At 72.7% G+C, this 54,789-nt stretch carries 54 protein-coding genes and 1 pseudogene (2 of these 55 running past the window's edge); 37 read left to right on the top strand and 18 right to left on the bottom strand.

The genetic code is table 11. The features are described 5' to 3' along the window. Positions 1-351: the 5' end (the start) of an oleate hydratase gene (locus tag ACWGKQ_RS19225; protein WP_453293113.1), read on the bottom strand. It extends 1,221 nt beyond the left edge of the window; 351 of the gene's 1,572 nt are visible here — the first part of the coding sequence; it begins with the start codon at positions 349-351; its stop codon lies beyond the left edge, outside the window. 299 nt (positions 352-650) lie between these two features. Here ACWGKQ_RS19225 and ACWGKQ_RS19220 point away from each other — a divergent pair, with 299 nt between their 5' ends. The 4 genes from ACWGKQ_RS19220 to ACWGKQ_RS19205 all read left to right on the top strand — a co-directional run bounded on the left by ACWGKQ_RS19220 (position 651) and on the right by ACWGKQ_RS19205 (position 5,742). Next, complete coding sequence (locus ACWGKQ_RS19220) at positions 651-3,344, top strand: bifunctional acetate--CoA ligase family protein/GNAT family N-acetyltransferase (protein ID WP_453293112.1); 2,694 nt, start codon at positions 651-653, stop codon at positions 3,342-3,344. A gap of 19 nt (positions 3,345-3,363) precedes the next feature. Then, positions 3,364-4,092: a CBS domain-containing protein gene (locus ACWGKQ_RS19215; RefSeq protein WP_453293111.1), complete on the top strand. Its 729-nt coding sequence runs from the start codon at positions 3,364-3,366 to the stop codon at positions 4,090-4,092. A 16-nt stretch (positions 4,093-4,108) separates the two neighbouring features. After that, positions 4,109-4,603 carry a flavodoxin domain-containing protein gene (locus tag ACWGKQ_RS19210; protein ID WP_453293110.1) on the top strand — a complete coding sequence of 165 codons (495 nt, stop codon included), beginning with the start codon at positions 4,109-4,111 and terminating at the stop codon, positions 4,601-4,603. 233 nt (positions 4,604-4,836) lie between these two features. Continuing rightward, positions 4,837-5,742 (top strand): universal stress protein, encoded by a 906-nt coding sequence (locus ACWGKQ_RS19205; protein ID WP_453293109.1) that lies wholly within the window; start codon positions 4,837-4,839, stop codon positions 5,740-5,742. Positions 5,743-5,954: 212 nt separating this feature from the next. Here the strand turns inward: ACWGKQ_RS19205 and ACWGKQ_RS19200 are convergent, their stop codons facing one another. Further along, positions 5,955-6,536 (bottom strand): Rv1733c family protein, encoded by a 582-nt coding sequence (locus ACWGKQ_RS19200; protein ID WP_453293108.1) that lies wholly within the window; start codon positions 6,534-6,536, stop codon positions 5,955-5,957. Positions 6,537-6,663: 127 nt separating this feature from the next. Then, entirely contained in the window at positions 6,664-7,077 is a 414-nt protein-coding gene (locus tag ACWGKQ_RS19195) for an STAS domain-containing protein (protein ID WP_453293107.1), read from the bottom strand. A gap of 274 nt (positions 7,078-7,351) precedes the next feature. Between ACWGKQ_RS19195 and ACWGKQ_RS19190 the strand changes: the two genes are divergently transcribed. The 3 genes from ACWGKQ_RS19190 to ACWGKQ_RS19180 all read left to right on the top strand — a co-directional run bounded on the left by ACWGKQ_RS19190 (position 7,352) and on the right by ACWGKQ_RS19180 (position 10,171). Then, positions 7,352-8,419 carry a zinc-dependent alcohol dehydrogenase family protein gene (locus ACWGKQ_RS19190; protein ID WP_453293137.1) on the top strand — a complete coding sequence of 356 codons (1,068 nt, stop codon included), beginning with the start codon at positions 7,352-7,354 and terminating at the stop codon, positions 8,417-8,419. Positions 8,420-8,818: 399 nt separating this feature from the next. After that, a complete protein-coding gene (locus ACWGKQ_RS19185) occupies positions 8,819-9,520 on the top strand; it encodes a CBS domain-containing protein (protein ID WP_453293106.1) in 702 nt (233 codons plus the stop codon). 48 nt (positions 9,521-9,568) lie between these two features. After that, entirely contained in the window at positions 9,569-10,171 is a 603-nt protein-coding gene (locus tag ACWGKQ_RS19180; RefSeq protein ID WP_453293105.1) for an Rv1733c family protein, read from the top strand. Positions 10,172-10,229: 58 nt separating this feature from the next. Here the strand turns inward: ACWGKQ_RS19180 and ACWGKQ_RS19175 are convergent, their stop codons facing one another. Next, positions 10,230-10,895 carry a CBS domain-containing protein gene (locus ACWGKQ_RS19175; protein ID WP_453293104.1) on the bottom strand — a complete coding sequence of 222 codons (666 nt, stop codon included), beginning with the start codon at positions 10,893-10,895 and terminating at the stop codon, positions 10,230-10,232. Positions 10,896-11,330: 435 nt separating this feature from the next. Between ACWGKQ_RS19175 and ACWGKQ_RS19170 the strand changes: the two genes are divergently transcribed. From ACWGKQ_RS19170 to ACWGKQ_RS19150, 5 genes are all read left to right on the top strand, one after another. Then, the gene (locus ACWGKQ_RS19170) at positions 11,331-11,777 is read left to right on the top strand and encodes a pyridoxamine 5'-phosphate oxidase family protein (protein ID WP_453293103.1); all 447 of its coding nucleotides are present in this window, start codon (positions 11,331-11,333) and stop codon (positions 11,775-11,777) included. A 95-nt stretch (positions 11,778-11,872) separates the two neighbouring features. Then, positions 11,873-12,502, top strand: coding sequence for a DUF3887 domain-containing protein (locus ACWGKQ_RS19165; RefSeq protein ID WP_453293102.1), 630 nt, complete (start codon positions 11,873-11,875; stop codon positions 12,500-12,502). Positions 12,503-12,558: 56 nt separating this feature from the next. Further along, the gene (locus tag ACWGKQ_RS19160; RefSeq protein WP_453293101.1) at positions 12,559-12,786 is read left to right on the top strand and encodes a hypothetical protein; all 228 of its coding nucleotides are present in this window, start codon (positions 12,559-12,561) and stop codon (positions 12,784-12,786) included. Between the two features lie 268 nt (positions 12,787-13,054). Next, complete coding sequence (locus ACWGKQ_RS19155; protein WP_453293100.1) at positions 13,055-13,909, top strand: universal stress protein; 855 nt, start codon at positions 13,055-13,057, stop codon at positions 13,907-13,909. Positions 13,910-14,072: 163 nt separating this feature from the next. Next, the gene (locus tag ACWGKQ_RS19150) at positions 14,073-14,690 is read left to right on the top strand and encodes a hypothetical protein (protein WP_453293099.1); all 618 of its coding nucleotides are present in this window, start codon (positions 14,073-14,075) and stop codon (positions 14,688-14,690) included. 345 nt (positions 14,691-15,035) lie between these two features. Here ACWGKQ_RS19150 and ACWGKQ_RS19145 read toward each other — a convergent pair whose 3' ends face one another. Together ACWGKQ_RS19145 and ACWGKQ_RS19140 are read right to left on the bottom strand one after the other, a co-directional pair. After that, positions 15,036-15,488, bottom strand: a complete 453-nt coding sequence (locus tag ACWGKQ_RS19145) for a pyridoxamine 5'-phosphate oxidase family protein (RefSeq protein ID WP_453293098.1) — start codon at positions 15,486-15,488, stop codon at positions 15,036-15,038. Positions 15,489-15,629: 141 nt separating this feature from the next. Beyond that, positions 15,630-15,809: a hypothetical protein gene (locus ACWGKQ_RS19140; RefSeq protein WP_453293097.1), complete on the bottom strand. Its 180-nt coding sequence runs from the start codon at positions 15,807-15,809 to the stop codon at positions 15,630-15,632. Between the two features lie 151 nt (positions 15,810-15,960). Here ACWGKQ_RS19140 and ACWGKQ_RS19135 point away from each other — a divergent pair, with 151 nt between their 5' ends. Beyond that, positions 15,961-17,688, top strand: a complete 1,728-nt coding sequence (locus tag ACWGKQ_RS19135) for a GAF domain-containing protein (protein WP_453293096.1) — start codon at positions 15,961-15,963, stop codon at positions 17,686-17,688. Between the two features lie 12 nt (positions 17,689-17,700). Here the strand turns inward: ACWGKQ_RS19135 and ACWGKQ_RS19130 are convergent, their stop codons facing one another. Both ACWGKQ_RS19130 and ACWGKQ_RS19125 read right to left on the bottom strand, forming a co-directional pair. Beyond that, a complete protein-coding gene (locus tag ACWGKQ_RS19130; RefSeq protein ID WP_453293095.1) occupies positions 17,701-18,321 on the bottom strand; it encodes a hypothetical protein in 621 nt (206 codons plus the stop codon). Between the two features lie 178 nt (positions 18,322-18,499). Continuing rightward, positions 18,500-19,468, bottom strand: a complete 969-nt coding sequence (locus tag ACWGKQ_RS19125; protein WP_453293094.1) for an Acg family FMN-binding oxidoreductase — start codon at positions 19,466-19,468, stop codon at positions 18,500-18,502. Between the two features lie 457 nt (positions 19,469-19,925). On the opposite strand from ACWGKQ_RS19125, the gene ACWGKQ_RS19120 reads away from it, so the two are divergent. Beyond that, positions 19,926-20,657 (top strand): CBS domain-containing protein, encoded by a 732-nt coding sequence (locus tag ACWGKQ_RS19120; RefSeq protein ID WP_453293093.1) that lies wholly within the window; start codon positions 19,926-19,928, stop codon positions 20,655-20,657. Positions 20,658-20,675: 18 nt separating this feature from the next. Here the strand turns inward: ACWGKQ_RS19120 and ACWGKQ_RS19115 are convergent, their stop codons facing one another. Then, the gene (locus ACWGKQ_RS19115) at positions 20,676-21,653 is read right to left on the bottom strand and encodes a GerMN domain-containing protein (RefSeq protein WP_453293092.1); all 978 of its coding nucleotides are present in this window, start codon (positions 21,651-21,653) and stop codon (positions 20,676-20,678) included. Between the two features lie 277 nt (positions 21,654-21,930). On the opposite strand from ACWGKQ_RS19115, the gene ACWGKQ_RS19110 reads away from it, so the two are divergent. The 4 genes and pseudogenes from ACWGKQ_RS19110 to ACWGKQ_RS19095 all read left to right on the top strand — a co-directional run bounded on the left by ACWGKQ_RS19110 (position 21,931) and on the right by ACWGKQ_RS19095 (position 25,079). Continuing rightward, complete coding sequence (locus ACWGKQ_RS19110; protein WP_453293091.1) at positions 21,931-22,920, top strand: Acg family FMN-binding oxidoreductase; 990 nt, start codon at positions 21,931-21,933, stop codon at positions 22,918-22,920. A 2-nt stretch (positions 22,921-22,922) separates the two neighbouring features. Further along, entirely contained in the window at positions 22,923-23,519 is a 597-nt protein-coding gene (locus ACWGKQ_RS19105; RefSeq protein ID WP_453293090.1) for an Rv1733c family protein, read from the top strand. Positions 23,520-23,565: 46 nt separating this feature from the next. Continuing rightward, a complete protein-coding gene (locus ACWGKQ_RS19100) occupies positions 23,566-23,754 on the top strand; it encodes a hypothetical protein (protein WP_453293089.1) in 189 nt (62 codons plus the stop codon). Between the two features lie 426 nt (positions 23,755-24,180). Further along, a pseudogene (locus ACWGKQ_RS19095) lies at positions 24,181-25,079 on the top strand (universal stress protein). Positions 25,080-25,133: 54 nt separating this feature from the next. Here ACWGKQ_RS19095 and ACWGKQ_RS19090 read toward each other — a convergent pair. From ACWGKQ_RS19090 to ACWGKQ_RS19075, 4 genes are all read right to left on the bottom strand, one after another. Beyond that, positions 25,134-27,536: a glycoside hydrolase family 65 protein gene (locus ACWGKQ_RS19090; protein ID WP_453293088.1), complete on the bottom strand. Its 2,403-nt coding sequence runs from the start codon at positions 27,534-27,536 to the stop codon at positions 25,134-25,136. 73 nt (positions 27,537-27,609) lie between these two features. Further along, entirely contained in the window at positions 27,610-28,485 is an 876-nt protein-coding gene (locus ACWGKQ_RS19085) for a universal stress protein (protein ID WP_453293087.1), read from the bottom strand. A gap of 183 nt (positions 28,486-28,668) precedes the next feature. After that, positions 28,669-29,565: a DUF1918 domain-containing protein gene (locus tag ACWGKQ_RS19080; RefSeq protein WP_453293086.1), complete on the bottom strand. Its 897-nt coding sequence runs from the start codon at positions 29,563-29,565 to the stop codon at positions 28,669-28,671. A 150-nt stretch (positions 29,566-29,715) separates the two neighbouring features. Continuing rightward, positions 29,716-30,003 carry a DUF1876 domain-containing protein gene (locus tag ACWGKQ_RS19075; RefSeq protein ID WP_453293085.1) on the bottom strand — a complete coding sequence of 96 codons (288 nt, stop codon included), beginning with the start codon at positions 30,001-30,003 and terminating at the stop codon, positions 29,716-29,718. Between the two features lie 459 nt (positions 30,004-30,462). Here ACWGKQ_RS19075 and ACWGKQ_RS19070 point away from each other — a divergent pair, with 459 nt between their 5' ends. From ACWGKQ_RS19070 to ACWGKQ_RS19060, 3 genes are all read left to right on the top strand, one after another. After that, positions 30,463-31,329: a CBS domain-containing protein gene (locus tag ACWGKQ_RS19070; protein WP_453293084.1), complete on the top strand. Its 867-nt coding sequence runs from the start codon at positions 30,463-30,465 to the stop codon at positions 31,327-31,329. A gap of 279 nt (positions 31,330-31,608) precedes the next feature. Further along, positions 31,609-34,014: a SpoIIE family protein phosphatase gene (locus tag ACWGKQ_RS19065; RefSeq protein ID WP_453293083.1), complete on the top strand. Its 2,406-nt coding sequence runs from the start codon at positions 31,609-31,611 to the stop codon at positions 34,012-34,014. Between the two features lie 588 nt (positions 34,015-34,602). Further along, the gene (locus ACWGKQ_RS19060) at positions 34,603-35,757 is read left to right on the top strand and encodes a site-2 protease family protein (protein ID WP_453293082.1); all 1,155 of its coding nucleotides are present in this window, start codon (positions 34,603-34,605) and stop codon (positions 35,755-35,757) included. A gap of 145 nt (positions 35,758-35,902) precedes the next feature. Here the strand turns inward: ACWGKQ_RS19060 and ACWGKQ_RS19055 are convergent, their stop codons facing one another. Beyond that, on the bottom strand, positions 35,903-36,748 hold the full coding sequence (locus ACWGKQ_RS19055) for a CBS domain-containing protein (protein WP_453293081.1): 846 nt from the start codon (positions 36,746-36,748) through the stop codon (positions 35,903-35,905). A gap of 168 nt (positions 36,749-36,916) precedes the next feature. Between ACWGKQ_RS19055 and ACWGKQ_RS19050 the strand changes: the two genes are divergently transcribed. From ACWGKQ_RS19050 to ACWGKQ_RS19010, 9 genes are all read left to right on the top strand, one after another. Beyond that, positions 36,917-37,366: a hypothetical protein gene (locus ACWGKQ_RS19050; protein ID WP_453293080.1), complete on the top strand. Its 450-nt coding sequence runs from the start codon at positions 36,917-36,919 to the stop codon at positions 37,364-37,366. Then, positions 37,363-38,295: a hypothetical protein gene (locus ACWGKQ_RS19045; protein ID WP_453293079.1), complete on the top strand. Its 933-nt coding sequence runs from the start codon at positions 37,363-37,365 to the stop codon at positions 38,293-38,295. Before ACWGKQ_RS19050 ends, ACWGKQ_RS19045 begins: the two co-directional genes overlap by 4 nt. Beyond that, positions 38,282-39,697, top strand: a complete 1,416-nt coding sequence (locus ACWGKQ_RS19040; protein WP_453293078.1) for a V-type ATPase 116kDa subunit family protein — start codon at positions 38,282-38,284, stop codon at positions 39,695-39,697. The genes ACWGKQ_RS19045 and ACWGKQ_RS19040 overlap by 14 nt, the downstream gene beginning before the upstream one ends. A gap of 4 nt (positions 39,698-39,701) precedes the next feature. Continuing rightward, on the top strand, positions 39,702-40,118 hold the full coding sequence (locus ACWGKQ_RS19035; RefSeq protein ID WP_453293077.1) for an ATP synthase subunit C: 417 nt from the start codon (positions 39,702-39,704) through the stop codon (positions 40,116-40,118). Continuing rightward, positions 40,115-40,354, top strand: a complete 240-nt coding sequence (locus ACWGKQ_RS19030) for a V-type ATP synthase subunit F (RefSeq protein ID WP_453293076.1) — start codon at positions 40,115-40,117, stop codon at positions 40,352-40,354. Before ACWGKQ_RS19035 ends, ACWGKQ_RS19030 begins: the two co-directional genes overlap by 4 nt. Next, positions 40,351-40,860, top strand: a complete 510-nt coding sequence (locus tag ACWGKQ_RS19025) for a hypothetical protein (RefSeq protein WP_453293075.1) — start codon at positions 40,351-40,353, stop codon at positions 40,858-40,860. The genes ACWGKQ_RS19030 and ACWGKQ_RS19025 overlap by 4 nt, the downstream gene beginning before the upstream one ends. Next, positions 40,857-42,578 carry a V-type ATP synthase subunit A gene (locus tag ACWGKQ_RS19020; protein ID WP_453293074.1) on the top strand — a complete coding sequence of 574 codons (1,722 nt, stop codon included), beginning with the start codon at positions 40,857-40,859 and terminating at the stop codon, positions 42,576-42,578. The genes ACWGKQ_RS19025 and ACWGKQ_RS19020 overlap by 4 nt, the downstream gene beginning before the upstream one ends. A 152-nt stretch (positions 42,579-42,730) precedes the next feature. After that, complete coding sequence (locus tag ACWGKQ_RS19015; protein ID WP_453293073.1) at positions 42,731-44,110, top strand: V-type ATP synthase subunit B; 1,380 nt, start codon at positions 42,731-42,733, stop codon at positions 44,108-44,110. Beyond that, the gene (locus tag ACWGKQ_RS19010; protein ID WP_453293072.1) at positions 44,107-44,727 is read left to right on the top strand and encodes a V-type ATP synthase subunit D; all 621 of its coding nucleotides are present in this window, start codon (positions 44,107-44,109) and stop codon (positions 44,725-44,727) included. Before ACWGKQ_RS19015 ends, ACWGKQ_RS19010 begins: the two co-directional genes overlap by 4 nt. A 146-nt stretch (positions 44,728-44,873) precedes the next feature. Here the strand turns inward: ACWGKQ_RS19010 and ACWGKQ_RS19005 are convergent, their stop codons facing one another. Together ACWGKQ_RS19005 and ACWGKQ_RS19000 are read right to left on the bottom strand one after the other, a co-directional pair. After that, positions 44,874-45,314, bottom strand: a complete 441-nt coding sequence (locus tag ACWGKQ_RS19005; RefSeq protein ID WP_453293071.1) for a universal stress protein — start codon at positions 45,312-45,314, stop codon at positions 44,874-44,876. Between the two features lie 39 nt (positions 45,315-45,353). Continuing rightward, entirely contained in the window at positions 45,354-45,980 is a 627-nt protein-coding gene (locus ACWGKQ_RS19000) for an Rv1733c family protein (RefSeq protein ID WP_453293070.1), read from the bottom strand. A 248-nt stretch (positions 45,981-46,228) separates the two neighbouring features. On the opposite strand from ACWGKQ_RS19000, the gene ACWGKQ_RS18995 reads away from it, so the two are divergent. Then, complete coding sequence (locus tag ACWGKQ_RS18995; RefSeq protein ID WP_453293069.1) at positions 46,229-46,435, top strand: hypothetical protein; 207 nt, start codon at positions 46,229-46,231, stop codon at positions 46,433-46,435. 241 nt (positions 46,436-46,676) lie between these two features. Beyond that, a complete protein-coding gene (locus ACWGKQ_RS18990; protein WP_453293068.1) occupies positions 46,677-47,351 on the top strand; it encodes a CBS domain-containing protein in 675 nt (224 codons plus the stop codon). Between the two features lie 207 nt (positions 47,352-47,558). Here ACWGKQ_RS18990 and ACWGKQ_RS18985 read toward each other — a convergent pair whose 3' ends face one another. Continuing rightward, positions 47,559-49,073: a DUF1254 domain-containing protein gene (locus ACWGKQ_RS18985; RefSeq protein ID WP_453293067.1), complete on the bottom strand. Its 1,515-nt coding sequence runs from the start codon at positions 49,071-49,073 to the stop codon at positions 47,559-47,561. A 654-nt stretch (positions 49,074-49,727) separates the two neighbouring features. Between ACWGKQ_RS18985 and ACWGKQ_RS18980 the strand changes: the two genes are divergently transcribed. Genes ACWGKQ_RS18980 through ACWGKQ_RS18960 form a run of 5 tightly spaced genes read left to right on the top strand, consistent with a single transcriptional unit; the run spans position 49,728 to position 54,429 of the window. Next, positions 49,728-50,912, top strand: coding sequence for a 4Fe-4S dicluster domain-containing protein (locus ACWGKQ_RS18980; protein WP_453293066.1), 1,185 nt, complete (start codon positions 49,728-49,730; stop codon positions 50,910-50,912). Continuing rightward, entirely contained in the window at positions 50,909-51,727 is an 819-nt protein-coding gene (locus ACWGKQ_RS18975; RefSeq protein WP_453293065.1) for an FAD/NAD(P)-binding protein, read from the top strand. Before ACWGKQ_RS18980 ends, ACWGKQ_RS18975 begins: the two co-directional genes overlap by 4 nt. A gap of 1 nt (position 51,728) precedes the next feature. Further along, positions 51,729-52,628 carry an NADH-quinone oxidoreductase subunit B family protein gene (locus ACWGKQ_RS18970; RefSeq protein WP_453293064.1) on the top strand — a complete coding sequence of 300 codons (900 nt, stop codon included), beginning with the start codon at positions 51,729-51,731 and terminating at the stop codon, positions 52,626-52,628. Beyond that, complete coding sequence (locus ACWGKQ_RS18965) at positions 52,625-53,953, top strand: Ni/Fe hydrogenase subunit alpha (protein ID WP_453293063.1); 1,329 nt, start codon at positions 52,625-52,627, stop codon at positions 53,951-53,953. The genes ACWGKQ_RS18970 and ACWGKQ_RS18965 overlap by 4 nt, the downstream gene beginning before the upstream one ends. Further along, complete coding sequence (locus ACWGKQ_RS18960) at positions 53,950-54,429, top strand: hydrogenase maturation protease (protein ID WP_453293062.1); 480 nt, start codon at positions 53,950-53,952, stop codon at positions 54,427-54,429. Before ACWGKQ_RS18965 ends, ACWGKQ_RS18960 begins: the two co-directional genes overlap by 4 nt. A gap of 19 nt (positions 54,430-54,448) precedes the next feature. Here ACWGKQ_RS18960 and ACWGKQ_RS18955 read toward each other — a convergent pair whose 3' ends face one another. Next, positions 54,449-54,789 carry the 3' portion of a Crp/Fnr family transcriptional regulator gene (locus ACWGKQ_RS18955; protein ID WP_453293061.1) on the bottom strand. Its footprint extends 118 nt past the window's final position, so the window shows 341 of its 459 coding nt (coding positions 119-459); its start codon lies off the right edge, out of view — the gene reads right to left on this strand; it ends in the stop codon at positions 54,449-54,451.

Genomic DNA, 54,789 nt, shown 5'->3' with positions numbered 1-54,789 from the left:
CGAGCGGGTGTCGACGATCTTTCCGTCCCCGTCGACCAGCCGGGCGATGTCGTCCCAGGCGAACTCCTCGTGCCCGGCCAGGATCTCCTCGGTCACCGACACCGAAGGGTCGTCCAACGAGGCGATGCCGGACAGCAGGTCGTACGTGCAGCGGAACTCGGCCTCGAACATCCGGCCGCCACGCATGGTGTAGCCGGCCTCCGCCGTGCCGCCCGCATCCAGGCTGCCCCCGATGCCCATCTGCTCCTCGAAGAGATGGATGTCCGCACCGTCGAACCCGCCGTCGCGGATCAGGAAAGCCGCCGCGGCCAGCGACGCGATTCCGCTGCCCACCAGATATGCCTTCGCCATGACACCACTCCTCGTCGTTTGCGTCCGTCGATGGGAACCAGCACCTTTCACGCTTCCCTGGCGGGGGCGACGCCGTCATGGGGCCGTTGGTCACCGGCCGGGTCCGGGCGGCCCTCTGGCGCGGTTGTCGATCCAGCAGTTGGGCGAGCGCCTCCGATCAGAGCGAGGACGGCGACGCGCGGACCCAGCGTGGGTCCCAGTCAGGGCCGGTCGGCCCCCCACCTCGCCCCGGACAGCCCATGGGACCCGGCCCCGCCACGCCTGATGCTCGCAGTGCCAACCGGTTTTGGAGGAGAGCGATGACGGACGACCTGCTTGTGCGCCCCCCGACCCACGCGCTGCTCGCGGACGGGACCACCGTGTGCATCCGGACCGTGACGTCCGGCGATCACGGGCGGCTGAGGGACTTCTACGACGCGATGTCCCCGGAGAACCTCCGGATGAGGTTCTTCGGGGCGAGCCGGCGCTCCGCCGTCATGGCGGCCGACCGCGCCTGCGCCCCGGCCCGCCCGGGTTACCGGGCTCTGCTGGCCGAGGCACAGGGCCGGGTGCTGGGCCTGGCCGAGTACGAGACGGTCGGGGAGCAGCACACCGCGGAGATCTCCGTCGCGGTTGCCGACGGGGTGCACCACCGGGGTGTGGGGACCCTGCTCGTCGAGCACCTGGTCTCCGCCGCCCGCGCGGACGGCATCACCGTCTTCGCGGCCGACGCGCTGAGCGAGAACCGCGAGATACTGCGGCTCTTCGCCGACCTCGGCCTGCGGACCGCCCGTCACTTCGAGGGCCCCGAGATGCGCTGCACCATCCAACTGGACGAGGACGACTCCTACCTCTCGGCCGTGGAGGAGCGGGGCCGGGCGGCCGATGTGGCCAGCCTCCGGCCGCTGTTGTGCCCGGAGTCGGTGGCTGTTGTCGGCGCCGGCCGCAAGGCGGGCTCGGTGGGCCGGGCGATCCTGCATCATCTGCACTCCGGCGGCTACACCCGGCGCCTGTTCGCCGTGAACCCCGCCGCGGACTCGATCCTCGGTGTGCCGTCGTACCCCTCGGTGGCGGCCCTGCCCGTCACCCCGGACCTGGTCGTCGTCGCCGTACCCGCCGCCGCCGTCCCGGAGGCCGCCGAGAAGTGCGGCAGGGCGGGCGTACGCGCCCTCCTTGTCGTCACCGCGGGCCTTGACGCCGCGCAGGCACAGGCGTTGCTGGCCGCATGCCGTACCCACGGCATGCGTCTGGTCGGCCCCAACTGCCTCGGTGTCTCCCACACGGACCCGGCGCTCCGCCTGGACGCCACCTTCGCCGCCGACCACCCCCGCCCAGGCACCGCGGGCGTCGCCGTGCAGTCCGGGGGCGTGGGCATCGCCCTGCTCGACGGGCTGTCCAGGCTCGGTATCGGCGTCTCCTCGTTCGTCTCGCTCGGCGACAAGTTCGACGTCAGCGGCAACGACATGCTCCAGTGGTGGGAGAGCGACGGCCGCACTGAGCTGGCTCTGCTGCACCTGGAGTCGTTCGGGAACCCACGGGCCTTCTCCCGTACCGCCCGGCGGGTGAGCCGCCGTATGCCGGTGCTCACCGTGGACGCCGGACGCACCGACGCGGGCCGGCGGGCGGCCGCCTCGCACACCGCGGCGGCCGCCACCCAGACCATGACCCGGGGTGCGCTGTTCACCCAGGCAGGCATCACCGCGACCCGCTCGGTCAGCGAACTCCTCGAAGCGGCGGCGCTGTTGCACTCCCAGCCGCTGCCGACAGGCGGTCGCGTCGTGATCGTGACCAATGCCGGCGGTGCCGGAGTACTCGCCGCCGATGCCTGCGCCGAGGCCGGGCTAAGCCTGCCGACGCCGACCCCGCAGCTGATCGACGACCTGCTCGCCGTACTCCCCGAGGGCGCCGCCGTCGGGAACCCCGTCGACGCCACCGCCGCCGTGAGCGAGGCACAGCTCACGGACTGCGTCGACCGGCTCATGCGGTACGACGGCGTCGACGCGATCGTCGTCGCCCTGGTCCCGACCGCCGTCGCCACCGCCACCGGAGACGACCTGGTACGGGCCCTCACCTCGGCGCCCGGCCGGCGTGCGAAGCCGGTCCTCGCTGTACGCCTGGAACAGGATCTGCCGGTCAGGCTGCTGCCCGCCGCGGACGACGGCACCGTCCCGGCCTACGCCGAACCGCAGGCGGCGGCACTGGCGTTGGCCCACGCGGCCGACCGCGCGGCCTGGCTGGCCCGGCCTGCCGGAACGGTGCCGGAACTCGACGGCATCGACACCGACCGGGCCCACGCCATCGCCGACACCTACCTGGCCGCGCACCCGGACGGCGGCTGGCTCGACCCGCGCGCCTGCGCCGACCTGCTCGCCTGCTACGGCATCCCGCAGATCCCGTGGGCCTGGGCCGAGACCGAGGACGAGGCCGTTCACGCCGCCGAGTGGCTGCGCGGCGCCGACGGCCGGGTCGTCCTCAAGGCCCACTGGCCGGGACTCGTCCACAAGAGCGAGGAGCACGCGGTCCGTCTCGACCTGCGTGGCGAGGCTCAAGTGCGGGACGCGTACCGGGACTTGGCGACCCGCTTCAGCCGCCTGATGACCGGCGTGGTCGTCCAGCCGCTCGCCGAGCGCGGCACCGAGCTCTTCGCCGGCGTAGTCCAGGACGAGGTCTTCGGCCCGCTGGTGCTGTTCGGGCTCGGCGGCACGGCCACCGAGGTGCTCGCCGACCACGCGGCCCGGCTCGCCCCGCTCACCGACCACGACGTGCACGACCTGATCACGTCCCCGCGCTGCGCGCCCCTGCTCCTCGGCACGCGCGGCAACGGGCCTGTCGACCTCGAAGCCCTGGAACAACTGCTGCTGCGGCTGTCCCGGATGGCGGCGGACCTGCCGCAGCTCGCCGAGGCCGACTTCAACCCGGTCCTGGCCGCGCCGGGCGGCACCACCGTGCTCGACGCACGGGTACGACTGCTGCCGCGCCGCCCCCAGGACCCCTACCTGCGCCGACTCCGCTGAAGCCGGGGAGGGAACCGATATGAGGCACAACAAGGTCGGCTCCGTAATGACCACGGACGTCGTCCATGCCGGGTACGACACACCGTTCAAGGAGGTGGCACGGCTCCTCGCCGGCCATCGCATCAGCGGACTCCCGGTGGTCGACGGCGACGACAAGGTCATCGGGGTCGTCTCCGAGACGGACCTGATGGTGCACCAGACCGCCACCCCCGGACCCTATGGGGTGAAGCGTCGCGCACCACTCGGGCAACTGACGCGCAGCGCCAGGAAGCAGGCGGCCAAGGCGCAGGCCCACACGGCCGGAGAACTGATGTCGGACCCGCCGGTCACCGTGCACGCCGACGACACGATCGTCGAGGCCGCCCGAACCATGGCCGCACACCGTGTGGAGCGGCTCCCCGTCCTCGACGAGGAGGACCGGCTGGTCGGCATCGTCACCCGGAGCGACCTGCTCCAGGTGTTCCTGCGCCCCGACGACGAGATCCGCGACGAAGTGATCAAGGAGGTCCTGATCCGCGCCCTGTGGCTGCCGTCCCGCAGCGTCGACGTGGCCGTGGCGGAGGGCCTGGTCACGCTCACCGGCCACATGGAACACCGGACCGAGACAGAGATCGCCGTCTCCATGACCCGCCGGATCGACGGCGTGGTCGACGTCATCGACAAGCTCACCTACCGCCTGGACGACGCCCGCATCCGCGAGGAGCAGGCACTGCACGGCGCGGCCGACGACTGGCCGCGCGGACTGTGAGAGGAGGATCATCCCCATGACTGGCACCGTGTTGGTCACCTATGGCACCAGGAACGGATCCACGGCGCACATCGCCGAGTCGATCGCCGACACCTTGCGTGAGAAAGGGCTGACCGTCGAGACGATGCGGGCCGCGTCCGTGCCCTTCGTGGACCGGTACGACGCGGTCGTGGTCGGCGGCGGGCTGTACGCCGGCCGCTGGCACAAGGACGCCCGGACGTTCGTCCGCCGTCACCGCAAGGATCTCGCCGAGCGGCCCGTGTGGTTCTTCAGCAGCGGTCCGCTCGACGCCTCCGCCTCCGAGCGGGACATCCCGCCCGTGCGCGCGGTGCGCCGCGCGATGCAGGACCTGCACGCCCGAGGCCACGCCACCTTCGGCGGCTGCCTCGAAGAGGACGCGGACGGTTGGCTGGCGCGCAGGATCCTGCACTCCGGAAAGGGTGGCGACTTCCGGGACTTCGAGGCCGTCGAGGCGTGGGCGGCCGGGATCGCCGGGGAGCTGAAACACTGACGGTGCTCGACAGATCGGGCGCACGACAGCAGCAGGGGGCCTCACCAGGACATGCCGGTGAGGCCCGCTCACTTTGCGGTCTGCCGCGAGGTGAGCTCGCACGATCGCCGCCGCTTCCCCAGAATGGTGCTGTACCCGACTCCGGATTCCCGGCGGGCTCCCCGACGGGCACGACGTCACAGTCGTGGCAGCCGCTCGCTTCCACGGAGAGCGGGCAGGCCGAGGTGAAGATCATGCTCCGAACCGTCACCGTAGGACTCGACGGATCGCCCGAGAGCCGGGCCGCCGCAGAGTGGGCGGCGCGCGAGGCACGGCTGCGCGGACTGCCTCTGAACATCGTGCACGTCAGGGAGCCGGCTCCCGAGCCCCTGGCGCAGGCTCCGCTGGTGGGGCCCGAGACGCACCAGCGGTGGACCCAGCAGGTGCCACACGAGTTCGCGGAAGGCATCCGGCTGCGCCACCCCGGTGTCGACGTGATCACGGAACAGCTGACAGGTACGGTCGTCGACGCACTGTGCGGGGCGGCCGACCGCGCCGACCTGCTCGCACTGGGCTCGCGGGGCTTCGGTGGCATCGGCGGGTTCATGGTCGGCTCGGTGAGCCTTGCCGTCGTAGCCCGCGCGGAGCGCCCCGTGGTCCTCGTACGCGCGGGGGAGCAGGCCGCCGACGAGCACGGGATGGATCCGGCGGGCGTCCCGTCCGCCGCCACGCCGTTCCGGCCTGTCGTGCTCGGCCTGGACACCAGGCACCCGGACGACACGCTGCTGGAGTTCGCCTTCGACGCCGCGGCGCACCGCGAGGCACCGTTGCGGGCGGTCCACGCCTGGCCCGACCCGGCCATCTCCTACTACCGCTTCCCCGGCGACGCCGAACTCCACGAGGAGCTGGCGCGCCAGAATGCCGCCGCACTGACCGAGGTACTGCGTCCTTGGCGGCAGAAGTTCCCGGGCGTCGAAGTGATCGAGGCGAGCCGGTGCGGGAGCGCCGCGCAGGTGCTCGTTGATGCCGCCCGCGATGCCTCGCTGACCGTGGTCGGCCGTCGTATCCGCGCCGGTTCGATCGGCGCCCACATCGGCCATGTCGCCCATGCGGCTCTGCACCATGTCGCCGCGCCCGTCGCTGTCGTCGCCCACAGCTGACCTCGTGTCGGCCGTGGACTGGCGGGGTGGCCTGGGTTTCGCCGGCGTAGACGCCTCGGGTGACCCCGTCGGACGCGATGCGGACGAGCGCGCCGAGCGGGGAGCGGCCGGGAAAGGGCGCGGTGCCGTACAGCCGGCTCACGCCGTGCACGGTCACCGACGCCCTGCCGAGCTTCCGCAACGGGCGTGCCGTTCACGCGTTTCGCCATGGGTCAGCCGGTCTTGTGACCCCAGCGCGGTCCGACGGACGTCCACTCGCGGCCCCACGTGTCCAGCCGCCGCTGCTCCAGTCGCCAGCGGGCGATCGCACCCGCCCCCGCGACCGCTCCGGCCAGCGCGATGCCGGCCGCCGTCCCCAGGGCACCGGCCTCGACCGCAGCCGCCGTGGGGCTGGGCGGCCGGCTGGTCAGCCGGCCCTGGCGGTCCTCCCAGACCGTGACCGTGGAGCCAGCCAGGCTGCCGGTGTCCACGAGGGTCCGGCCGGTGTGCGTGGTGCCGTCGGGTGCGGTCCAGACCACCGTGGTGGTAGTGCGCTCGCCCGTCGTGCCGATCCCGCTGACGCTGTCCGGGACGTCGAAGAGGAGCACGGCCCGCACGGACTCCCGCTCCGTCCGCTGTTGCGCGAAGACGTCGTCCGCGGCCCGGGCGGTCACCACTCCGGTGACGGTCCCGCCCACCGCGACGAGCGTCCATACGGCCAGGACGATCCAGGCCTCGATGATGTCGTCGCGTCGCCGCAACGGGTTGCTCCGCCACCGCCACAGCAGCTTCTTCATGTGCCTGGTCCTGCGCATCGGTGCGCACCTCCTCCTGGTCGTGATGACACTTCCGAAAGTGGCAGCCGACCGTGGGCCAGGGCATGGGCCGACCAGGGACATGCGCGGGGCCGCTCAGGCCAACTCCGCTGCCGAAAAGGGACGTTCAGCCCCTGTCAGGGACGGGCCGCGCGACCGCGGCGGAGGCCCGTCCCGGGGCGGCCTTGCCGGCAAGGGCCTCGGGAACTCCCGGGTACAGCTCGAAGGCGCCGCTGAGGCCCGTGCCGCGCAGCAGTCGTGGGAAATCGCCGCCGGGCGGGACAAGCCGCAGTCTGCCGATCCGTGAGCGGACCCGGTTGCGTGCCCGGCACAGGATGCCGAGGCCGGAGCAGTCGATGAAGGAGACGGGACTCAGGTCGAGCACCAGATCGGGCTCCGCACCGGCCGTCAACGCGTCAAGCGCCGTGGAGAGGACCGGAACCGCCAGGAGATCGAGTTCGCCGTGCAGGGTGACGACGGTGGTGCCGTCGTCGGTGAGCGCCGTGTGGTACGTGGCGGACCTGGTGTGGTTGTCGGTCATGGACGCAGCCAAGTCCAGTCGGCGAGGTGTCCGGAAGGGCCGTTCGGCCCCTCGGATCTCGGCGGCCGGGCCCGGACGGCCCGGGTTCCGGCGCCCCCGCCCACGGTGCCCGTGCGGCAGGCGGCTGAGGGCCGGACGGCCCAAGCGGACCCCGTCAGGACGGGGCAGGCTGGATCTGCGGGGTGGAACCGGTGTTGTCAGGCGTCCCGGCACCCGCCGTCGGCGCCCGCCGACTCCCAGGTCCCGCGCCGGACCAAGAAGGGTGAGCGACATCATGAAGGCCTTCGTCTTCCACGGCCCCGGGCAGCCCGCCTGGGAAGAGGTCCCGGACCCCGGCATCAAGGAACCCACCGACGCGATCGTGCGCGTGGACGCCGTGACGATCTGCGGGACGGACCTGCACATCCTCAAGGGCGATGTGCCCGAGGTGCAGCCCGGTACGGTGCTGGGCCATGAGGCCGTGGGCGAGATCGTCGAGATCGGCAGCGATGTGCGGACTGTACGGCCCGGAGACCGCGTGCTGGTCTCGTGCGTCACCTCCTGCGGGCGCTGCTCCTACTGCAGGGAGCGGATGTACGGCCAGTGCCGGGGCGGCGGGGGCTGGATCCTCGGCCACCTGGTCGACGGCACCCAGGCCGAGTACGTGCGCGTCCCCTTCGCGGACCTGTCCGTCCACGCGCTGCCGGGCACGGTCGACAGCAAGGACGCCGTGCTCCTCGCGGACATCTTCCCGACCTCGTACGAGGTGGGCGTCCTGAACGGCCGGGTGCGTCCCGGTGACACCGTCGCCATCGTCGGCGCGGGCCCCATCGGTCTCGCGGCGATCGCAACCGCACGCCTGTTCGGTCCTGAGCGGATCGTCGTGGTGGACCTGGCTCCCGCCCGGCTGGAGGCGGCCAAGCGGCTCGGGGCCGACGCCGTCGTCGACGCCCGGGAGGCGCCGGAGCAACTGGTCGCGGACCTTACCGACGGGCTCGGCGCGGACGTCGTCATGGAGGCCGTGGGCGTGCCCGAGACCTTCGAGCTGTGCACCCGTCTGGTACGGCCCGGTGGCCACGTCGCCAACATCGGTGTCCACGGCAAGCCGGCCACGCTGCACCTCGAAGACCTGTGGATCAAGAACGTCACCATCACCACGGGTCTGGTGGACACCCACTCCACGCCCACCCTGCTGCGGATGACGGCGGCCGGCCGGCTGCCAACCGCCCAACTGGTGACCCACACCTTCCCGCTGGACCACATGGACGAGGCGTATGACGTCTTCGCCCGGGCCGCCGACACCGGTGCCCTCAAGGTCGTGCTCGGCGGGGAGCAGCACGAGGTCGCGGTCCGCGCGGGCTGACGACGGGATCCGGGCGTCGTATCACGGGTCTGTTCGAGGTCGCCGGGAAAGGCGCCGTGGGTACGGACGGAACGGCACCGCGGGGGATCGGTGCCGCTCCTGAGGCCAGTCTCTCGCGGGCCACGGACCCGTACAGGTGCCGATGGTCACGTGCGCGGGGCCGACCGGCCCTTACGCTCCCGGGTGCGCAACCGGTCCTACAGCCGGTCCGCGAGTCCAGGTGCCATTGCGCACTCCCCGCGCGCGAGCACGATGGCGCCGATGCCAGCTGCCCGTGTACAAGCCGACGGGATCGGGGAAGACCGGGGCCCGGAACAGGACCGTTCGGCCCAAGCCCCGCGCGGACGGGGGGCGGAGTCTGAGGGTGTGGACCCCGACAGCCGAGCCCAGGAGGTCGCCATGACCGGCTCTCCGCACGTCGTGAGCGACGTGATGACCCACACCGTCCTCGCCCTGCACCACGGCGCCGCCTTCAAGGAGATCGTGACGGCCCTGCAGCAGTGGCAGGTGAGCGCGGCGCCTGTACTGGACGACGACGGACGTGTGGTCGGCGTCGTCTCCGAAGCGGACCTGCTGCGCAAGGAGGAGACCTGCGACGGCGCTCCCGTCCGGTACGACGACAGCCTGCCGGACTCCCGCTCCGCCAAGGCAGGATCGGTCACCGTCGAGGAGCTGATGACCGTCCCGGCCGTCACCGTGCACCCCGAGGCCACGCTGCCCGAGGCGGCGCGGTCGATGGCGCGGCACGGAGTCAAACGGCTTCCGGTGGTCGACGCGAACGGCCTGCTGAAGGGCGTCGTCAGCCGCTCCGACCTGCTGAAGGTGTTCCTGCGGGAGGACGAGGACATCGCCGAGGAGATCCGGCACACGATCGTGCCGCACCTTTTCGCCGACTCGGCCGGACCGATACGTGTGGCGGTCAACGGCGGCGTCGTGACCCTCACCGGCCGCGTCACGGACACCACGCTGATCCCGGTGGCGGTCGGGTGGGTACGGAGCGTCGACGGGGTGATCGCTGTGGACTGCGCACTCACCGGCCCGCGTCACCGCCCCGACCTCGACCCCGATCTCCCCGGCGACGAGCGCGTCTCTCCGGCCTGAGGGCGCAGGCGCCCACATGTCCCGGATCCGGGAAGAAGGCGACGGACCATGGCACGGACCAGCCGAGCACACGTGACCACAAGACCGCTCTGGCGCTGGCGGCACAATCCGCTGCGCCGGCACAGCGACGTCGTCGAAGCCTGGATCGTGCTCGCCGTCTGGACGGTTACCCTCCTCGGCGGATTGCTCGCCGGATGGGCCGCTGGTCAGGCCGTGGACCAGACGTTCGCCGAACGGCGCGCGGCCGCTCATACGGTGTCCGCCGAACTGACCGAGAACGCGGCCGAGGGCTCACCGGTCGTCGCCGGCTACGACGTGGGGAAGGTATGGGTCACGGTGCGCTGGACGGCCGCCGACGGCTCCACGCACACCGGTCTTGCGAAGGCCGACCCGACGGCCACCACGGGCATCCGGCTCCAGGTCTGGGTGAACCACGGTGAGCGGCTCGTCGGCCCGCCGCCGAGCCAGGCAGAGGCGACCTTCGAGACCGTCATGACCGCTGCCCTCGTGGCTCCGCTCGTCAGCACGGGGGTCTGGGGTGCCGGCTGGGTGATCCGTCGGCAGTTGATGCGTCACCGCCTCGACGAGTGGGACGCGGAGTGGCGGCAGATCGGTCCCCAGTGGCGGAACTTCAGCGGGGGCAAGGGATGACCTCGGATACCGGACAGGAGAACCTGCGATACCGGGGGTCCTGTCACGTAGGGCTCCGTTATCGCAGGTCACTCCGTGCGGACATCGGCACGAGGAGACAGTGGACGTCCACCACGCCCTCGACGGCACGGGTCAGCCGCTCGGCGACCGGGGCCAGGCCGGAGCCGTCGATCCACCCGGTGAGGGTGACGACGCCTTCGGCGACCTCGACCTGAATGTGGTCGGCGGAGAGGGGGAAGAGGCGGTCGACGACCTCGTGACGCACCTCCTCGGCGAGTTCCTTGTCGTCGCGGAGGAAGACCTTCAGCAGGTCGGAGCGGCTGACGATCCCTTTGAGCAGGCCCTCGTCGTCGATCACGGGGAGCCGCTTGACCCTGCGGTGCGCCATGATGCGGGCCGCCTGGGCGAGGGTGGCACCGGGATGCACGGTCACGGCGGGCGAGCTCATCAACTCCTGGGCGGTCGCCGCGCCGGCCTTCGCCAGATCGTCCAGATGCCGCAGCTGTGCGAACCGGTCCGGGTCGCTGTCCCGGAACTCCTCCTTGCGCAGCAGATCGGCCTCGGACACGACACCGATCACCCGGCCGTCACCCTCCACGACGGGCACGGCACTGACCTTCCGCTGCTCCAGCAGGGTCACGACGTCCTTGAACGGGGCATCGCGGCCTACGGCGGCCACGGCGTGCGTCATGACCTCGCTCACGGTGTGCGGCTTGCCGTGCATGGTCTCCTCCTCGGATGGACGGGCGGGCCCGAGGGGTCCCTCTTCTCAGGGTGAGTGCCGGAATGTCCGAACGCCACAGGCCGCTCGGACCCCGGAACGGGACGTTCGGACTGGATTCGGGCCCCCTGTACGGAGGGTCGCCCGGTCCATGCGTCCGGAGCTCCGTCGGAGCTCTGGGGCCACTTCTCCGCTCTGCCGGCGCCGGCGATGTCGACGATCCTCGCCGCGCTGGTCACCACAGCGTTCGACGTTCTGAACGACCGTCACGCCGGTACGGCCCTCCCGTACGCCGGAGCCGAGTCGCGACAGAAGGGCCGTTGTCCGGACAGGCCGGGACGGACGGCCCCTGGTTCGCGGGTTTGCGAAGCGAAAGATGGAGTCGTACCCATACCGCCGCACCCGGCGGTGGATGACGGTCTGAGAGACGGCTGACTCATGTACCCCAACGACGGATTCCGCGAACTCGATCGGTACGAGTGTCTGCGGCTGCTGGCGCGGGCGGCTGTCGGCCGTATCGTTCACACGCGCCACGCCCTGCCCGCGGTGCTTCCGGTCAACTTCTGTCTGGACCGGGACGGTGCGGTGCTGCTGCGTACCGCGGCCGTCTCGGAGCTGGTCCGTGCGATCGACGGCGCGGTGGTCGCCTTCGAGGCTGACGAGGTCGATGCGGAGGCCCACTCGGGCTGGAGCGTCGTCGTCACCGGGCGCGCCACGGTCGTCACCGACCCCGTCGAGCAGCAGCGCCTTGCCCTTACCGGGCCTCGCTCCTGGGTGGCTTCCCCGGAGGAGGCCTTCGTCCGTATCGAGCCGGAGTTGGTGACCGGACGCGAGCTGGTCGCCGGACGCACGATGTACGGCGTGGATCTGAGGGCCTCCGGCTGAGTTGCTGTCCTCGGATCTGCCGGTCCTCCTCGCCAGATCGAGTCAGGTGTAAAGGTTTCCTTGACGTCGGTAGCGTGTAAAGGAATCCTTTACACATGGTCGATTCTGCGATGCCCCTCACCGCCCTGAGCGGTCTGCTGGCCGAGCGGGCCTCGGCCCTGGCCGAAGCCGTGGCGAGCCCGCTGACGCAGCCCGCCTACCTCGACCTCGTCCGGCGCTCGCAGGAGGTCGACGACCTGGCGGGCCAGGTGCTCAAGCTGTGCGTGCAGCAGTCCCGGGATGCCGGCCACACCTGGCAGGAGGTCGGCGACCTGCTCGGAGTCACCCGCCAGGCCGCCTTCCAGCGGTTCGGCAAGCCGATCGATCCCCGAACGGGAGAACCCATGGACAAGACGGTACGCATGCTCGACGCCGCGGAACGCGCCCTCGCCATCGTCAAGGACGTCCTGGAAGGCCGCATGGACGAAGCCCGGCGAACCTTCAACGCCGAGGTCCTGGCGGCGTTCACCGACGAGGTGCGCGGGAACGGCCTTGCCACGGTCGCCGGACTGGTCGGCACCTTCGAGGGCTTCGGCCGGACCGAGCCGTTCGTCCGGCGCATCGGCGATCACACGGTCGTCGACATCCCGCTGTGCTACGAGGCCGGCGAGATGAGGGCCCGGGTTGCCTTCGACGCTGACGAGAAGGTCGCAGGGCTGGTCATCATCCCGCCCGAGACCCCGTGAGACCTACCGGAGAGCCACTGGCACCTGCCGGGTGAGCCGCCCCAGAAAGACCGCCCATGCTTGCCGACTCCCTCAGCACATCACCGACCACGCCCTGGATGGTGATAGCGCCGCTGATCGCTGTGTTCCCCGCCGTTCTCTGCATGATCGACGTCGCCCGACACCCGAAAACCCGGAGCCTGACACCTCAGGTCTGGCTGGCCGTCTGCGCCTTCGGGAACGTCTTCGGGAACGTCTTCGGACTCATCGCCTATCTGAAGTTCGGCCGGGCCGAGAACCGATAGCCGTCCCCGCCGCGACTTCATCCGGCGTGCTGCGGCTTCCCCCAGCCGCTCGGCCTCCACGACCGGGCAGCCCGTATGGCCCCATGAGAAGGGGCCGTACGGCGTGCCGGTGGGGTTCTAGCGGTCCCTGCCCCCGGCGTGCGCGCGGCACGAGCATCGTCCTCGGAGCCGTATCGGAACCCGCGAGCCGCCCGGCGGTGTCCGCGCTCTGGTCCCGGCGGCCCCTTCCGCTGCATGCGAGCAGCAAGGCACAGAAGGGAAAAGGGACATGACTCTCCATCACGTGACCGTGGGTGTGGACGGTTCACTGGTCGCCGTACGGGCCCTGGACCGGGCCGCCGACGAAGCCGTACGCCGTCACACCGAACTGCGCGTCGTCTACGCGGTGCCCGACGACGACGAGGCCGGGCCCATCCTGGCGTCGGCCGCCGCTCGCGTCGCCGTTCGCCACCCCGCCCTGCGAGTGGTGACCAAGGCCGTACAGGGAAGCGCCGTAAAGGTGCTGACCGACGAGAGCAGGTGCGCCGCCCTCACCGTCGTCGGCACGCGGGGGTTCGGCGGGGTCACCGGCGCCCTGTTCGGCTCGGTGAGCCTGCGGTTGGCCGCACATGTGCACGGTCCGCTGATGGTCGTACGGGAGGACCACCCGTGCGATACCGGCGCCGCGCCCCCCGGTGAGCGGCCGGCGGTGCTGCTCGGTCTGCGGGGCGACGCCGACGCCCGGGCAGCGGTGTACGCCTTCGAGGAGGCGGAGCGTCGTGGCGTGTGGCTGTGGGTCCTGCACGCACCCGACCACCGGTACGTCACGCCCGAACTGCCCTGGCTGGTCTCCGCGTCGAGCCCCGGCCAGCAGCGTCTTGCCCTGCGGGACCGGGCGGAGGCGGCCGTGCCTCGCTTCAGCCTCTCCCGTCTGCAGGAGCGGTACCCCGGCGTGAGCGTCGACGCCCGTACCGTGCGCAGCGGACCTTCCCACGCCCTGCTGGAGGCGACCCGTGAGGCGGCGGTCGTGGTCATCGGCGCCCACCGTCGGACCGGACACCCCGGGCCGCACCTCGGCCCCGTCGCGTACACCCTGCTGCACCGCTCGCACTGCCCGGTCGTGCTGGTGCCCCCGGGCCGGTGACCCGGACGCTCGCGGTCGCCAAGTGGCCCTGAGACACGGGACGTTCGGGCCGTCGACGGGGTCCTTGCAGCCCCTCCGGCGGGCGGGGCGCAGGCGGGACATTGAAAACGCGACAAGGGCTGTGACAGCCCCCGCGTGACACTCCTCGGAGGGGATGAAGATCATGGCAGTGCACAACCACCCGCAACGTCACCTGGGATTCCGTCTCCCGTCCCGGAACCGGGCGGAAGCGGCTCCGCAGGCCGCGGACACCGCGACGGCGACCGTGACCGGTGCGCACGTGCTCGCCGGGCTGCGCCTGCTGACCGGGTTCGTCTTCCTGTGGGCGTTCCTCGACAAGACCTTCGGCTTCGGCTACGCCACACCGTCCGGCAAGGGCTGGATCGACGGCGGTTCGCCCACCAAGGGCTTCCTGAGCTCGGTCGCGGCCGGGCCGCTGGAGTCAACGTTCCACGACTGGGCCGGGGGCGTCTGGGCGGACTGGCTGTTCATGCTCGGCCTGCTGGGCATCGGCCTGGCGCTCGTCTCGGGCGTCGCGCTGCGGCTCACCGCGGTGGCGGGCACGGCGATGATGGCCCTGATGTGGATGGCGGAGTGGCCCCCGGCCAAGCACCTGTCGGACGGGTCGCTGAGCATGTCCACCAACCCGTTCGCCGACTACCACCTCATCTACGCCGTCGTGCTGATCGCCCTCGCGGCAGCGGGCGCCGGCGCCACCTGGGGCCTGGGCAAGGTCTGGGCGCGGCTGCCCTTCGTCAACCGCAACCGCTGGCTGCTGTGACCGTCGGTCGCAACCGTGAGCGGCTCCGAAACCGGTGGCTGCTCTGACAGCCCGGAGCGCATCGCGCCAGGGGCGCCGCCGCTGAGGGGAACATCATCCCCAGCGGCGGCGCCCTTTCGGGTGCTGTCACATGTCGTCACCTGGCGCCACAACGGTTCTTCGGCACCGCAAAGGGACCTGTGGGCCTGCTGGAACCGCCGCACCGCGACCGTTGGTTCGCCGATCGGCCCGGAGACGCCCGAGGTGGTCCGGCACGCGGTTGCCCCGGCGGCCGTCGTCCCGCACGCTGACCGCTCACGCCAGGCCGAGCCGCCACGGCCGGCCGTACATCTGCCACCGCCCGACTCAGGTGGCGGCCGGGGCCAGGCGGATGCCGGTGATCAGATCCGGGTGGATGCGGACCGCGTAATCCATCGCACCGCCCACCCAGGGGTGCAGCAGCTCGCGGTAGCGGGCCAGCTCCCGGGCGTCGGTGACCAGCCGGGCGTACCCGGTGATCACGACGCTCCAGCCCAGATGGGTGACGGGGTCGATGGAGTCGGCCTCGTAGGCGACGACCACGCCCGGCGCGTCCGCCTGCCGGCTGCGGGAGGTCAGGGCCGCGCCCTCGTGGGTGCGGATGACGACGTCCCCACCGTCGAGGACATGGTTGACCGGTCGCACGGTCGGCAGGGCGTGCCGGGTGAAGACGACCCGCCCGATCGAGACGCTGCCCAGCAGCCTGAAGGCCTCCGTGGCGTCTAGCGTCACGCTCTGGCGGGGTCCCGGGGAGACCGGCTGCGCTTGGTCCAGGGCCATAGGCGGTATCCGTAGGTGTTCTGGTCACTCGGCCACCGTGGTTTCGTCCGCGGGCCGATTCTGATGGATCACATCATTCGAACGGGGAGGCAGCCTTCGGCACTAGGGCCGTTCGGGCCACTCCCGGGCCTGGTGGGTCCTTCACATCGCTACGGCCGATATGTCTGCGACAGCGCTTTTCGCCACGGCGGGAGAGGCGCCGGCGGCCTGTGGCGCGAGCCGCTCCGGGCGGGCCCGCAGCCGGTCGGGTTCGGTGGGCCCCGACTCGCGGGCGGCGTGCGACTGCGTGGGGCGTTCACCGCCGGTACTTCCCAGCTCCACGGTCAGGACCGTGCGCGAAGGTGTCCGGCGACCCATGAGGATGTCGCAGCGCGGCGGATTCTGTTTTCTCACCGGGCCCGGAACGTTACGGTGTCATGTGACCGGACAGCCGACTGTCGGCCCGGCCTGCGCACAGTCGGGAGGGTCACCGGTGGCACGCTCCGAGGAGCCCGGAGGGGCTCGAGTGCGGCTGCCCCAGCTCAGGCTGGACGAGCTGCTGGAGGAGTTGCAGGCGCGGCTCGACGCGGCCCGTAGCACTCGGGACCGGGTGCACAGCCTGCTGGAGGCGGTGCTCTCGGTCGGCCGGGAACTGGACCTGGAGCAGGCGCTGCACAGCATCGTGGAGGCGGCGGCCGTGCTGGTCGACGCCGAGTACGCGGCCCTGGGCGTGATCGGACCGGACGGCAAGCGGCTGTCCGCCTTTCACACGATCGGGGTCGGCGAGGACCAGATCGCCGCGATCGGCCCGTTCCCCGAAGGCCACGGCATCCTCGGGGAGCTCATCCGCCACCCCGAGCCGCTGCGGCTGACGAAGATCTCCCAGCACCCCGCCTCGCACGGCTTCCCCGCCCACCATCCGCCGATGAACACCTTCCTCGGCGTGCCCATCCGGGTACGCGACCAGGTTTTCGGCAACCTCTACCTGACCGAGAAGCGCGGCGGGCTGCAGTTCGACGAGGACGACGTGTCGGTGACGTCCACACTGGCGGTGGCGGCCGGCGTCGCGATCGACAACGCACGCCTGTACGAGGAATCGCGGCTGCGGGAACGCTGGCTGCAGGCGAACGCCGAGATCACCCACAGCCTGATGTCCGGTGGCGACCCCACCGAGGTCCTCGCCCTGATCGCGGAGCGGGCCGGTGAGATCACGGGGTCGGCCCTCGCCGTGGTCGCCCTACCCGTGGAGGGTGCCGGGTCACTGGCTGTGGAGATCGCCGTCGGCCTCGACGCCGAGGCGCACGAGGGGCTGGTTCTGTCCCTGGACCGGACCTTGATGGGCCTGGCATTCTCCGCTGCGGCTCCGGTCACCAGCGAGGATGTCGGCCACGATGAGCGCATCTCCCTGGAGCCTCAGCGCTTCGGGGGACTGGGCCCTGCCGTGGCGGTGCCCATCGGCACGGGCGAGGCGGGTCCGCGAGGTGTGGTCCTGCTGGCGCGGGAAACCGGGCGGCAGCCGTTCACGGGCACGGAGACCGAGACCCTGCAGGTCTTCGCCGCTCAGGCCGCCGTGGCGATGGAGCTTGCCGACCGACGCAGGGACGCCGAGGAGATCGCGGTGCTCCAGGACCGCGACCGCATCGCCCGGGACCTGCACGACCTGGCCATCCAGCGGTTGTTCGCCACCGGTATGACGCTGCAGAGCGCCGGGCGGTTCATCGAGCACGAGGAGGCCGCCGAGCGCGTCATGCGGGCGGTGGAGGACCTGGACGAGACGATCAAGATCATCAGGTCGACCATCTTCGGGCTTCGGGCACGTGACGGCGGAGCCGGGACGGGACTGAGGTCGCGTGTCGTACGGGCGATCGGCGAGGCCGCCCAGGTCCTCGGCTTCCCGCCTAGCGTGCGCATGGAGGGCCTGGTCGACACGGAGGTGCCGCGGGAGATCGCCGATCACGTGATCGCCGTGCTGTCCGAGGCCCTGACTAACATCGCCCGGCACGCGCAGGCCCAGCGGGCCGATGTGGCCCTGGAGGCGAACGGCCGTGAGGTACGGCTGACGGTGACCGACGACGGCGTGGGCATCCCGGCCGAGGGCCGCCGCAGCGGGCTGCGCAACATGGCCGAGCGGGCCGAGCAGCTGGGCGGCTCGCTGGAGGTGAACCGCCCTGAGGGCGGCGGCACTTCGCTGGTGTGGCAGGTGCCCGTGGGGGAGCGGTAGCCGAACCGTCCACTATGACGCCGACGGCGAAGTGAGGCCGTACGGCGGTTCGTTGTGACCGCGTGGCCCATCGCCGTGCTCGATTCGCGGGACCACCCTGGTAAGTGGGGACACCCAGGAGAGTTCACTCCCGGCCAGGGGCGGTCCGACCGGCCCTGGTCCGGGGCCGTTCGGCCTCTCCAGGCCGCCCGGCGGACGCACGAGGCTGATGCGCACGGACCGGGAGTAATGGGTGGTGCGGTACGGCCGGTTCTCGTCGTCCTCCCAGACCAGGGTGACCCGGCTCCAGCAGTGCCCCGTGCCGCTGTTGTCGTAGACCACCCGCCACGAGGCCGGCACGCCCCGCGCCCGCAGCACACCGTCCCGGTCGTGGACCGCTTCCCAGCTGATCAGGCTGCGGCGGAACTCGGGTGAGAGGTATTGATGCCGCAGTGCGTCGGCGAGTTGTCCCCGGCCCCGGTCGCGCAGCGCGTCGGTGTAGGCACCGTAGAAGTCGGCGACATGGTCGACGGCGGACAGCGGCCTGCCCGCACGCCCGGGGGCGCCGGAGGCGGTAGCGGCCGACTCCGGCGACGGGAGAGGCGGCACCGTGGAACCCGGAATGATGTGGCGGACCGTCGAGGGCTCGGACATGGAACTCTCCTCCTTCCCGGAGAGGAACAGGAGCGTTCCTCGCTCTCAGGAGATCGCGGTCCGCAGGTGCCTGCGAGGGCCGAGTGGACTGCCCGAGTGGTCCGTTCGGTGCCTTGCGGGCGAGCGCGGCGCGGGAACGCCGGACCACGGCGCGCTCCCGGCGGAGCACGGGCGGGCCCTACTCCAGGGCCTGCGCCGCCGTACGCCGAGGGGAGGGCGGCCCTTCCGGTCCGTACCCCAGACGGATCACCATCTGCGCGTGCACCCGGCCGTCCTGCGGCCCTGCCAACTGCTCACGCAGCTCCGGCCATTCCAGTGCCTGGTGCAGCAGCGACGCCCGCACGCCGGCGGCCGTCGCCACCAGCAGGGCGTGCTGAAGCGCCTGACCGGCCCGCAGCCAGTCCGCCCGGCGGTCGTGCGAGGTGGAGAGCACGGCGATCGTGGGTCGTTGCTCGAAGGTGCGGGCGGCGAGCTCGGCCGGGTGGCGGTGGGCCCCGAAGTCCCGCATCGGAACCCGGTCTCGGTAGTCCTGCGGTCCTACGGCCGACGGCGGAACGCCGAGCGCCGTGCCGTCCGGTTCCCGGATCCATCGGCGGCTCTCCGCTCCCCGGTCGCGGTCGGCCGTGTTGCGCCGCTCCGCCTCCAGCGTCGCCCGTAGCAGGCGATCCGTCTCGCCGGGATCCGGGTAGCCGAGCAGGGCCCCCTCGGCGTGCACGGCCTCGGCGAGCTCGTGCAGCAGGGAGACGGGCAGCGGCCGGTCGGAGAACGGGAAGCGACTGCTGTGCCGGCGCCACACGGCGTCGTACAGCCCCGCGGCCGGTGAGAAGCGGACGGGACCGCCGAGGCGGACGGCGGCCAGCAGGCCGGGCTCGTCGGGTCTGGGCAGCAGCCGGGTCACCGGTTCCCAGCCGAAGTGCGCGACAGCCAGCCGCACATTGAACAGGGCGCAGCCCACCGACAGGTGCAGCGCGCGCCCGGAAGGGTCGATGTGCCGCAGACCGCGGTCGGCGGCCGCCCGGATCTGCAGGGCTGGCGTCTCCGGGTCCAGCCGGAATCGCCAGGGCTGGGTGTTGTGGATCGAAGGGGCAGCCACAGCAGCCGAGACGATCTTCTCCAGGGTCGCCACGTCGAGCAGCGTGGTGGACATGGGGTCTCCTCCCCGCTCGGTGACCAGGGGCCGTCGGGCTTGGTCGGAAGCTCCGTTCACGGTGGCCCGCCCGCCGGCGGTGGGGCAGGGGCCGGACGGCCCCGCGTCGCGCCGGAAGTCCCGGACGCGGCCGACCGCAGGGACGAAGGCGAACCGTCCGCCAGGGCAGGTCTGTTCGTCCGCGGACCGAGCCCGCCCTACCGGAGACCCGGCCCGGATCGAAGGCCGACAGGTCCTCGATCGGTCCCGAACAGCCCATGGGGACGCGGCCGGTTCAGGTGGATGCTCGAGGTGTCAACAGACCTGGGGAGACCCGGCGATGAGGCGCGGGCCGACGACCGCGCCGGACTTCGGAGGTACACCCACCGGAGCATCGGCCGCTTCCGGTCGAGCACCCGACTGCCGGCGCCCGGGCCCCGACTTCGTGTCCGCGTCGGCTCCGTCGAGGAGGAAAGCCATGAAGCACAACAAGGTCGGCTCCGTGATGACCACGGAGGTCGTCCGCGCCGCGCAGGCGACGCCCTTCAAGGAAGTGGCCCGGCTGCTCGGCGAGCACCGCATCAGCGGCCTGCCGGTCGTGGACGAGGACGACAAGGTCGTCGGAGTCGTCTCGGAGACCGACCTGATGATCCGGCAGGCCGACACCCCGGACCCCTACGAGCCGAAGAAGCACCACCGGCTCGCCGGCCTGACCCGCAGGGGCCGGACGCGGGCCGCCAAGGCGCGGGCCCGTACCGCGGGTCAGTTGATGACGGCTCCGCCCGTCACGGTCCACGCCGACGACACCATTGTCGTCGCCGCCCGCACCATGGCCCTGCACCACGTGGAGCGGCTGCCCGTCCTGGACGAGGAGCGGCGGCTCGTCGGCATCGTCACCCGCCGCGACCTGCTGCAGGTCTTCCTGCGACCCGACGCGGAGATCCACACACAGGTCGTCGAGGAGGTGCTGGAGCGCGCCCTGTGGCTGCAGCCGCGCAGCATCGACGTGTCCGTCACGGAGGGCGTGGTCATCCTGGCCGGCCAGATGGACCGCAAGACCGACACGGAGATCGCCGTCTCCATGACCCGTCAGATCGACGGCGTGGTCGCGGTCGTCGACAAGCTCACCTTCCGGCTGGACGACTCACACGTCCGGCCCGACGACCGGGCGATGCACGGGGTCGCCGACGAATGGCTGCGGAAGCTGTGACGCGCCGCCGTCGGCACGTCAGCGGTTCACCGTCAGCGGCACGGTGTCGACGGTCGCCTGCCGGCCGTCCTTCGGTGACACGAAGTACGCCGTGAGCAGGCCGGGACCGGACCGGACGGCCCGGTAGGGGACGGTGACGTCGAAGGTGCCGCGGGTGCCGGTGCCGGACGTGGCCCGTACCAGGACGTCGGCGGCCTTGTGCCCGGCCGCGTCGGTCACCTTCAGCCGGAACTCGGCCTCGAACGTGTTCGCGCTGCCCCACACGCGCAGCGGCGTGCGGACCGTGTCGCCGAGCAGCGGCGCCTCGACCAGGACGGCCGGGGACACGTCCTCGAAGTCGGCGCGGCCGACCGGCCCGTTGAGCACGATCCTCTGCGGGCCGAAGTGCGTGACCGGCTTGCCCTCGATCTCGAACGCCACCTTGTGGACGGCCGGGAAGCGGGTCAGCGTGAACACGACCTGAGCCAGGCGGGCCCGCATCGACCCGCTGCCGCCGGCGTCGTCGTAGCGGCCGGACAGATCGACTGTTGCGACGTGGTTGCGCACGGCGACCGAACGCAGGTCGGTGCCTGACGGGATCGCGGTGGTGCGGGACCGGCTGCCCTCGTAGCGGCTGGGGCCGGCCAGCAGGGCGCGCACCGCCGCGGTGGCGGTCGCAGGGGCGGCGACCGTGCGCGGGGCGGCTGAGACCTTCGCGCCGTGCAGGAAGTACAGCGCTGTACGGACCTTCTTCGCCGCCGACGTGCCGGAGCCGTCGGCCGAGGACTTCGGTGCCGCTGCCTTCGGTGCCGCGGAGGTCGGTGCCGCGGAGGCTGAGGGCGCGGGGGCACCGGTCGTGCCTCCCGACGTTCCGCTGTCCATGGGGGACGATGTGCCGGCGGACGTGTCCGGGGCGGCGGTCGTGCCGCAGGCGGCAAGGATGAGCAGAGGGAGAGCCGGCGTCGCCGTGACCACAATGGAGCGATGGCGGCGGGCGTACGGTGTGTCGCTGAACATGGCAGCCTCCTCCGACACTTGCAGCGAACCGCCCGCCTAGGGCCTCCCCCAGTGCTGTTCGGCCCCCGACATCGGGCCGAACGGACCTGAATGCGAGGGCGGTTCGGCTCAGGAAGGACCACCGTGGGCCGGGCGAGGGGCAGTTGCCGGGACGGGGGAGGGCCGCTGAGGCCTGGTGCAGGGACCGTCGGCCCATGCCGAGGGGCGGCACGAGCGGGGGACGCTGGGGTTGGACGGTTCGCGAAGGGTGGACGGTCAGCGAGAGGCGGGATCCACCATGTCCGTGTCGTACGAGAAACCCGGCCACGCGGCGGTGCACCTGACCCGCGCCGCTTCCCTGGCGCCCTCCCCGCACAACAGCCAGCCCTGGTTCTTCGTCGAGGAGGGCCACGACCACGGCTTCGAGGTACACGCCGACGTCGGGCGCCGCATGATCCTCACCGACCCCGGCGGCAGGGAGATGGTCATCGCCTGCGGGGCGGCACTGTTCAACGCGAGGACGGCTGTGCGGCACCTCGGGTTCCGGCCGGTCGTCGAGCTGCTGCCGGAACCCGGCAGCCCCGCCTTCCTGGCCCGCGTGGGTTTCTCGACGCACGCCCCGGTCACCCCCGACGAGGCGGAACTCGCCGACGCGATAGCCCGCCGCCACACCCACCGCGGGCCGTTCCTGAGCGAGTCGCTGCCCGACGACCTCATGGACGAACTGCGCGAGCACGCCCGGGTGGAGGGCGCCGTCCTCCAGGTCTTCGACGAGCCGGAGGAGCTGGAGGTGCTCGCGGAACTGGTGCGCACCGCCGAGGACACCCAGCGCGCGGATCCCGGACACGCAGCCGAGGTGATGCGCGGCCTCGGGCACGGCGGGGTGCCTTTCGAGGCCTGCCGGTACCACCCGGACGGCACACTCCTCGCCGGTCGCGACTACCTCGGCCTCGCCCGCCGCTACCTCCTCCCGTCCCGCAGGCGCCACCACGGGACGGGCACCGTCGCGGTGCTGTCCACCCCACGCGACGACCGCCACGACTGGCTGCGGTCGGGGCAGGCGCTCGAGCGTGTCCTGCTGGCCGCCGCCGCCCGCGGGGTCATGGCCGCCTTTCACACCCAGCCCCTCGAACTGGCCGCGCTGCGCGCCCAGTTGCGCCATCGCCTGACGGCCGGGAACTTTCCGCAGACGCTGCTGCGGCTCGGCCACCCCGCACAGACATGGACCGCGCCGCGCCGCCCGCCCGCCGAGGTCCTGGTCCGCGACGGCAGCCTGGCCAGGTGGTGACGATGGCCACGGTGCGGCACGTACGGACGGCCGGGACCCGGTGGTGGTGGCGGCTGCGCCGCAACCCGCTCAGGCCCCGCAGCTACCTCGTCGAGGGATGGCTGCTGCCGGCCACCTGGACCCTGGCCCTGCTCGCGGCCGTAGCCGCGGGCGTGCTCACCGCCGATTTCGTCGAACGCGACGCCGCCTCCCTGCGGACCGAGCGGCACCCGGTGTCGGCCGTACTGACCGAGGACCCGGTGCGCTCCACGCCCGCGGTCGACGGCGCCGGCAGCGCGGAAGACTGGGCCGGCGTGCGCTGGACCGCGCCGGACGGCACGACGCACACCGGCGTCGCCCGGGTCGAAGCCGGTGACAAGGTCGGGAGCACCACGCGGGTCTGGCTGGACGACCAGGGCCGCCTGGTTCCGGCGCCCGCGACTGCCGGCCAGGCGCGACTCCAGGGCGTGGCCCTGGGCATGGTGGCCGTGGTGACCGGCGCGGTCGCGGTACTCCTCGTCTGCCGGTGCGGGTGCGCCTGGCTCGACCGCAGGCGGCTCGCCCGGCGGGAGACGGAGTGGGCCCGGATGGACCGGCAGCGGGGCGGGAGGAAGGGCTGACACCCGGCAGATCCTGGGGAGCTGTGCACCGAGCGGCATCTCCACGATGCGCACCGCCTGCGCGCCCTCCGGCATCGCCCGCAGGGCGGCGGACACGTCCGCATCGACGAACGCCACCATGGAGCCCTCGTCGGCGATCACCGGCGGGTCGAGATTGAGCAGGTCGCAGGTCGAGGCGACCGCCTTCGTCTCGGGTACGGCACTCTCCTCGATCTCCACGGCGACGGACGAGTAACGGGCGACGGGTTCGTGCTCGCGCCGGCACATCACCGCGCACATATGCCCGGCCGCCAGGAAGACGGGCACCTCGCAGTCCGGGTCGTCGAGCAGCGCGGTCATCGCGCGCGGGGGAAGACGACGGCCCGGTCGGGCCCGGCCGACCTGCCCCGCCGGGACTCACGACGGCATGACGGCGACCCGGTACCGGACGGCGTCCGGCAGCGCTCGTGCGGTACTGCCGTGCGCCGGCCGAGCACCACCAACACGGCGCTTGCAGAGACAAGGCCGAGCCGCCGGGAGACATGAACAGAACATCTCCCAGGACGGAGTGAGTGGGAGGGGGCCGAACGGACCCGGCCGGAGCCCTGGCGGCCCCTGTCCGGTGGCGGGCCGCGGGAAGACGCTGGGACCGAGACCAGTCCGAACACAGGAGGTAACCGTCATGCTTGCGCCCGTCACCGTCGGAGTCGACGGATCCGCCGAGGGCCTGGCCGCCGCCGAGTGGGCCGCGCACGAGGCGGTCCGCCGTGACCGGCCGCTGTGCCTCGTGCACGCCTGGAACTGGCACCCACGCCAGGAGTCCGGTGAACAGGCCAACGCCGCCCAGCGGTATCTGGGCCGACGCTCCCTGCGCCAGGCCGAGGAACGCGTCCGCCGCACCTGCCCCGATGTCCGCCTGAACGACGAGCAGGTCGAGGGACCCGCGATCGCCGCCCTGCTGAAGACCGCCGAACAGTCCGAGCTGCTGGTGCTGGGCTCGCGTGGGCTGAGCGGATTCACCGGTTTCGTGGTCGGTTCGGTGGCACTTGGCGTGGTGGCACGGGCAGAGCGCCCTGTCGTCCTCGTCCGGGCGGGGGAGGAGCCCGCCGACGAACACCTGCCCGCCGCCGACGGCAGCGCGTCGCACCGCATACCGGGATGTCGTCCTGGGCATCGACCTCGCCGACCCCTGCGACGAGGTGATCGAGTTCGCCTTCGAGGCGGGCCCGGCTTCGCGGGGCCCGCCTGCGGGTGGTCCACGCCTGGCGGCAGCCCTCCCCGATCGGGCTCGGCCCGGGGGGCCTCGGACTGGCCAGCGCCCCGGAGCGGGGCGGCGAGTGGCTCGGCTTCCTGATAGCCGTCCTGCGGGTGTGGCGCGACAAGTACCCCGGGGTCGAGGTCGTCGAGACCGTCACGGAGGGCCGGCCGCAGACCGTGCTGGTCCACGCGGCGGCCGAGGCCGGCCTGCTCGTCGTCGGGCGCCGTATCACCGAACGCCCGGCAGGACCGCACACCGGCCCTGTCACCCACGCCGCCATCCACCATGTCGGTTGCCCCGTGGCCGTCGTGGCGCACGCCTGAGAGATCTCCGCGGGTACGCCGACGCAGCGGGCCCAGGCACCGGCCTCACCCCGGTCACTCCTCCCGAAGCATCAGCGTGCACGTCTCCCCGGGGGCGATGGTCACGGCCCGGTCCGCCAGGACCACGCGGATTGGTGACCTCTCCGAATCGGGTACGGCGATCTCCAGCCGCCCGTTGCGGCGTCGTACGCCGACACCCCAGTGGCCGCGATAGCGCACGGTGAATCCGTACTCGGAGAGCGGGGGTAGCGGGACTGGGTCCAGCCACAGGGATTCCTCGCGGGTCTCCAGCCCCGTCAGGCCACGCTGGACCAGGTCGAGGGTCCCGGCCATGGCCCCGAGATGGATGCCCTCACCGGTGGTACCGCCCTGGATGTCGGCGATGTCCGCCTCCAGGGCCTCGTGGACGTACTGCCACGCGTCGGCCCGTCTGGCCCTGGCGAGGACCAGGCCGTGGACGAGTTCGCTGAGGGTGGAGCCATGGCTGGTGCGCCGCAGGTAGTAGTCCACGGTGCGGCGCCAGATGTCGTCGTCCAGCTCGTACCCGAGACGCCGGAACAGCGACCTCAGTTCGGCGGGCGAGAACAGGTAGCCGAGCATGAGGACATCCGCCTGCTTGGAGGCCTTGTAGCGGTTGACCGTGTCGCCCTCGGCCTCCAGGATCCGGTCCAGCCGCCGTATGGTGCCGTACCGCGCGCGGTAGGCGTCCCAGTCCAGCTCGGCGAGAGCGTCGTACCCCTCGAACTGGCTGACGAGGCCCTGGTGGAACGGCACCCGCAGCCGACGGGAGACCTCCTCCCACCTCGGCGGCTCGTCGGGGCCGAGTCCGATCTGCTCGAAGAGTTCGTCGCGGCGCCAGGGCGGCAGGCGCTCCAGAAGTTCCAGGGCGCGGGTGAGCACCCAGGCCGCAGTGACGTTCGTGTACGCGTTGTCGTCCAGGCCCGGCCGCTCGGCGCCGGGGTAGCCGTCGTGGTACTCGTCGGGTCCGACGACGCCTAGGATCCGGTAGCGGTCGGTGCCGGGGTCGAGGACGGCGAGGTCCGCCCAGAACCGGGCGATCTGCAGCAGCATCTCCGCGCCTCTGGTGTGCAGGTACGGCGTGTCGCCGGTGGCCTCGAAGTACTGCCAGACGTTGTAGGCGATCGCCGAGTTGACATGGTGCTGGAGCCGGGAGTGGTCCGGCAGCCAGTGGCCGGAACCCGGGTTTAGATGCCACTCCTGAGTCTCCTCACGGCCGTCGCTGCCGCTCTGCCACGGGTACATCGCCCCGGTCCGGTCGGCCTCGGCGGCGGCCCTGCAGGCACGGGGGAGGCGCCGGTAGCGGTAGTCCAGCAGCGCCCGGGAGACTTCCGGGAAGTGCAGGTCGAGATACGGCAGCACGAACAGCTCGTCCCAGAAGACATGACCGCGGTATGCCTCCCCGTGCACCCCCCGCGCGGGCACGCCCACGTCGAGGTCCGCGGTGTGCGGTGACAGCGTCTGCAGCACGTGGAAGAGATGGAGCCGCAGGATCCGGCCCGCCTCGCCCGGTACCTGGATGTCCGCGCGCCGCCACAACCGCTCCCAGGCGGCGGCATGGGAGTCCAGGAGGGCGGAGAAGCCCGCCGCTGCGGACACCCGGTCGAGCGCCGCGCCCAGCGGATCGCTGATCGCGGTGTCCCGTGAGGTGTGCAGCGCGACGGTCTTGTCCACGGTGACGGGTCGGCCGGGAGCGATCGGGATCACCAGGCGGTTGACGGCGCGGTGGCGGGTCGGACGGAAAGCCGCTGACACGAGGGGCTGGTCGGCGATGACCGTCGTCCGGGCCGCCAGGGCGACCACGATGCCCGACGCGGTGGTTCGGCAGCTCAGCCAGACGGTGCCGGGCTCACGAGTTCCTGTCCGGACTCCGGTCAGGTGACGGCGGTCGAGGGCGCGGTAGCGGTGCACGTTGCCGTTGATCACCTTGCTGTCGAGGCAGCTTTCGACCTCGATCTCTCCCGACCAGTCCTCCGCCGCGAAGACCGTCCGCAGCGCGGCCAGGTGAGGATCCTCCATGTGCACCAGGCGGGTCTGCTCGACACTGAGCACGCCTGTCTCGTGGTTGCGGTGGCGGAAGGAGCGGGTGAGCGTCGCGCGCCGCAGATCCAGGGTGTGGCTGTGCTCAAGGAGCGTGTGCGGGTGCGGGGAGAACCACGGGCCCCAGGCACCCCCGGTGCGGCGCCGGCGGAACCGGAGAAGTAGCCAGTTCGGCAGGTTGACCAGGTCCTCGTTCATCACCTGCCGGCCCGCCACGGTCGACTCCAGCCGGTTGTAGCACCCGGCCGCATAGGTTCCCGGGTAGTGGACCAGGTCCGCCCTGCACTCGGGCAGTGCGCCCCGCGTGGCGAAGTAGCCGTTGCCCAGAGTGCAGAGAGATTCACGCAACCGCTCGGCGGCGGGGTCGTAACCCGTCCACTTCCATGTCCACTCCGACATCCGCCACCTTTCCCTCTCCCCGGAGGCGTTCTCCTGCCGGGACGGTCCAGGTCCCCAGGGCCGTGCGGCGGTTTCAGACCGGCTGCGGAACGACGGCGACCGGGCACTCGGAGTGGTGGAGCAGGGCGTGCGCGACCCTGCCGAGCTGCAGGCCGAAGTGACCCTGCCGACGCCGGGCGCCGACCACGACGAGGTCGGCCTCGGCCGTCGTGTCCAGCAGGACGCGATGGGCGGGGCCTTCGACCGCGCGTCGACGGATTTCCACCCGGGGGTGCTCCCGCTCGGCCTCGCACAGCGCGTCGTCGAGGGCGGCGGAGGCCTGATGCTCGCGCTGCCGGGCGTCGTCGTCGGCGGCCGGCATGTGGTCCACGGGCTCGACGGTCGGGGTGCGCCACGCCCGTACGGCGGTCAGACCGCAACCGCGTGCTTCGGCCTCACGCACGGCGAACCGAACGGCGCCGGTGCTGCCCTCGGGATCCCCTACCCCCACCACGACCCGGCCGCCGGCTCCCTGGCGGGCGTGTTCCGTGCCACGGACCACGACGACCGGGCACGCGGCACGAGCCGCGACGGCCAGGCTCACCGAACCCAGCAGCATCCCGGCGATCCGTCCAAGCCCACGGACGCCCGTGACCAGGGCGAAGGCATCAGACCCTGCTGCCAGCAGCGCGGACACGGGGTCGTCGGGCAACACCTCGGCCGACACCTTGACCTCGGGATTACGCAGTCCGGCGCGTTCGGCACAGGAGGCGACGATGTGCTGTGCCAGGACCTCCTCTGCCGGACGCCCTCCGCCGAACGAGGGGCGGACCTCCTCGTAGCGTTCCCACCGGGAGGCATGGATCAGGCGCAGCGCCAGCCCCTGGCGTGCTGCTTCGTCCACCGCCCAGTCGACCGCCAGCAGACTGGAGTCCGACCCGTCGACACCCACGACCAGGGGGAGTTCCATGGTCGTCACCGCCTTCGCTGTCCGGTTGCAGAGAGGCCCCGGTGATTGCGGACAGGCCCCTGTGAACACCGTCGCACCGTCTGCCGACCGCCGCGACACGCCGGCCGACTCCCGACTGCGGCGGCTTCTGCGCAAGTCAGCGGCCGGGGCATGGCACGCCGGGGCGGATCGGCCCGGGAACGGCTATTGACCGTTCGCGGTGATCCGACGGCCCGTGAGGCTCGTGGGCCGGATCGACACCCACATCTCGCGCTCGCCGCCCGGCCAGGGTGTCGTGTGGGCATGCTGGGCGAGCCTGCGTACGGCGTCGGGGTCCGCCACAACGCTGGCCGGGCCGACGGCGAGGACGCTCCAGCCCTGGCTGAACGCCTCGTCCAGGCGGTCCACCTCGAACGCGACCTCGGTCTCCGCGGCCCGGGCGGCCACCGAGTTCGGCGCGGTCCGGAAGACGATGGCCTCGTCGACGACCTCGTAGTTGACCGGGACGACCACCGGGCGGTCGTCGGCCCCCGACACGGCGACGCGCCCCACACCGTGCGTGGAGAGCAGGGTGCGGCACTCCTCCGGGCCGAGTTCCCGGAACCGGGGGTGCAACAGCGCGTGTCCCTGGCCGGGCGGGAGACCGGTGCCGCCGCCCAGGAGCGCGGTCACCGTGGTACCCAGCGCGTCGGCGAGCCTGATGAGAGTCCCCAGGCCCGGGTCCGCGGGGTGCTCCTCAAGATAGGCGAGATAGTCGGGCGACATCCTGGCGCGGCGGGCCGTCTCCACCCGGGTTATCCCACGTCTACGGCGCTCGACGGCCACGCGTCGGCCGATGTCGCCGGGGTCCGCCGTCCCAGTGGCGGCGGACGTGGATTCCGGCCGCGTCTCTCGCACCAGCGCGGGATGCCCTCGTTCAAGGTGGCGGATGTGCGCGTCGGGACCTGGGAACACGAGCGTGACTTCATCCGTGTCCGACCAGCGCACGTCGTAGGGAGGCGTGCCGTCCTCGTGGTGGAGTCCGACGATCTCGCCGTCGCGGTGGGCTGCGCCGGTCGCCGGGCTCTCGACGACGAGTTGGTCGCCGAGGTGAGCATGCATGATCGCCACCCTCTCCTCAGAATGCCGCTGTATCCAACGTGCCACGTGTGCCGTGTCGCCGCATGGGACGGAGCCGGGCATCAGGAACGTGGCGTGGGCCGCTTTCGGCGGTACCGCGGCTCGGGACCCGCCTCGTCACCCTGGCTGGCTTCAGATGGCCCATCCTGTCCTCTGGCTGCCGCCCGGCGGAGGTATACCCATGCCTTCGATATCGCATTCGGCGGTGTTGAGAAGCTGCTGGCCGAGGGCGTTCATGGCCCGGCCCGCCGCCAGTTCGTCGCCGATCTCGGGCACGTTCGTGTCCGCCGGATGACAGTGTGCGGTTCCGATCGCGGTGAGCGCGGAGGTGCCGGTGTCGAGCACCACGTGCGCCTTCGTCGTCCCGTCGTCCTCTTCGAAGAGTCGGAGACTCACTTTCCACTGTGCCGTGTGCGGCATGGCTTCCTCCTCACCACGGAACATCCGACGGCGGGTCGCCGTCCGGTTCCCCCTCCGTGTCCCACCGTCGAACGGCGGCGCGCCCGGTTTCCAGGGCCGAACGTCCCTACGGAACCAGCGTCCGGCCCCAGCGGTATCCAGCGGACTCCGACAGCCGGCGGCTGCGCCTCCATGGGCGAGGGCGGGCCCCAGTTCCGCGGCTCGCTCTCCCGTACGGTCGGCAGGGACCCCGGCAGCGGATGCACCCGGTGTCCCCGCCGGGCGGAACCGTTCCGAGAGATCCCGCACACTCATCGCGGCCTCTTCCCGGTGGGCTGCATCTTCAGTCTCACCGTTCCCGGCGCGTGCCGCACCGGACAGGGCCGGCACGCCGTTTCCCAGGGCCGTTCGGCTCTTGGCAGGACCGGTCGGAGCGAAAGACTGGGACGGAAGGCGAGTCCACGGAATCGGGAGGCCACCGTGAACAAACACGAGAACTTCTCCGCGGAGGCCGAGGCCCGTCGGGACCGGCCTGCCCGCCCCTGGAGCCCCGGCGAGTCGCAACGGCCGGACATGCTGCTCCGCTATCTGGGCGCCGTGGCCACGGCCGCCGCCAGACACGCCGGCAGCGAGGCGCAGGCCCCGACGGCACCGGTGGGGGGCACCACCCGCTCCCAGCCTTCCACCGCCTTGCCTCCGCCCCCTCCCGGGCCGGGGCTGGTGCGGGAGGTGATGGACGTGCCCGCCGCCGCACTGCGCGACGACCTGCCGTACCGCGACATCGCCCGGCTGCTGGCGCGCGAACAGGTCGGCGCACTCCCGGTGGTGGACGACGAGGACCTTGTCGTCGGCGTCGTCTCGGAATCCGATTTGCTCGCCAAGGTAGCCTTCGAGGCCTCCGGTCACCGGCCCGGACCCATCGGGCGGCTGCGCGAGCGACGGCTCTACGGCAAGGCGCGCGGGGAGACGGCCGCCGACCTTATGACGAGCCCCGCGATCACGGTGCTGCCGGGCGCGACCGTCGCCGAGGCAGCCTGGCTCGCGGCGTTGTCCCGGCTGAAGAGGCTCCCCGTCACCGACCGCGACGGCCGCCTGGTCGGCGTCGTGCGCCGCGATGCCCTGCTGCAGGCCCTGATCAGGGACGACGCCGGAATTCGGTCGGAGGTCGAGAACCGGATCGAAGCGTGCTGCTCGCCGGGCGACCAGGACGCCGTGGAGGTGACCGTTCACGACGGGATCGTGGCGCTGACGGGGCGGATGACTCCGGCCGGCGCGGCCCGCCTCGTGGCGGAGGTGGAGGCCATCGCCGACGTCGTCGAGGTGAAGAACCTCCTCACCGCTGCCTGACCTGGGGTTCCGGCCTTCCCGGGGCTGGCCGACAGCTCGGCCTCGGAGACCATACGGAAGACGGCCAGGCCCCACACGCGGCCCCGCCCCGCGCCCCGACTGCGGGTTCGTCGAACTCGGCCCGGCGCGGGGCCACACGACAGGCACAGCGCCGACCTGCGAGCGTGCGCGGGGAACGGTAGAAGTGGAGGAGGACAGGGGGCGGCAGGGACGGCCGCCAGCCGCGGCGCCGTTTCCCCACGGCTCCGGATTCCGTGTGCCGGATGGGCGATGATCCAAATGCGCGATTACACCGCTGGTAATGGCTCCGGAGCTCTCCCGGATCCGGCGGCCTCGGCCGTGGTCGATGCGCGGGGGATCGTCACGGGGTGGAGCCCAGGCGCCGAGCGACTGCTGGGCTACTCCTGCCAAGACGTCGTCGGACGTCCTGCAACCCGTCTCCTTGATGCGGACGCGCACATTGACGGGGGATTCACCGAGGCCCTCGACCGGCGAAGCGGCGCCGTACTGCTCCGGCACCGGGACGGCCGGCGACTGGAGGCGTGGCTGCGCACGTATCCGTCGCTGGACGGCGAAGGCCATGCACAACGGCTCGTTGTGGCCACCGAGCCGGGCGAAGCAGAACAGGGCACTGCGACGACAGAGGAAGCCTTCGCCCAGGGTCACGTGCCCGTCATGGTGTACGACTCCGAATTGCGGGCCCTGCGAGCAAGTGCCGGCGCCGTTCGCGAACTGGCTCTCACCGAAGACCAACTGCGCGGTCGGCGGGTCACCGAGATCATGCCGCCCCACATCTGCCACTCGGTCGAGGACGGTATGCGCCATGTGTTCGAGACCGGGAAACCCGAGCAGTTCCACGTGCGGGGCAGGGCCCGGCCCGAGGCGCGCGAGAGAGTCTGGTCCATCACCGTGTCTCCGCTCAAGACACCGGCGGGGCAGGTGCGACGTGTGCAACTCACCGCGCTCGACGTCACCGAACAACATCTGGCCCGGGAGCGACTCGCCCTGCTGAACGACGTCAGCACACAGGTGGGCAGCACTCTCGACGTGATGCAGACGGCCCAGGAGATGGCCGATGTCGCTGTGGGCCGGCTCGCCGACTTCGTCACCATCGACCTCCTCGACTCGCTGTTCCGGGGGGTCGAACCGAGCCCGTCCGCGACCGGCACCGTCGCCCTGCGCCGCGCCGGGCAGCAGTCCGTGCTCCCCGGTGTGCCCGAAGCGGTGATCCGGCCGGGAGATGTGGACTACTACCCGGAGTCCACGCCGCCCGTGCGCTGTATGGCAACCGGCCGTCCCTCGCGCCACCGGGCCCAGGACCGGGCTATCAGGGACTGGGGGGAGGCGGACCCCGAGCGGTCGCGGGTGGTCGGGACGTTCGGAGTCCACTCGATCATGGTCGTCCCGCTGCGTGCCCGCGGCATCACCCTGGGCGTAGCCGTTTTCACCCGCCACCAGCGCCAGGAGCCGTTTCAGGACGACGATCTGCTCCTGGCCCAGGAAATCGCAGCACGGGCCGCCGTGGCCGTGGACAACGCCCGCCGCTACACCCTCGAACGCGGCACCGCACTGGCACTTCAGCGCAGTCTGCTCCCTCGGCGGTTCGCCGCCCAGAACGCGGTCGAGGTCGCTCATCGCTATCGCCCGGCCCGTACCAGGGCAGGGCTGGGGGGCGACTGGTTCGATGTGATCCCCCTGTCGGGTGCGCGGGTCGCGCTGGTGGTGGGAGATGTGGTGGGCCACGGCCTGCGCGCCTCCGCCACCATGGGCCGGCTGCGGACCGCAGTGCGAACGCTGGCCGACGTCGATCTCCCCACCGACGAGCTGCTTGTCCACCTGGACGACCTCGTCAGCCACCTGGCGACCGAAGAGGATCCCACTCCGGACCCCGAGATCGAGTCCGATCTCGACGTTCCCACCGAGCTCATCGCCACGTGCCTCTACGTGCTGTACGACCCGGTTGCACACCGCTGCACGGCCGCCACCGCGGGCCACCCGCCTCCGGCCGTCGTCACGCCCGACGGTACGGCGTACTTCGTCGACGTACCCCCTGGACCTCCGCTGGGCGTGGGCGGGCTGCCCTTCGAAACGGTCGAGTGGGAGCTGCCTGAAGGGAGTCTCCTCGCGCTCTACACCGACGGCCTCGTCGAAGGACCCGAGCATGACCTCGACAACGGCCTCTCGCAGTTGCTCCGGTGCCTGGAGGAGTCCGCGCACTCGCCGGAAGCCGTCTGCGACGATTTGATTGGGGCCTTGCTCCCCCTACAACCGCAAGACGACGTCGCTCTCCTCGTCGCCCGCACCCGAATCCTGGACGCCAGTCAGGTGGCCACCTGGGACCTGCCCTCCGACCCGGCCGCGGTGGCCGGAGCTCGCGTGGAGGTCGAGGCCAGACTGGCGGCCTGGCGGCTGTCCGAGGTGGCCTTCACCGCAGAGCTGGTCATCAGCGAGCTCGTCACCAACGCGATCCGCTACGGGCAGCCCCCCATCCAATTGCGCCTCATCCGCGACGGTGCCCTCATCTGCGAGGTCTCCGACAGTAACAGCACCGCGCCGCACCTGCGGCGTGCCCGCACCTATGACGAGGGCGGCCGCGGCCTGCTGCTCGTCGCCCAGTTCGCCGATCGCTGGGGGACACGTCACCATGCCCAGGGGAAGACGATCTGGGCGGAGATCGGGTGCTGAGAAGCGTGGTCCGCAGGGGGATCGTCCAGCAGATCGTCCAGCTTCAGCTGCCGCAGGAGCACGCGTAGTTCGTCGGGAGTTTCCACCGCACTCCTCCCCATGCCCTCGGCGCACGGGTCCGACATCGACGGGGGCGCTTTCCACGCTATTCCTCCCCGGCGGGGGACGGCATGCCGAAGCGGCGGTCGGCCGACTGGGAGGGCTCAGGTTTTGGGCGAGGGGCTCGGCCGAGTCCGCAAATCCCACGCGGGCGGGGTGCCACAGCTTGAAGGGCGAAGGGCGTACCAGAGAGATTGCCCGTGGAACGGTCCGGGGAGCGAATCGGCGTCGGCGTAGGCCGTGCGTCCCGGTACCGGCGAGGCACTGCCCGGCTGGACGACCCGGATGGGCCGAGCGTGCTGGGCCGCGCCTGTGGTGGTCGGGCGCATGAAATGTGCTTCTGGGCGCTCGGCGTTGGGCGTGTCGGGGGCCGAGTGTCCTCGACGAGAGCCGGTTGGCCCCCTCCGGGGACGACTGCCACCGTCGCACGCTGTAGGTGCCGCGGGCGTGGTCCCCGCCATACGCAGGCCGGAAGGTGAGGCGAGGTTCATGGACGAGTCGCTGTCCCTCGGCCGGATCGCCGGTGTCCGGGTCGGTCTGCACTGGAGTGTCGTGGTCATCGTCGCGCTGATCACCGTGGCGCTGGCACGCGGCCGGTTCCCCGCCGCTCATCCCGGTCACTCCCTGGTCGCGTACTGGGGTCTCGCCGTACTGACTGCCGTCGTGTTCCTCTTCTCGTTGCTCGCGCACGAATTGGCACACGCCGTGGTCGCCCGGCGCAACGGTGTCGAGGTGGAGGGCATCACGCTGTGGATGCTGGGCGGCGCGGCCCGGCTGCGCGGCGAGGCTCCCTCGCCGGCCGCCGAGCTGAGGATCGCCGGTGTGGGCCCCCTCACCAGTCTGCTGGCCGGAGGTGTGCTCGCCGGGGCCGCCGCGGGACTGGACGCGTTGCGCGTGTCCGGGCTGGTGGTCGAGGCGGTCGCCTGGCTGGGCGCGATCAACATCCTGCTGGCCGTCTTCAACGCGCTTCCCGCCGCCCCGCTGGACGGCGGCCGGCTGCTGCGGGCGTACCTGTGGCACCGCACCGGTGACCGGCTGCGCGCCACCCGGGGCGCTTCGGCGGCGGGCCGGGCGCTGGGCTGGTTCATGGTGGTGACCGGGTTCGCGGACGTGCTGTTCGTCGGCAGCCTCTCAGGTCTGTGGCCCGCGCTGATCGGCTGGTTCCTCATCGCCGCCGCTACGGCGGAGTCCCGCCAGGCGCAGCTCCGGGGCGTCCTGGCAGGCGTTCCGGTGCGTCGCGTCATGACACCGTCCCCCGTCACCGTCCCCGCCACGGCGAACCTCTCCGACTTCCTTGCCGAGGGGCCCTTCGGCCGCTACCGTCATGCGGCCTTCCCGGTGCTGGCGGCGGACGGTTCGGTCACCGGCCTGCTCACCGTGCGCCGGGTGGAGGCCGTGCCGCCGCAGGCGCGTGCGCACACGACGGCCCGAGACGCGATGCTCCCCCTCGGCGACGTGGTGACTGTCGCTCCGGACGAACCCGTGCTCGACCTGCTGCCCCGGCTGCAGGAGAGCCCCGTGCGCCGTGCCCTGGTCCTCGACCAGGGCCGGCTCGTCGGCATCCTCACCGTCGCCGACGTCACCCGTGCCCTGACCTGGCCGACCCCGCCCCAGGGGCGGGGCGCGTCTGCCTCTCTCCCGTAGCCGAAGGCGTGGCTCTCCGGCGAACCGTCGAAACCCACGGTGACGGTGCGGGGCATGGTGTCCGCCTTCCAGAGGGGGGCCGACCGCGGACCCGGAATCCGGTGGGCCGCGGCCCACGCGGCGCTCGTGCAGCGGGGAGCGGGGATCAGACCGCGGTGAGGAGGTTCTTCACCTCGACCACGTCGGCTATCGCCTCGGTTTCGGCCACCAGCCTGGCCTTGGTCGCCACCGGAAGTCGACCCGACAGTTCCACGATGCCGTCGTGCACGGTCACCGTGACGGACGTCCGGTCGCCCGGGACGCAGACGGCGCGGATTCGGTCCTCGACCTCGGCCTGGATCCCGGCGTCGTCCCTGATCAGGGTCTGCAGCAGCGCGTCTCGGCCCACGGCGCCGACCAGCCGGCCCTCGTGGTCGGTGACCGGGATTCGCTTCAGCCGGGACAGCGCGGCGAGCCAGGCGGCCTCCGCGACGGTGGCACCCGGCAGCACGGTGATCGCCGGACTGGTCATCAGGTCGGCCGCGGTCTCGCCCTCGGCCTTGTCGTGCAGCCGCCTTTCCCGCAGCCTGCCGACCGGTCCGGGACGGCGGCCGGAAGCCTCGACGGCGACCTTGGCCAGCAGGTCCGACTCGGAGACGTCGCCCACCACGCGGTCCTGTGCGTCCACGACCGGCAGGGCACCGACGTGCTCGCGTGCGAGCAGCCGGGCGATCTCCCGGTAGGGCAGGTCGTCGTGCAGGGAGGCGGCGGGCACGTCCATGATGTCCCGGACCAACGGGATCCCGGAGCCGGTCGTGGGTTCGGGGGCGGCCGTCGCCGGCGGCGGCGACGGCTGTTTCTCCGGCCCGGCGTGTTCGGCCGCCGCGGCGGCCACGGCGCCCAGGTAGCGCACCAGCATGTCCTGGCGGGCCGCCTCCCCGGGGCTCCAGGGCCGTGAGGGCAGGGACCGTCGTGCCTCGGCCCCGGTGGAGAAGTGCTCGTGCTGGTTCACGGTGGCCTCCGGAGTCCGTCGGGTTGCCTACCGTCCCAGTCTTCCGTTGGGCCGTCGGTCGTCCAGAGCCGAACGGCCCTGATGGGACGGCGTGACGGCCCTATCCGGTGCGAGCGGGGGAGCGGACGGTGACACTGAAGAAGCAGCCGACCGGCAGGAGGCCGGCACATGAGTCTGCGGGATTTCCTGGAGCGGTTCCGTCCGACCGGGACGCCGGGGGCGGCCGTCACCGGCGTGCCCCCCGACCGGGAGGCGGAACGCGCCGCGGAGCTGGCACCGGCCCTGGCCCGGCTGACGGCCGTCCAGCAGGAGGCCGCCCGGATCCGGGCGGCTGGGGAGGAGGCCGCCGGGACGATTCGGCGGGAGGCCGGGCGAGAGGCCGCGGGCATCGTAGCGGCCGCCCGGGAGCAGGCTCCTGAGGCACGGCGTCGGGCTGCCGAACCCGTCGTACGGGACGCACTGCGGGAATCCGCTGCCGTGCGCGCCGCCGGTGACCGGGCCGCCGACGCGGTCCGCGAGCGCGGTCGGGCGGGGCTGCCCCCCTTGGTGTCGGAGGCGGTGGAGGACGCGGTGGCGCAGGTGCTGCGGCCGGCGGCCGGGACGGGCGCGGCACCATGAGCGCCGGGTGGGTGGCCGGAGCGGTCCGGGCGCGGGCCCTGGCCGACCGTTGTCCGGGCGCCGCCGGGGCGCGGGAGATCGCGACGTGCCCGTCGCTCGACGAGGCACTGCGGCGGCTCGGCGGGACGCCGTACGCCAGGTACGCGCGCGACGCGGACGGGCTGCCCGAGGCGCAGCGCGCGGTGTCCGCGACGCTGTTGTGGCATCTGAGGGTGCTGGCGGGCTGGCTGCCGCGGGGCGGGGCCCGGCTGCTCGTTCCGCTCGTGTCGGGATTCGAGGTCGCCAATGTGGTCGCCCGGCTGTCCTCGCCGGACGGCCGCGGCACGGATTCCCCGGTGCCGCCGTACCGGCTCGGGGCGCTGGAGACGGCCTGGCGGCGCCTTGACCGGGCGGCGACCCCGGCGGAACTGCGCGCCGTGCTCGCCGCTTCCCCATGGGGCGATCCGGGCGGCGACACGCCGTGGGCACTGATCACGGGCATGCGGATGGCAGCCGTGCGGCGCACCGCCCTCGCCGTGCCGCAGGCGCGGGGCTGGGCCGTCGCACGCGCGGCCCTGCTGACGGCGGGTGAACTGTTCGTGCACGGCCGCTCCCTGCCGGAGCCGGTACGGCGCGACGCGGCCCGGCTGCTCGGGGGACGGGCGCCGGCCGCCGCCTCGTACCGGGAGTTCCACGACCGTCTCCCGGCGCCGGCCCAGCGGCTCCTGGCCGGCGTCGAGGAGCCCGAGGGGCTGTGGCGGGCGGAAGCCCGCTGGTGGCGCGTGGTATGGGACGACGGGGCCGCTCTGCTGCGCGACGGCCGGCCCGGGCCCGGTGTGGTCGTCGGCGCGGTCGCGGTGCTCTCCGTGGACGCCTGGCGGGTGCGGGCCGCCCTGGAGTCCGCGGCCCGGGGCGGGCGGCTCGGGGAGGCGTTCGATGCCCTGGCCTGAGGGGATGACACCGGTCCGGATGCGCCGCGTGGCGGTGGTCGTGCCGCGCGTGGCGCTGCGGGACGCGCTGGTCCGGATCGCCGAAGCGGGCTGTGTGGAGCTGGACCGTGCCGAGGAGACGGCCCCGGGCCCCGCGGCACTGCGGCTGCGGCGGCTGGAGGGCCGCGGCGGACCGGAGAAGGTGGGTGGGGCCGCGGCCCTGGCCGTCGCCGCACCCGACCTGGACCGGCTCGAGGACCGGCGGGAGACGAGCCTGCTGGCCGGGGAGGCCGAACTGGAGGAACGCGCGGAGGGCGCCGTGCGGCAGGGCGAGGTGTCGGCGCTCGCCGGGTGGTGTCCGGCGGGCGAGGTGCCCCGGGTCGCCGAGCGGCTCGCCGCGGCGGGCGGCGCGCTGCTGCCACTGCCGTCTCCGCCCGGCACCGATCCGCCGACGCTGCTACGGCCTGCCGGGGAGGTCTCGTTCACGCCCTTGGTGACGACGTACGGCACACCCGCGTACGCGGACCTCGACCCGTCGTGGCCGGCGGGCCTCGCGTACCTCGCGATGTTCGGGATCATGTTCGGCGACGTCGGGCACGGGGCCCTGCTGGTCCTTGGCGCGCTGGCCCTGCGCTTCGGACGTCCCAGGCTCGCCCCGCTGCACCGCCTGTGGCCGTTCCTCGCGGGCGCCGGGCTGGCCGCGATGCTCGCGGGTGCCGCCTACGGTGAGTTCTTCGGGCCGACGGGCCTGCTGCCGGTGCTGTGGCTGGCGCCGCTGGAGAGCCCGGCCCGCCTGCTGGCGGCGGCCGTGGTGTTCGGGGCCGGGCTGCTGGCCCTCGCGCATGCCGCGGGCGCGGTGAACCGGGTGCGGGAGGGCGGCTGGGCTGCGGGGCTGTACGCGGCGTCCGGCGCGGCGGGGCTGCTGTTCTACCTGGGGCTCGCGCTGGCGGCGGCCGGGCTGGTCCTGCACCTGCCGCCAGCCGCCGCCGTCGGAGCAGCGCTCGCGGCCGCCGGGCTGGTGCTGGTGGCCATGGGGCTGTTCCGGGCCACGGCGGGCGGCGGCGCGGGGCTCGCGGAGACGGGGGTACGGCTCTTCGACGTCGTCGTCCGCACCGGCACCAACACCCTGTCCTTCGCCCGGCTCGCGGCCTTCGGCCTCACCCACGCCGCCCTCGCCGACCTGGTGTGGCGCGGCACGACGGGCCTGGCGGCACGCGGTCCTGCCTGGTGGGCGGGCGCCGTGCTGCTGTTCGCCGTCGGGACGGCCCTCTCCTTCGGCCTGGAGGCCCTGGTGGCCGGGGTGCAGGCCCTGCGGCTGGAGTTCTACGAGATCTTCTCTCGGCTCTTCGAGACGGAGGGCCGTCCGTTCCGTCCCTGGCACGTTCCCCCGGCGGAACCTGCCGACGCGCTGCTACGAAGGTGATCACATGCTCGCCTGGCTGATCGTGCTGCCGGTCCTGGCGGCGGTGCTCGGTGCCGAACGGCTGCTGCGGCGGCGCCGGACCAGGCACGCGTTCCGCTGGCTCCTGGCGACGAACCTGGTCCTGCTGGCGGCCGCGTGCGCCGTCCTGGCCACGGCGCTCTCGGCCCCGGCCCAAGCCTCGGCCCAGGCCGCGGCCGGGGGCACCGGCCCCAACGGCTCCGCCCTGATCGGGGCGGCCATCGCGGTGGCCGGAGCCTCGATCGGCGCCGCCATCGCGGTCGCCTACACGGGGGCCGCCGCGCTCGCCGCGCTGAGTGAGCGCCCGGAGATGTTCGGCCGGGCCATGGTGATCGTGGGTCTGGCGGAGGGCATCGCGGTGTACGGGCTGGTGGTCGCGATCCTGCTGATCGGAAAGGCATGACCATGGGGACGGTGGCCGCCATCGGCGCGCGGACGAGCGTGGGCGGGCTGGCCCTGGCCGGGGTCGAGGTACTGGTGGCGGAGCACCCGGACGAGGTCCGGCGCGCCTGGCGGGAACTCCCCGGCACCGTCGCCCTGGTGATCCTGACCGCGTCGGCCGCCGAGACGCTCGGGGCCGAGGTCACGGAGCCGGAGCCGGACCAGGCGAGGCCGCTGACGGTGGTGATGCCCCGATGACGGCACCCGTGGACGAGCTGGACCCGGTGCGCGCCGAACTGCTGAGGGCCGCCCGGGCCGAGGCCGAGGCCGCCGTGGAGCGGGCCCGGGCGGACGCGGTGGAAACCCTGCGTGCCGCGCGCGCCGAGGCCGAGCGGATCCTGGCCGGGGCTCGGGAAATGGGCACCGGTGACGGACGCGCCGCAGCCGCCCGGGAGCGGGTGCGCGCCGCCGAGGACGCCTGGAGCCGGGAACTGGCGGCCCGGGCCGAGGTCTACGCGGACCTCGGGGCCCGGGTCCGTTCCGGCGTACGGCGGGCGTTGGCCCAGGGCGCCGTCTCGCCCTGCCGGCTCGCCGAGACCGCTCGGGCACTGCTTGGCGCGGACGCGCGGATCACCGCCGTACCGGGTGGCGGAATCACCGCTGACGTGCACGGACGTCGCCTCGACCTCTCCGCGGACACCCTCGCCGACCGCGCCATGGCACGCCTGGGCGCCCGGATCGAGAAGCTCTGGGACGGGCCATGACCGCCCCGTCCGAGCGGATCCTGCGGGTCTCCGGCCCCCTGGTGGAGATGACGTGCCCGGACTCCGTGGCCATGCACGACCTGGTGCTGCTGGGAGCCGCCCGGCTGCCGGGCGAAGTGGTGGCCGTCCAGGAGGACACGGCCACCGTCCAGGCGTACGAGTACACGGGCGGGCTGGCACCGGGGCACCCCGCCGAACCGCAGGGCCACCCGCTGTCGGTGCGGCTGGCCCCCGGGCTGCTCGGGGGTGTCTTCGACGGACTGCTGCGTCCGCTGTCCGGCGCCGGCGACCTGCTGCTGCCCGGCGGACCCGGCGGCGCCTCGGACGGGCGTACCTGGCCGTACACGCCACGGGTGCCCGAGGGCGCGCGGGTGGCGGCCGGTGACGTCCTCGGCGAGATCACCGCGGCCCTGCCCCTGCGGCTGCTCGTCCCGCCCGGGCTTTCGGGCGCGGTCAGCGCCGTCGCGGCCCCGGGCGAGTACACCGCCGACGCCGCTCTCGCCGCCGTGGACGGGCACGAGGTGCGCATGGCGCAGACCTGGCCGGCGCGCAGGCCGCGTCCGGTGGCGGAGCGGCTGCCCGCCGAGGTGCCGCTGCACACCGGGCAGCGCGCCGTCGACCTGCTCTTCCCGGTGGCCCGGGGCAGCACCGTCGCAGTCCCCGGCGGTTTCGGCACCGGCAAGACCATGCTGCTCCAGCAGATCGCCAAGTGGTGCGACGCCGACGTCATCGTCTACGTCGGCTGCGGAGAGCGCGGCAACGAGATGGCCGACGTCATCGAGGAACTGGCGGAACTGTCCGACCCGCGCACCGGAGGGCGGCTGTCGGAGCGCACGGTGACGATCGCGAACACCTCCAACATGCCGATGATGGCCCGGGAGGCGAGCGTGCACACGGGGGCCACGGTGGCCGAGTACTTCCGGGACATGGGCCTCGACGTCGTCGTCATCGCCGACTCGACGTCCCGCTGGGCCGAGGCGCTGCGGGAGTTCGCCTCGCGGATGGGCGAACTCCCCGCCGAGGAGGGCTATCCGGCCGGGCTCGCCTCACAACTGGCCGCGTTCTACGAGCGGGCCGCGGCCGTGCGCACCCTCGACGGTGCCACCGGATCGGTCACGGTGCTCGGTGCCGTGTCCCCGCCGGGCGGCGACCGCACCGAGCCGGTCACCGCCCACACCGAACGGTTCGTGCGGTGCCTGTGGAGCCTGGACCGCGACCTCGCCTACGCCCGCCACTACCCGGCCGTCTCCTGGACGGACTCCTTCTCCCGGGACGCCGCCGTCCTGGCCGCCGCTCACGCGCGGGCCGGGGACCCGGACTGGGCCGGCCGGCGGGCCAGGGTGGCGCGGCTGCTCGCCGAGGCGGACCGGCTGGCCGACCTGGTCGAACTGGTCGGCATCACGGCCCTGCCGCCGCGCGAGCGGATCAGCGTGCTCGCCGGGCGACTGCTGCGCGAGGCCGTGATCCAGCAGAGCGCGCTGTCCCCGGCGGACGCCTACAGCGCGCCGGAGAAGACGGCGGCGCTGGTGGCGGCCACCCTGACGGTGGTCGACCGCTGCCTGGAACTGGTGGACTCCGGCACCGCGGCGGACGTCGTGGAGGCGGTCGACTTCACTCCCTTGCTGAGAGCCCGCGAGGACGCCGGCCCGGCGGAGACCGTACCGGTGGCGGTCGCCCGCGACACGGTGCTGGCCAGGCTCGCGGAGGCGGCGACATGAGCGGGCCTGTGGAGCCCATGAACCCTGCGGGCCCCGTGAATCCCGCTGGCCCCGGGAATCCCGCGGACCCCGTGCATCCTGCGGACCCCGTGAACCCCGCGGAGTCCGTGGCGCCTGGGAACCCCACAAGTCCCGCGGACCCCATAAGCCCCGTGGACATCGAGTACACCGGGGTGCAGGAGCTGCGGGGCCCCCTGGTGGTCCTGGAGGGCGTGCACGGGGTCGGCTGGGACGAGTCCGCCACCATCACCCTCGAATCGGGTGAACGACGGCACGGTCTGGTGCTGGAGGCCGACCGGGACCTCGCCGTGGTTCAGGTGCTGGAGGACACCGCCGGCATGGACCGCGGCGGCACCCGCGTCGCCTTCTCCGGCTCGCCCCTGCGCATTCCCGTCGGCTCCGGGTGGCTGGGCCGGGTGTGCAACGGGCGCGGCGAACCGGCCGACGGCGGGCCGCCGGTGCTGGGCGCGACCCGGGCGGCGGTGGGCGGTGCCCCGATCAACCCGGTGCGCCGGGAGCCCCCGAACGAGCCGGTACTGACCGGCGTGACCGCCGTGGACGTCCTCACCACCCTGGTACGCGGTCAGAAGCTCCCGGTGTTTTCCGCGGCCGGGCTGCCGCACCTGGAACTCGCGGTGCAGATCGCGGCCCAGGCGACCTGCGGCGGCGAGGCGTTCGCCGTGGTCTTCGCCGGCATGGGGCTCACCCACGCCGACGCCGCGTTCGTCCGCGCCGGGCTCGCGGAGCGCTCGGCCGCCCGGGAACTGGTCCTGCTCCTCAACACCGCCGACGACCCGGTGATCGAGCGGCTGCTGACCCCGCGGATCGCCCTGACGGTCGCCGAGCATCTGGCGTTCACCGAGGGCTGGCACGTCCTGGTGGTGATGACGGACATGACGGCCTACTCCGAGGCACTGCGCGAGGTGTCGGCCGCCCGTGGTGAGATCCCCGCCCGCCGGGCCTACCCGGGCTACCTCTACAGCGACCTCGCCTCCCTCTACGAGCGCTGCGGCCGGATGAGGGGACGGCCGGGCTCGGTGACCGTCCTTCCGGTGCTCACCATGCCGGCGGGCGACATCACCCACCCCGTCCCCGACCTCACCGGTTACATCACGGAGGGGCAGATCGTGCTCTCCGCCGAGGTGCACGCGGCCGGTTCGTATCCCCCCATCGACCCGCTGGCCTCGCTGTCCCGGCTGATGCGCCACGGTGCCGGGAAAGGACGGACCCGCCCCGATCACCCGGACGTGGCCGCGCAGCTGCTCGCCGCGCTGGCCCGCGCCCGGCAGGTGCGAGAACTCGCCGACCTGATCGGCCGACCGGCGCTCAGCCCCGTCGACCTGCGCCACCTGGACCTGGAGGACGCCTTCCGCCAGCGGTTCCTCGCCCAGGTCACGGACGAGAACCGCACCCTGGACGACTCCCTGGACCGGGCCTGGGAGGTCCTGCTGACGCTGCCGCGCAGTCAGCTCGGCATGATCCCGGCCGAGCTGCTGGACACCCATCGGGCCCCGGGGGAGGAGACGCCGTGAGCGGGCAGGGAAGCCGGGTGCCAGCCGGGCGGGCCGGGCGGCTGCGACTGCGCCGCAGCCTCGCCACCGCCCTGCGCGGAGCGGATCTGCTCGAACGCAAACTCCGGCTGCTGCTCGACCGGGAGCGGGTGGCACGCCGCGCGGCGGAGGAGGCCGGCGCGGTGTGGCGGCAGCGGCTGGCCGAAGCGGACACCTGGCTGGTGCGCGGAGTGCTGCTCGGTGGCGAGGCGGCGCTGGCCGAGGCGGTACCGGCGGACCGCGCCCGGGTCGACGTCGGATGGGCCGCGCTCATGGGCGTACGGCATCCCGCGACCGTCTCCTGGACGGATCCCGTGCGCATACCCGAGGAGCCGACCCCGCCCAACACCGCACTCGCGCACGCCGGGACCGCGTACCGCGCGGCGGTCCGGGCCGCCGCGGAGCATGCCGCCCACCGGGCCGCCGCGGACCTGCTCGCCGCCGAAGCCGTACGCACCCGGCAGCGGGTCCGCGCCCTGCGCCGGCACTGGATCCCCCAGCTGCGCGGGCAACTCGCGGCGGCGGAACTGGCCCTGGAGGAGGCCGAGCACGAAGAGGCGGTACGACGCCGCTGGGCCGCCGCCCGCGGCGCCCGGTGACCGGGATCGGTGTCCGGCCCCATGCCGCGGCCCGCCCGCCATGGTGTTCTGTCCACCTGCGACGCGGCCCGGCTGCGCGACCCGCCTTGCGCAGGGCGCGCACCGTCCTCGATGCCGCCGCACCGCCCGAGGTGTGGATCTACCGGTCATCCCGTCCCCGACCGCACGATCACGACCGGGCAGGACGCGTGCTGCGACACGTGCAGGCCGACCGAGCCGAGCAGAGCGCGCGCGAACCCACCCCGGCCCCGGCTGCCGACGACCAGGACCTCGGCGCCTTCGGCGGCCCGCAACATGACGTCGGTGGGGTCGCCGTGCACCAGACGGGTGCGGACCGAGGCCGCGTCCGCGCCCAGCGCATCGGTGAGCTCCTTGCGCACCCCCTGCCGGGCCTCTTCCTCGTCGACGTCGATGTCCACGGCCGGTGCCGACCAGCCGTACAAGCCGGGCAGCTGCCACACCGCGACCGCGTCCACAGTCCCGTGCACCAGCCCCGCGTACCGCACGGCCCAGCGGAGGGCGTCGTACGAGGACGGCGACCCGTCGACACCGACCACCACCTTCGGCGCGGAGACATCCGGTTCCATGTGCCCCACCTCTCCTTCGGCTTCCCGAGAGGACCGGACTCAGCGGCCGTAGCGCGTCACCCAATCGGGTTCCACGCGTTCCCATGCCCGGGCCCACTGGGTGAGCCGGCGGCGGTCCATGCTCCTGCCCAGGGCCCACCGCACGCCGCAGGCGGTGGCCACGCCACCGAACACGGTCGCGCACCCCATCGCCACACCCGCGGTCGCTGCGAAGTCCCGGTCCGGGGGCGGCGTGGCGACAGCACCGTGCGCGTCCAGCCACACGGTCGTGTCGGCTCCGCGGTGGAGCCAGGCCCGCACCGGCGCAACGCCCGTGTGGCTGCCGTTCCGGTCGTTCCAGCGCACGAGCGCGTGAAATCCGGACTGCGCACCGGGGCGGTCGGCGCTCGACCGCGCTTCCGTCAGCAGGGTTGCCGTCACCGGGTGCAATCGCGCCAGCGCCGTCTGCCTGACCAGCGTGAAGTGGTTGTACACGGTGTTCCCGACGCCCCATGCCACGAGCGGCACAGCCACCAGGACGACGATCGCCAGGAGGACCTTGAGCCTGCGTTCCAGCCGGTCCACCGGCCGTTCCAGTGAGCCCGGACCGACATCGCCCCCGTGCCGCGCCCGCTTGCCGGGCGGGCCGGACGGGCGCCGGTGGGCGGGAAGACGCGGTGTCCGCATGGCACGGCCCTCCGCTTCGCAATCGTCGTACGCCCCACCGTCCTACGCCGCCGACCCCCCGGGTAGGGGCCGCACGGTCCTCGCGTGTGCCGTTCGGCCCCATCGGGCGGGGCACCCGGGAGGGATGCTGGAATGTGTGTGACGCTGAGCGTCCTGGCCGTGCGGGCAGGCTCGACTCGTCTGCGCCGGCCGGGTGCCTGTCTCGGCAGGGCGCGGAAGCGACGGCTCTGCGGGCGGACGGAGCGACGATGAGCAAGCGCACTCGTGGTGCCGGGCGGGCCGTGCGTGCGCGCTCCGGCGCCCGGTTGCCGTCGGCGAGCCCGGCCCGTCGACGGGCCGCAGGGCCGACGGCCGGTTCCGTCCGCCGGCGTGGGACGGAGCCCGACTGGCTGCTGCTGACCGACGGCACATGGCGGCACGTCGAGACGATTCGCGTGCGGAGTCTGTTCGGTTGACGCCGACGGGCTTGGTCTTGTGCGTCGGGACGGCCGTCCGCCCGTCCCGCGAACCCGTCGTCGCGCCCGGCAGCGCCGGTCGGGCGGCCTTTCGACGACCAGCCGGTCGCCCAGGTGAGCTCGCATGCTCGCCGTCCGCTCCGCAGAATGGTGCTGTACCAGACCCGCCACGCGGGGCCCACTGTGGCACGGGCGAGAGCGCCCCGACCGCGCGGTGGGGGGCTCGCATCCGGGAGGCACCATGCACCACCGAACGGTCGAGGAGCTCATGACGCGGCCCGTCGTCCGGGCACGGCCGGACACCCCGTTCAAGGAACTGGTCAGGCTGCTGGCGGAGAACGACGTCACCGCCGTGCCCGTGGTGGACGATGTGGGGCGCCCCATGGGGGTGGTGTCCGAGGCCGACCTGCTGCGCAAGAGCGCCGATCAGGCCGACCCGTCGGGCAGGACCCCCATCCCGCACCTGGAAGCCTGGGAACGGGCGAAGGCCGAGGGGTCCCGGGCCGAGGAGCTGATGTCGGCGCCCGCGGTGTGCGCGCGTCCGGAGTGGAGCGTGGTGGAGGCGGCCCGCCTCATGGAGACCCAGCGTGTCAAGCGGCTGCCCGTGGTGGACGAGGCGGACCGGCTGTTGGGGATCGTCAGCCGTGGTGATCTCCTCCGGATCTTCCTGCGCGGTGACGACGCCATCCGCGAGGAGATCACCCGGGACCTGCTGCACCGCACGCTGGGGCTCGAACCAGCGGACGTGGCCGTGGAGGTGCGTGACGGGCGGGTCGAACTCAGCGGCACCGTGGAGTACCGGAGTCTGGTTCCCGTCGTGGAACAGCTGTGCCGGGGCGTGGACGGCGTGGTCTCGGTCGCCGGGGACCTGACCTGGCGGAGGGACGACGCCCGGCCCTCTCCCTCCGGCGCCTGACTCCGCGTCCACCTACCGCGTGCTCCGGGCCTCACGGAGCGGAACCGGCCGCGTCCGTGGATCTGTCGACCAGGAACCTGCTGGCATCCGCCAAGGTGGTGAGTTCCCGATAGTCCTCCTCGTCGATACGGACTCCTGTGCGTTCGGTGGGGCAACCGCCCCGCGCGATCGGCGGGGCGGCGACAGCTCCGCCGGCGTGCCGGGACGTCAGGCGACGCGGGTCAGTGGAGGGCACTCCCAGGTCGCGTCGATCACCTCGGGGCGGGGCCGGTACATGCGCAGGGCCACGAACCAGGTGCCTTCCTTCGCGGTGGGCAGCCAGTTGGCTTCTCTGTCCTCGCCGGGCGGCTCGTTCTGCAGGTGAAGGGTGAGTCCGCCGTCCGCGTCCCGCCGGAGGCCGGCGCTGCGGTCGCCCACCGAGTAGCGGTCGGCCGGGTTGGGGATGAGGTTCATGTCCTCCCCATAGGCGGTCAGCGACCAGAAGGCGTCGACCGGTGGCAGCGAGCCGTTGGGGAAGTGCAGTTCGTACCGGCCTTCGGGGGCCAGCTTGTTGCCGTCCGCGTCGTCGAAGTTGAGCAGGTAGACGGCTTCGGCCGGGTCGTTGGCGGTGACGCCGATCAGCGACTGGTCGGCGGCGCGCTTGAGGAAATCGTCGCCGAAGCGTCCCATCTGCGGGGGAGGGTAGCGCCAGCCGTGGACGAGGTGGGCCCAGTCGCCACTGAGGATCTGCTGTCTGAGCAGGGGCACGCCGACGGCGGCGGCCCGGATCAGGCTTCGTTTCACGGTGTCCGGCTGGGCCTCGACGTCGAGGCCGGGGCCGATACCGATCTGGGCGAACTGCTGGAGAAGGACCTGGTGATGGGCGGGCGGAGGGTTTTCGGCCAGCATCGCGTTCAGAGTCTTCCACGGTCCCAGGGGATCCTCCTCCGCCGGGATCGGCGCCAGGACGTCACGGCTCTCGGGGACCTTCGCGTCCGGCTCGCCGAACAGGCTGAGCGGGGTGAGCCGGTACTGCTCCTGGAGTTCCCGGACGCGTGGCACGTCGTCCGGGCCGCTGACCAGGGTGCGGCCGAGGACGAGGACCCAGGGGCTTGGGGCTTTCTTCAGCTGTCGCACCCCGGCCGGGAGGCTGCCCCACCATTCTGGGCCGACGAGGGCGAAGCTACCCGCGCCCGAGCCGGTGGTGCGCTGACCGACGTAGTCGAAGTTGTCGGACGTGATCCCCACCAGTTCGAAGGTGAAGTACCGGTCGCCCATGTCCGGGTGGGAGAGGACGACCGGCTCGCTGCTGAGGTCCACCCAGGCCACCGAGTACACGGTGTCGTTGTTGGGGCAGCCGCCGTCGCGGTAGGTCGCGTCGAGAAGCCGCTCGGCGTGCCAGAAGTGGTTGACGGGCGCGTACGGAACCGTCGAGGGGTTCCGCGGCTGCGTCACCCAGTCGTGCCTCAGCTTGGCGTTGTAGATATACGGGAATCCGTAGACGAACGCCTGCTCGCCCAGTGTGTAGGCGTACTCGCCGCGCCAGTCGTCCATGCGCCCGGTCAGGATCGGTTTCACCGCCTGGCCCAGCGCGGGCACGAGGTCCGGCAGCTGGCGTGCGCGCTCGACCGTGGACTTCGGATGGCGGACCGCGCGCCCGGCGGCCCGTGCCACCGTGACCGCTGCGCCGGCCACGTCCTCGGGTATCCGCCGCCAGGCAGGGTGCTGTGATGGTTCGGACATGTGGACACCACTTCGCTCAACCGCGTCGAGGTCAGGGTTTCCGGACCCCGGCCGCGTGGTCACCCCCCTCAGCGGCCATCCTCCCGCGTGTCGCAGGTCGACGCAGCCGGAGAAGTCCCGGCCATGTCACCCACGTCGGCCACTCTCCCTCCTGGGGTGCGGACGCCACTCGTACGGCCGAACGGTGAAGCCGGCCAGGAGCGGCAACCCGGGCAGGCGCACGTGTTCGGGACCGTGAGGATCCGCGAGTACGGCATCCGCGCACGCTCGACGTGGAGCTGCGGGAGGTGCGCAGGGCGACGCGCACATCGTCGTCGACGCGTACGAGACGGCTCGGCGGCCGTAGTGGTGTGGTGACCCAGTGACGTGCCTCTCCTGACCAGGGGCAAGGGCGCGATTCCATCTGGCCGTACGGCTCGGTGGCACGGTCGCCGACCACTTGAGACGATGGCCGGAGGACCGCCATGGAAGGGCCGCGCCGGCGCATGACGCGGCATGCTGGTCCGGCCCCCTGGCTGCGGCCGGAAGCCGACCGGGCCTGCGCTTGCACATGTACGTCTCGTCCCGCCCGTCGAAGGCCGGAACCGCTGCCCGCGGACCGGAGACAGCGGGAGGACTCCGTGCCGCCGTCCGCCGTGCCGAAGGAGGCCGGTCATGACCGTCGACCCCGATGTGAACGCCCCGCCGGACCGCGCGTCCGACGGCCTTGTCATGGGCAAGGACGGCATGGCAGCGCTGGTGGACGTGCTGATCAGACGCGGGTTCACGGTCGTGGGACCCACGGTGCGGGACGGTGCGATCGTCCTCGCGGAGCTGCGGTCGGCCGATGAGCTGCCGTATGGCTGGGGCGTCGAGCTGGAGGCCGGGCGGTACCGGCTGGTCGAGCGGTCCGACGGTGCGGCCTTCGCGCATGCGGCGGGCCCGCAGTCCTGGAAGCCGTTCCTGCACCGGCCGCGGGTGCGGGAGTGGAGCGCCGACCGGGTGGACGGGCAGCTCGTCCTCACCGCCGACCCGTCCGTGCCCCCGCGCTACGCCTTCCTCGGTGTGCGCCCCTGCGACCTGCGTGCCATCGCAGTTCAGGACCGGGTGCTGACCGGCGGGGCGTACTGCGACCCCGGTTACGAGGGACGGCGCACCGGGGCACTGCTGATCGTGGTGGAGTGCACGGAGCCCGGCGCCACCTGCTTCTGCGTCTCGATGGGCACCGGACCCGCCGCCGGCCCCGGCCACGACCTGGTCATGACCGAGGTGCTCGACGGGGACCGGCACCGTTTCTGGATCCGCAGCGGCAGTCCCGAAGGCGCCGCGATCCTGGCCGAACTGCCGACCCAGCCGGCCGACCCGCAGACCCGTGAGACGGCCCGCGCGGGTGTCGCGACCGCCGCGGACCGCATGGGCCGCACCATGCCCGAGGCCGACCTGCGGGAGCTGATGGCGGGAACGCTCGACGCACCCCGCTGGGACGACGTCGCCGGACGCTGCCTGACCTGCGGCAACTGCACCATGGTGTGCCCCACCTGCTTCTGCACCACCACCGAGGACGTCACCGACCTCACCGGCGACCACGCCGAGCGCTGGCGGCTGTGGGACTCGTGCTTCGACCTGGACTTCTCCCAGCTGCACGGCGGCCCGGTCCGGGCCTCCTCCCGCGCCCGCTACCGGCAGTGGATGACCCACAAACTCGGCACCTGGTACGACCAGTTCGGCTCGTCCGGCTGTGTGGGCTGCGGCCGCTGCATCGTCTGGTGCCCGGTCGGCATCGACATCACCGAGGAAGCCGCCGCCCTGCGCGACTGGACACGCTCCGGGGCACCGGGAGAGGAAAGCGGGCCGCCGTGACCACCGTGGCGCCTCCGCTGCCGTACCGGGTAGCGGGCACGTGGGAGGAGACCGCAGACACCCGGTCCATCGAGCTGGTGCCGGCCGGACGCGGACTCCCGCCGTTCGCACCGGGACAGTTCGCGATGATCTACGCCTTCGGGGTCGGTGAGGTGCCCGTCTCGGTCAGCGCCCTGCGCGGCCCGCACGGCGGCCTCGTGCACACCGTGCGGGCCGTGGGCGCGGTCTCGTCCGCGCTGTACCGGCTGCAAGCGGGGGACACCGTCGCGCTCGGCGGGCCGTACGGTACCGGCTGGGACCTGGCGGCGGCGGCCGGGCAGGACCTGCTGGTGATCGCCGGAGGCATCGGACTGGCCCCGTTGCGGCCGGTCGTGCACGCCGCCCTGGAACGGCGGGACGGCTACGGTCGGCTCACGGTCCTGGTGGGCGCCCGTACCCCGGCCGATCTGGTCTACCGGGACGAGATCGCCGGCTGGCGCGGACCGGCGCGGGTGGCGGTGACCGTCGACCGGCCGGGCGCCGGCTGGCGCGGCGCGGTGGGCGTGGTCACCACGCTCCTGGACCGCCTCGACCTGCGCCCCGAACAGACCTGCGCGCTGGTGTGCGGGCCCGAGGTGATGATGCGTCACACCGCCCGCGACCTCGTGGCCCGGGGCCTGGCCCCGGACCGCGTCCAGGTGTCCCTGGAACGGAACATGCGCTGCGCCACCGGCCATTGCGGCCACTGCCAGCTCGGCCCGCTCCTGCTGTGCCGGGACGGTCCGGTCGTCGGCTACGACCGCGTGGCACACCTGCTCCTGGTGAGGGAGTTGTGACATGGCCACCGAACCCCAGCCCCAACCCCAACTCGGAGCGGCTCCGGACCCCCGGCCCACGCTCGCCGTGTGGAAGTTCGCCTCCTGCGACGGCTGCCAGCTGACCCTGCTCGACTGCGAGGACGAACTCCTCGACCTCAGCGAGCGGGTACGGATCGACCACTTCCTGGAGATGACCCCTGTCGAGGGCGGCTCGGGTGGGGAGCGCGCCCGGCTGGCGGGCCGGGGGCCGTACGACCTCTCCCTGGTCGAAGGGTCGATCACCACCGCCGAGGACGCCGAGCGCATCCAGCACGTCCGCCGGGTCTCCCGGTCCCTGGTGACCATCGGGGCCTGCGCCACCGCCGGGGGCATCCAGGCCCTGCGCGACTTCGCCGACGTCGACGACTTCCTCGCCGCGGTCTACGCCCGCCCGGAGTACATCTCCACGCTGGAGACCTCGACGCCGATCTCCGCCCATGTCCCGGTCGACTTCGAACTGCGCGGCTGCCCCATTGACCGCCGCCAGCTCCTCGAGGTCATCACCGCCTACCTGGCCGGCCGCAGACCCAGGATCCCGAGCTACAGCGTCTGCTTCGAGTGCAAGAGGCGCGGCACCACGTGCATCACGGTGGCCCACGGCACCCCCTGTCTGGGCCCGGTCACGCATGCCGGATGCGGCGCGATCTGTCCCGCCTTCGGACGCGGCTGCTACGGCTGCTTCGGACCGTCGAAGCAGCCCAATCTGCGGTCCATGGTCGCCCAGTTGCACCGCGACGGGGTGAGCGAGCGGGACATCCTGCGTGTCTTCCACACCTTCAACGCCACCGCGCCGGAACATGCCCCCGTACCCGAACTCGCGGCCTCCGAGCGGCACAGCTCGCGGACCGACTCGCAAGCCCGCCCGGAAAGGCCCGCATGAATTCTCGCGGAACCCGTGTCCTGCGGCTGGACGCACTGGCCAGGGTGGAGGGCGAGGCGGCCGTCCACCTGCGCGTCCAGGACGGTTCGGTCACCGGGACACGGCTGCGCATCTACGAACCGCCGCGGTTCTTCGAGGCTCTCCTGACCGGCCGGGGCCACACCGAGCCCCCCGACATCACCTCCCGTATCTGCGGCATCTGCCCGGTCGCCTATCAGATGAGCGCCTGCCAGGCGATCGAGGACACCTGCGGAGTCACAGTGGACGGCCCTCTCGCGGACCTGCGCCGCCTGCTGTACTGCGGCGAGTGGATCGAGAGCCACGCCCTTCACATCTACTTCCTGCACGCCCCGGACTTCCTCGGCTGCGCGGACGTGGTGGAACTCGCCCGCGACCAGCGAACGGCCGTCGAACGCGGCCTGCGGATCAAGCAGGCCGGCAACGCGATCCTCACACAGCTCGGCGGCCGGCCCGTCCACCCGGTCAACGTCCGGATCGGCGGCTTCCACCGGACCCCGGCACCGGACGAACTCCGCCCCCTGGCGGACCGGCTGCGGCAGGCCCGGCACGATGCGCTGGAAACCGTCCGCTGGGTGGGGGCCTTCGACTTTCCCGACGCCGTGTGCGACCACGACCTGCTCGCCCTGCGCGACCCCGGCCGGTACGCCATCGACTCCGGTACGCCCACGGTCATGGATCCGGCGCCGCGCGAGTTCCCCCTGTCCGACTTCGAGGAGCACGTCCGGGAAGAGCAGGTACCGCACTCCACCGCGCTCACCGCCACCCTGGACGGCCGCCGTTTCCTCACCGGCCCGCTGGCGCGGTACGCGATCAACGGCCGTTGGTTGCATCCCGTGGCGGCCGAGGCGGCGCGGGACGCCGGGCTGGGCGATCCGGCCGCGGGCGGGGTCTGCGACAACCCCTTTCGGAGCATCGTCGTGCGTGCCGTGGAGGTCGTACAGGCCGTCGAGGAAGCCCTGCTGATCATCGACGGCTACGAGCGGCCTGCCCGGCCCGCCGTCGAGGTCCCGCCGCGCGAGGGGACCGGCGTGGGAGCCACCGAGGCGCCCCGCGGCCTGCTGTACCACCGTTACGCCCTCACCGGAGACGGCACACTCACCGGGGCCCGCATCATCCCGCCCACCGCCCAGAACCAGACGGCCATCGAGGAGGACGTCCGCAGGGCGGTCCAGGCACGCCTGGACCGCGACGGACCCGCTGCTGACGACGAACTCACCCACCTGTGCGAACGGGCCATCCGCAACCACGACCCCTGCATCTCCTGCGCCGCCCACTTCCTCGACGTGACCGTGGAACGTCCGTGAGCGGCCGGGTCGTGGTGGTCGGCGTGGGCAATCCTCTGCGCCGCGACGACGGGATCGGCCCGGCGGCGGTGGAGACGCTGCGGGGGCGGGTTCCCGACGGCACCGTGCTGGCGGTCAGCGACGGCGAACCCGCGAGGCTGCTCGACCTGTGGCGCGACGCGGACACCGTGATCGTCGTGGAAGCCCTCCGTGCCCACCCGGCCCGGCCCGGTGAGTTGCACACCCTGACCTCGGCGGAGGCCGCCGGGCACGCACGGGCCACGGCGAGCACGCACAGCTTCGGCCTGGGAGAGTGCCTGGCCCTGGCAGAGGCGCTCGACCGGCTGCCACCGCGACTCGTGGTGCACGCCGTGGAGGTGGCCGACGTGGGACTCGGCGAAGGTCTGAGCGACGCGGTGCGCTCGGCTCTGCCCGAACTGACCGACCGAGTGGCCGCTTCCGTACGACGGGCGTACGAGCACGGTCATGGGCCGTAGGGGCGTTCGCTCCGCACGGTCAGGTCAGTCCGCCGCTCCCGTAGGGGGCGTACAGGTCGAGGAGGCGGACCCGGGAGGCGTGCAGCCGCTGGGCGAGCACCTGTCCGACCCAGACCGCGATCGCCCGGCCGAACCCGGCGTCCTGGGCACACGCCTCCAGGACCGCCCCCGCGTCGAACTCCCAGGCCCGCACCGGGCTCATCGCCTCGGCCCCCAGATGCCACAGGTACGGCGGGAAGTGCCAGGACCAGCCGACGAGTTCCCCCGGCCCGAGGGTCTCGATGACGGCAGGACGCCGACCCGGCACATGGAGGTCCAGGGCGACGGTCCCGGTGCGCACGACCCAGAAACGGTCGGCGC

Source organism: Streptomyces sp. NPDC054770 (assembly GCF_053611985.1).
The sequence above is the reverse complement of the archived record's forward strand: the minus strand, read 5'-3'. Positions and strand labels throughout refer to the sequence as shown.

Excerpts from the sequence above, each read along its gene's own strand:
- ACWGKQ_RS19060 (WP_453293082.1), top strand. The coding sequence starts at position 34,603 with ATGGACGAGTCGCTGTCCCTCGGCCGGATCGCCGGTGTCCGGGTCGGT.
- ACWGKQ_RS18995 (WP_453293069.1), top strand. The coding sequence starts at position 46,229 with ATGAGCAAGCGCACTCGTGGTGCCGGGCGGGCCGTGCGTGCGCGCTCC.
- ACWGKQ_RS19110 (WP_453293091.1), top strand. The coding sequence starts at position 21,931 with ATGTCCGTGTCGTACGAGAAACCCGGCCACGCGGCGGTGCACCTGACC.
- ACWGKQ_RS19175 (WP_453293104.1), bottom strand. The coding sequence starts at position 10,895 with ATGCACGGCAAGCCGCACACCGTGAGCGAGGTCATGACGCACGCCGTG.
- ACWGKQ_RS19210 (WP_453293110.1), top strand. The coding sequence starts at position 4,109 with ATGACTGGCACCGTGTTGGTCACCTATGGCACCAGGAACGGATCCACG.
- ACWGKQ_RS19075 (WP_453293085.1), bottom strand. The coding sequence starts at position 30,003 with ATGCCGCACACGGCACAGTGGAAAGTGAGTCTCCGACTCTTCGAAGAG.
- ACWGKQ_RS19170 (WP_453293103.1), top strand. The coding sequence starts at position 11,331 with ATGTACCCCAACGACGGATTCCGCGAACTCGATCGGTACGAGTGTCTG.
- ACWGKQ_RS19035 (WP_453293077.1), top strand. The coding sequence starts at position 39,702 with ATGCTCGCCTGGCTGATCGTGCTGCCGGTCCTGGCGGCGGTGCTCGGT.
- ACWGKQ_RS19025 (WP_453293075.1), top strand. The coding sequence starts at position 40,351 with ATGACGGCACCCGTGGACGAGCTGGACCCGGTGCGCGCCGAACTGCTG.
- ACWGKQ_RS19130 (WP_453293095.1), bottom strand. The coding sequence starts at position 18,321 with ATGTCCGAGCCCTCGACGGTCCGCCACATCATTCCGGGTTCCACGGTG.
- ACWGKQ_RS19160 (WP_453293101.1), top strand. The coding sequence starts at position 12,559 with ATGCTTGCCGACTCCCTCAGCACATCACCGACCACGCCCTGGATGGTG.
- ACWGKQ_RS19005 (WP_453293071.1), bottom strand. The coding sequence starts at position 45,314 with ATGGAACCGGATGTCTCCGCGCCGAAGGTGGTGGTCGGTGTCGACGGG.
- ACWGKQ_RS19105 (WP_453293090.1), top strand. The coding sequence starts at position 22,923 with ATGGCCACGGTGCGGCACGTACGGACGGCCGGGACCCGGTGGTGGTGG.
- ACWGKQ_RS19050 (WP_453293080.1), top strand. The coding sequence starts at position 36,917 with ATGAGTCTGCGGGATTTCCTGGAGCGGTTCCGTCCGACCGGGACGCCG.
- ACWGKQ_RS19190 (WP_453293137.1), top strand. The coding sequence starts at position 7,352 with ATGAAGGCCTTCGTCTTCCACGGCCCCGGGCAGCCCGCCTGGGAAGAG.
- ACWGKQ_RS18980 (WP_453293066.1), top strand. The coding sequence starts at position 49,728 with ATGACCGTCGACCCCGATGTGAACGCCCCGCCGGACCGCGCGTCCGAC.
- ACWGKQ_RS19020 (WP_453293074.1), top strand. The coding sequence starts at position 40,857 with ATGACCGCCCCGTCCGAGCGGATCCTGCGGGTCTCCGGCCCCCTGGTG.
- ACWGKQ_RS19090 (WP_453293088.1), bottom strand. The coding sequence starts at position 27,536 with ATGTCGGAGTGGACATGGAAGTGGACGGGTTACGACCCCGCCGCCGAG.
- ACWGKQ_RS19115 (WP_453293092.1), bottom strand. The coding sequence starts at position 21,653 with ATGTTCAGCGACACACCGTACGCCCGCCGCCATCGCTCCATTGTGGTC.
- ACWGKQ_RS19165 (WP_453293102.1), top strand. The coding sequence starts at position 11,873 with ATGGTCGATTCTGCGATGCCCCTCACCGCCCTGAGCGGTCTGCTGGCC.
- ACWGKQ_RS19040 (WP_453293078.1), top strand. The coding sequence starts at position 38,282 with ATGCCCTGGCCTGAGGGGATGACACCGGTCCGGATGCGCCGCGTGGCG.
- ACWGKQ_RS19215 (WP_453293111.1), top strand. The coding sequence starts at position 3,364 with ATGAGGCACAACAAGGTCGGCTCCGTAATGACCACGGACGTCGTCCAT.
- ACWGKQ_RS19185 (WP_453293106.1), top strand. The coding sequence starts at position 8,819 with ATGACCGGCTCTCCGCACGTCGTGAGCGACGTGATGACCCACACCGTC.
- ACWGKQ_RS19195 (WP_453293107.1), bottom strand. The coding sequence starts at position 7,077 with ATGACCGACAACCACACCAGGTCCGCCACGTACCACACGGCGCTCACC.
- ACWGKQ_RS19150 (WP_453293099.1), top strand. The coding sequence starts at position 14,073 with ATGGCAGTGCACAACCACCCGCAACGTCACCTGGGATTCCGTCTCCCG.
- ACWGKQ_RS19200 (WP_453293108.1), bottom strand. The coding sequence starts at position 6,536 with ATGCGCAGGACCAGGCACATGAAGAAGCTGCTGTGGCGGTGGCGGAGC.
- ACWGKQ_RS19125 (WP_453293094.1), bottom strand. The coding sequence starts at position 19,468 with ATGTCCACCACGCTGCTCGACGTGGCGACCCTGGAGAAGATCGTCTCG.
- ACWGKQ_RS19100 (WP_453293089.1), top strand. The coding sequence starts at position 23,566 with ATGCGCACCGCCTGCGCGCCCTCCGGCATCGCCCGCAGGGCGGCGGAC.
- ACWGKQ_RS19145 (WP_453293098.1), bottom strand. The coding sequence starts at position 15,488 with ATGGCCCTGGACCAAGCGCAGCCGGTCTCCCCGGGACCCCGCCAGAGC.
- ACWGKQ_RS19045 (WP_453293079.1), top strand. The coding sequence starts at position 37,363 with ATGAGCGCCGGGTGGGTGGCCGGAGCGGTCCGGGCGCGGGCCCTGGCC.
- ACWGKQ_RS18985 (WP_453293067.1), bottom strand. The coding sequence starts at position 49,073 with ATGTCCGAACCATCACAGCACCCTGCCTGGCGGCGGATACCCGAGGAC.
- ACWGKQ_RS19000 (WP_453293070.1), bottom strand. The coding sequence starts at position 45,980 with ATGCGGACACCGCGTCTTCCCGCCCACCGGCGCCCGTCCGGCCCGCCC.
- ACWGKQ_RS19065 (WP_453293083.1), top strand. The coding sequence starts at position 31,609 with ATGCGCGATTACACCGCTGGTAATGGCTCCGGAGCTCTCCCGGATCCG.
- ACWGKQ_RS18990 (WP_453293068.1), top strand. The coding sequence starts at position 46,677 with ATGCACCACCGAACGGTCGAGGAGCTCATGACGCGGCCCGTCGTCCGG.
- ACWGKQ_RS19155 (WP_453293100.1), top strand. The coding sequence starts at position 13,055 with ATGACTCTCCATCACGTGACCGTGGGTGTGGACGGTTCACTGGTCGCC.
- ACWGKQ_RS19205 (WP_453293109.1), top strand. The coding sequence starts at position 4,837 with ATGCTCCGAACCGTCACCGTAGGACTCGACGGATCGCCCGAGAGCCGG.
- ACWGKQ_RS19085 (WP_453293087.1), bottom strand. The coding sequence starts at position 28,485 with ATGGAACTCCCCCTGGTCGTGGGTGTCGACGGGTCGGACTCCAGTCTG.
- ACWGKQ_RS19180 (WP_453293105.1), top strand. The coding sequence starts at position 9,569 with ATGGCACGGACCAGCCGAGCACACGTGACCACAAGACCGCTCTGGCGC.
- ACWGKQ_RS19080 (WP_453293086.1), bottom strand. The coding sequence starts at position 29,565 with ATGCATGCTCACCTCGGCGACCAACTCGTCGTCGAGAGCCCGGCGACC.
- ACWGKQ_RS19120 (WP_453293093.1), top strand. The coding sequence starts at position 19,926 with ATGAAGCACAACAAGGTCGGCTCCGTGATGACCACGGAGGTCGTCCGC.
- ACWGKQ_RS18970 (WP_453293064.1), top strand. The coding sequence starts at position 51,729 with ATGGCCACCGAACCCCAGCCCCAACCCCAACTCGGAGCGGCTCCGGAC.
- ACWGKQ_RS18965 (WP_453293063.1), top strand. The coding sequence starts at position 52,625 with ATGAATTCTCGCGGAACCCGTGTCCTGCGGCTGGACGCACTGGCCAGG.
- ACWGKQ_RS19220 (WP_453293112.1), top strand. The coding sequence starts at position 651 with ATGACGGACGACCTGCTTGTGCGCCCCCCGACCCACGCGCTGCTCGCG.
- ACWGKQ_RS19030 (WP_453293076.1), top strand. The coding sequence starts at position 40,115 with ATGACCATGGGGACGGTGGCCGCCATCGGCGCGCGGACGAGCGTGGGC.